The sequence below is a fragment of the Volucribacter psittacicida genome (genome assembly GCF_004339025.1).
GTDB classification, from domain to species: Bacteria; Pseudomonadota; Gammaproteobacteria; order Enterobacterales; family Pasteurellaceae; genus Volucribacter; species Volucribacter psittacicida.
In genome coordinates this window covers 403,700-461,370 of the sequence record NZ_SMFT01000001.1, presented here as the reverse complement: position 1 = coordinate 461,370, position 57,671 = coordinate 403,700, and the positions used below count along the sequence as shown (strand labels likewise).

56 protein-coding genes, 3 tRNA genes and 1 riboswitch (1 of these 60 cut by a window edge) are annotated in these 57,671 nt (G+C 37.6%); of the genes, 38 read left to right on the top strand and 21 right to left on the bottom strand.

Annotation, left to right across the window (positions count from 1 at the left end; translation table 11 throughout):
* Positions 1-102 precede the first annotated feature (102 nt).
* Positions 103-696 carry an FMN-dependent NADH-azoreductase gene (locus EV694_RS02115; protein ID WP_132688556.1) on the bottom strand — a complete coding sequence of 198 codons (594 nt, stop codon included), beginning with the start codon at positions 694-696 and terminating at the stop codon, positions 103-105.
* A gap of 220 nt (positions 697-916) precedes the next feature.
* On the opposite strand from EV694_RS02115, the gene sohB reads away from it, so the two are divergent.
* From sohB to truC, 3 genes are read left to right on the top strand one after another with little or no spacing between them, the layout of a single operon-like run.
* A complete protein-coding gene (gene sohB, locus EV694_RS02110) occupies positions 917-1,978 on the top strand; it encodes a protease SohB (protein ID WP_132688553.1) in 1,062 nt (353 codons plus the stop codon).
* 12 nt (positions 1,979-1,990) lie between these two features.
* Positions 1,991-2,302: a YqcC family protein gene (locus EV694_RS02105; RefSeq protein WP_132688550.1), complete on the top strand. Its 312-nt coding sequence runs from the start codon at positions 1,991-1,993 to the stop codon at positions 2,300-2,302.
* Positions 2,295-3,056 (top strand): tRNA pseudouridine(65) synthase TruC, encoded by a 762-nt coding sequence (gene truC, locus EV694_RS02100; protein ID WP_165865489.1) that lies wholly within the window; start codon positions 2,295-2,297, stop codon positions 3,054-3,056. The genes EV694_RS02105 and truC overlap by 8 nt, the downstream gene beginning before the upstream one ends.
* A gap of 84 nt (positions 3,057-3,140) precedes the next feature.
* Here truC and ppnN read toward each other — a convergent pair whose 3' ends face one another.
* The 4 genes from ppnN to EV694_RS02080 all read right to left on the bottom strand — a co-directional run bounded on the left by ppnN (position 3,141) and on the right by EV694_RS02080 (position 7,221).
* Complete coding sequence (gene ppnN, locus EV694_RS02095; RefSeq protein ID WP_132688547.1) at positions 3,141-4,499, bottom strand: nucleotide 5'-monophosphate nucleosidase PpnN; 1,359 nt, start codon at positions 4,497-4,499, stop codon at positions 3,141-3,143.
* Positions 4,500-4,521: 22 nt separating this feature from the next.
* Positions 4,522-5,367 (bottom strand): NADPH-dependent 7-cyano-7-deazaguanine reductase QueF, encoded by an 846-nt coding sequence (queF, locus tag EV694_RS02090; protein WP_132688544.1) that lies wholly within the window; start codon positions 5,365-5,367, stop codon positions 4,522-4,524.
* Between the two features lie 84 nt (positions 5,368-5,451).
* The gene (locus tag EV694_RS02085; protein WP_132688541.1) at positions 5,452-6,252 is read right to left on the bottom strand and encodes a Zn-ribbon-containing protein; all 801 of its coding nucleotides are present in this window, start codon (positions 6,250-6,252) and stop codon (positions 5,452-5,454) included.
* Positions 6,253-6,324: 72 nt separating this feature from the next.
* A complete protein-coding gene (locus EV694_RS02080) occupies positions 6,325-7,221 on the bottom strand; it encodes a fructosamine kinase family protein (protein WP_132688538.1) in 897 nt (298 codons plus the stop codon).
* A gap of 277 nt (positions 7,222-7,498) precedes the next feature.
* Between EV694_RS02080 and thrS the strand changes: the two genes are divergently transcribed.
* The 7 genes from thrS (at position 7,499) to cra (ending at position 16,908) form a co-directional block, all read left to right on the top strand.
* Positions 7,499-9,430 carry a threonine--tRNA ligase gene (gene thrS, locus EV694_RS02075; RefSeq protein WP_132688535.1) on the top strand — a complete coding sequence of 644 codons (1,932 nt, stop codon included), beginning with the start codon at positions 7,499-7,501 and terminating at the stop codon, positions 9,428-9,430.
* Positions 9,431-9,647: 217 nt separating this feature from the next.
* A complete protein-coding gene (locus EV694_RS02070) occupies positions 9,648-10,655 on the top strand; it encodes a Fe(3+) ABC transporter substrate-binding protein (protein ID WP_132688532.1) in 1,008 nt (335 codons plus the stop codon).
* A 90-nt stretch (positions 10,656-10,745) separates the two neighbouring features.
* Positions 10,746-12,425, top strand: coding sequence for an ABC transporter permease (locus EV694_RS02065; protein WP_132688529.1), 1,680 nt, complete (start codon positions 10,746-10,748; stop codon positions 12,423-12,425).
* Positions 12,426-12,427: 2 nt separating this feature from the next.
* Positions 12,428-13,477, top strand: coding sequence for an ABC transporter ATP-binding protein (locus EV694_RS02060; RefSeq protein ID WP_132688526.1), 1,050 nt, complete (start codon positions 12,428-12,430; stop codon positions 13,475-13,477).
* A 117-nt stretch (positions 13,478-13,594) separates the two neighbouring features.
* Positions 13,595-15,313, top strand: coding sequence for an acetolactate synthase 3 large subunit (locus EV694_RS02055; RefSeq protein WP_132688523.1), 1,719 nt, complete (start codon positions 13,595-13,597; stop codon positions 15,311-15,313).
* Entirely contained in the window at positions 15,313-15,804 is a 492-nt protein-coding gene (gene ilvN, locus EV694_RS02050) for an acetolactate synthase small subunit (RefSeq protein ID WP_132688519.1), read from the top strand. The genes EV694_RS02055 and ilvN overlap by 1 nt, the downstream gene beginning before the upstream one ends.
* Positions 15,805-15,909: 105 nt before the next feature.
* Complete coding sequence (gene cra / locus EV694_RS02045) at positions 15,910-16,908, top strand: catabolite repressor/activator (protein ID WP_132688516.1); 999 nt, start codon at positions 15,910-15,912, stop codon at positions 16,906-16,908.
* Between the two features lie 262 nt (positions 16,909-17,170).
* On the opposite strand, the gene dacB is transcribed toward cra, so the two are convergent.
* Positions 17,171-18,595 (bottom strand): serine-type D-Ala-D-Ala carboxypeptidase, encoded by a 1,425-nt coding sequence (gene dacB, locus EV694_RS02040; protein WP_132688513.1) that lies wholly within the window; start codon positions 18,593-18,595, stop codon positions 17,171-17,173.
* Between the two features lie 182 nt (positions 18,596-18,777).
* Between dacB and greA the strand changes: the two genes are divergently transcribed.
* Positions 18,778-19,254: a transcription elongation factor GreA gene (gene greA / locus EV694_RS02035; protein WP_132688510.1), complete on the top strand. Its 477-nt coding sequence runs from the start codon at positions 18,778-18,780 to the stop codon at positions 19,252-19,254.
* 40 nt (positions 19,255-19,294) lie between these two features.
* On the opposite strand, the gene yhbY is transcribed toward greA, so the two are convergent.
* The gene (gene yhbY / locus EV694_RS02030) at positions 19,295-19,591 is read right to left on the bottom strand and encodes a ribosome assembly RNA-binding protein YhbY (RefSeq protein ID WP_132688507.1); all 297 of its coding nucleotides are present in this window, start codon (positions 19,589-19,591) and stop codon (positions 19,295-19,297) included.
* 237 nt (positions 19,592-19,828) lie between these two features.
* Here yhbY and sspA point away from each other — a divergent pair, with 237 nt between their 5' ends.
* The 4 genes from sspA (at position 19,829) to EV694_RS02010 (ending at position 22,510) form a co-directional block, all read left to right on the top strand.
* Positions 19,829-20,467, top strand: a complete 639-nt coding sequence (gene sspA, locus EV694_RS02025) for a stringent starvation protein SspA (protein WP_132688504.1) — start codon at positions 19,829-19,831, stop codon at positions 20,465-20,467.
* Positions 20,467-20,934, top strand: a complete 468-nt coding sequence (locus tag EV694_RS02020) for a ClpXP protease specificity-enhancing factor (protein WP_132688501.1) — start codon at positions 20,467-20,469, stop codon at positions 20,932-20,934. Before sspA ends, EV694_RS02020 begins: the two co-directional genes overlap by 1 nt.
* A 103-nt stretch (positions 20,935-21,037) precedes the next feature.
* Positions 21,038-21,865 (top strand): 2,3,4,5-tetrahydropyridine-2,6-dicarboxylate N-succinyltransferase, encoded by an 828-nt coding sequence (gene dapD / locus EV694_RS02015; RefSeq protein WP_132688498.1) that lies wholly within the window; start codon positions 21,038-21,040, stop codon positions 21,863-21,865.
* Positions 21,866-21,964: 99 nt separating this feature from the next.
* Positions 21,965-22,510 (top strand): histone H1 family protein, encoded by a 546-nt coding sequence (locus EV694_RS02010; RefSeq protein WP_132688494.1) that lies wholly within the window; start codon positions 21,965-21,967, stop codon positions 22,508-22,510.
* A gap of 151 nt (positions 22,511-22,661) precedes the next feature.
* Here the strand turns inward: EV694_RS02010 and putP are convergent, their stop codons facing one another.
* The 7 genes from putP to EV694_RS01975 all read right to left on the bottom strand — a co-directional run bounded on the left by putP (position 22,662) and on the right by EV694_RS01975 (position 29,606).
* Positions 22,662-24,161 carry a sodium/proline symporter PutP gene (gene putP / locus EV694_RS02005; RefSeq protein WP_132688491.1) on the bottom strand — a complete coding sequence of 500 codons (1,500 nt, stop codon included), beginning with the start codon at positions 24,159-24,161 and terminating at the stop codon, positions 22,662-22,664.
* A gap of 16 nt (positions 24,162-24,177) precedes the next feature.
* The gene (gene putA, locus EV694_RS02000) at positions 24,178-27,636 is read right to left on the bottom strand and encodes a bifunctional proline dehydrogenase/L-glutamate gamma-semialdehyde dehydrogenase PutA (RefSeq protein WP_132688488.1); all 3,459 of its coding nucleotides are present in this window, start codon (positions 27,634-27,636) and stop codon (positions 24,178-24,180) included.
* A 365-nt stretch (positions 27,637-28,001) separates the two neighbouring features.
* Positions 28,002-28,075: transfer RNA gene (locus EV694_RS01995), tRNA-Cys, on the bottom strand.
* 24 nt (positions 28,076-28,099) lie between these two features.
* Positions 28,100-28,186 (bottom strand) — tRNA-Leu (locus EV694_RS01990).
* 2 nt (positions 28,187-28,188) lie between these two features.
* Positions 28,189-28,264, bottom strand: a tRNA-Gly gene (locus EV694_RS01985).
* 120 nt (positions 28,265-28,384) lie between these two features.
* On the bottom strand, positions 28,385-28,942 hold the full coding sequence (gene pgsA, locus EV694_RS01980) for a CDP-diacylglycerol--glycerol-3-phosphate 3-phosphatidyltransferase (protein ID WP_132688485.1): 558 nt from the start codon (positions 28,940-28,942) through the stop codon (positions 28,385-28,387).
* A gap of 52 nt (positions 28,943-28,994) precedes the next feature.
* Entirely contained in the window at positions 28,995-29,606 is a 612-nt protein-coding gene (locus EV694_RS01975; RefSeq protein ID WP_132688482.1) for a riboflavin synthase subunit alpha, read from the bottom strand.
* Positions 29,607-29,678: 72 nt separating this feature from the next.
* Between EV694_RS01975 and EV694_RS01970 the strand changes: the two genes are divergently transcribed.
* From EV694_RS01970 to EV694_RS01955, 4 genes are all read left to right on the top strand, one after another.
* Positions 29,679-31,073: an MATE family efflux transporter gene (locus tag EV694_RS01970; RefSeq protein ID WP_132688479.1), complete on the top strand. Its 1,395-nt coding sequence runs from the start codon at positions 29,679-29,681 to the stop codon at positions 31,071-31,073.
* An 8-nt stretch (positions 31,074-31,081) separates the two neighbouring features.
* A complete protein-coding gene (locus tag EV694_RS01965) occupies positions 31,082-31,561 on the top strand; it encodes a putative hemolysin (protein ID WP_132688476.1) in 480 nt (159 codons plus the stop codon).
* 276 nt (positions 31,562-31,837) lie between these two features.
* Entirely contained in the window at positions 31,838-33,526 is a 1,689-nt protein-coding gene (glnS, locus tag EV694_RS01960) for a glutamine--tRNA ligase (RefSeq protein WP_132688473.1), read from the top strand.
* Positions 33,527-33,629: 103 nt separating this feature from the next.
* Positions 33,630-34,079, top strand: a complete 450-nt coding sequence (locus EV694_RS01955; protein WP_132688470.1) for a YcgN family cysteine cluster protein — start codon at positions 33,630-33,632, stop codon at positions 34,077-34,079.
* 38 nt (positions 34,080-34,117) lie between these two features.
* Here the strand turns inward: EV694_RS01955 and EV694_RS01950 are convergent, their stop codons facing one another.
* On the bottom strand, positions 34,118-34,870 hold the full coding sequence (locus EV694_RS01950; RefSeq protein WP_132688467.1) for an SDR family oxidoreductase: 753 nt from the start codon (positions 34,868-34,870) through the stop codon (positions 34,118-34,120).
* A 338-nt stretch (positions 34,871-35,208) separates the two neighbouring features.
* Between EV694_RS01950 and infC the strand changes: the two genes are divergently transcribed.
* The 7 genes from infC to cysB all read left to right on the top strand — a co-directional run bounded on the left by infC (position 35,209) and on the right by cysB (position 40,112).
* The gene (gene infC, locus EV694_RS01945) at positions 35,209-35,772 is read left to right on the top strand and encodes a translation initiation factor IF-3 (RefSeq protein WP_481584870.1); all 564 of its coding nucleotides are present in this window, start codon (positions 35,209-35,211) and stop codon (positions 35,770-35,772) included.
* A gap of 105 nt (positions 35,773-35,877) precedes the next feature.
* Positions 35,878-36,075, top strand: coding sequence for a 50S ribosomal protein L35 (gene rpmI / locus EV694_RS01940; RefSeq protein WP_132688461.1), 198 nt, complete (start codon positions 35,878-35,880; stop codon positions 36,073-36,075).
* Between the two features lie 58 nt (positions 36,076-36,133).
* On the top strand, positions 36,134-36,487 hold the full coding sequence (rplT, locus tag EV694_RS01935; RefSeq protein ID WP_005546410.1) for a 50S ribosomal protein L20: 354 nt from the start codon (positions 36,134-36,136) through the stop codon (positions 36,485-36,487).
* Positions 36,488-36,610: 123 nt separating this feature from the next.
* On the top strand, positions 36,611-37,456 hold the full coding sequence (gene rnm, locus EV694_RS01930; protein ID WP_132688458.1) for an RNase RNM: 846 nt from the start codon (positions 36,611-36,613) through the stop codon (positions 37,454-37,456).
* A 57-nt stretch (positions 37,457-37,513) separates the two neighbouring features.
* Positions 37,514-38,137 carry an L-threonylcarbamoyladenylate synthase gene (locus EV694_RS01925; RefSeq protein WP_132688455.1) on the top strand — a complete coding sequence of 208 codons (624 nt, stop codon included), beginning with the start codon at positions 37,514-37,516 and terminating at the stop codon, positions 38,135-38,137.
* 45 nt (positions 38,138-38,182) lie between these two features.
* Complete coding sequence (rluB, locus tag EV694_RS01920) at positions 38,183-39,118, top strand: 23S rRNA pseudouridine(2605) synthase RluB (RefSeq protein ID WP_207859771.1); 936 nt, start codon at positions 38,183-38,185, stop codon at positions 39,116-39,118.
* A gap of 22 nt (positions 39,119-39,140) precedes the next feature.
* Positions 39,141-40,112, top strand: a complete 972-nt coding sequence (cysB, locus tag EV694_RS01915) for an HTH-type transcriptional regulator CysB (RefSeq protein WP_132688449.1) — start codon at positions 39,141-39,143, stop codon at positions 40,110-40,112.
* A gap of 67 nt (positions 40,113-40,179) precedes the next feature.
* On the opposite strand, the gene EV694_RS01910 is transcribed toward cysB, so the two are convergent.
* The gene (locus tag EV694_RS01910; protein ID WP_165865484.1) at positions 40,180-41,082 is read right to left on the bottom strand and encodes a helix-turn-helix domain-containing protein; all 903 of its coding nucleotides are present in this window, start codon (positions 41,080-41,082) and stop codon (positions 40,180-40,182) included.
* Between the two features lie 114 nt (positions 41,083-41,196).
* Here EV694_RS01910 and EV694_RS01905 point away from each other — a divergent pair, with 114 nt between their 5' ends.
* The 10 genes from EV694_RS01905 (at position 41,197) to phoR (ending at position 49,818) form a co-directional block, all read left to right on the top strand.
* Positions 41,197-42,558 (top strand): MFS transporter, encoded by a 1,362-nt coding sequence (locus EV694_RS01905; protein ID WP_207859770.1) that lies wholly within the window; start codon positions 41,197-41,199, stop codon positions 42,556-42,558.
* Entirely contained in the window at positions 42,521-42,778 is a 258-nt protein-coding gene (locus EV694_RS10930; RefSeq protein ID WP_207859769.1) for a hypothetical protein, read from the top strand. The genes EV694_RS01905 and EV694_RS10930 overlap by 38 nt, the downstream gene beginning before the upstream one ends.
* Before the next feature lie 14 nt (positions 42,779-42,792).
* Positions 42,793-43,668, top strand: coding sequence for an HlyD family secretion protein (locus EV694_RS01900; protein WP_132688443.1), 876 nt, complete (start codon positions 42,793-42,795; stop codon positions 43,666-43,668).
* Entirely contained in the window at positions 43,640-43,855 is a 216-nt protein-coding gene (locus EV694_RS01895) for an HlyD family secretion protein (RefSeq protein WP_132688440.1), read from the top strand. Before EV694_RS01900 ends, EV694_RS01895 begins: the two co-directional genes overlap by 29 nt.
* Before the next feature lie 304 nt (positions 43,856-44,159).
* Positions 44,160-45,224 (top strand): phosphate ABC transporter substrate-binding protein PstS, encoded by a 1,065-nt coding sequence (pstS, locus tag EV694_RS01890; RefSeq protein WP_132688437.1) that lies wholly within the window; start codon positions 44,160-44,162, stop codon positions 45,222-45,224.
* Positions 45,225-45,235: 11 nt separating this feature from the next.
* Complete coding sequence (gene pstC, locus EV694_RS01885) at positions 45,236-46,183, top strand: phosphate ABC transporter permease subunit PstC (RefSeq protein ID WP_165865483.1); 948 nt, start codon at positions 45,236-45,238, stop codon at positions 46,181-46,183.
* Positions 46,183-47,037: a phosphate ABC transporter permease PstA gene (pstA, locus tag EV694_RS01880; RefSeq protein ID WP_132688434.1), complete on the top strand. Its 855-nt coding sequence runs from the start codon at positions 46,183-46,185 to the stop codon at positions 47,035-47,037. Before pstC ends, pstA begins: the two co-directional genes overlap by 1 nt.
* A 12-nt stretch (positions 47,038-47,049) precedes the next feature.
* Positions 47,050-47,814: a phosphate ABC transporter ATP-binding protein PstB gene (gene pstB, locus EV694_RS01875; protein ID WP_132688431.1), complete on the top strand. Its 765-nt coding sequence runs from the start codon at positions 47,050-47,052 to the stop codon at positions 47,812-47,814.
* A 58-nt stretch (positions 47,815-47,872) separates the two neighbouring features.
* The gene (gene phoB, locus EV694_RS01870; protein ID WP_132688428.1) at positions 47,873-48,553 is read left to right on the top strand and encodes a phosphate regulon transcriptional regulator PhoB; all 681 of its coding nucleotides are present in this window, start codon (positions 47,873-47,875) and stop codon (positions 48,551-48,553) included.
* A 2-nt stretch (positions 48,554-48,555) separates the two neighbouring features.
* The gene (gene phoR / locus EV694_RS01865; RefSeq protein WP_132688425.1) at positions 48,556-49,818 is read left to right on the top strand and encodes a phosphate regulon sensor histidine kinase PhoR; all 1,263 of its coding nucleotides are present in this window, start codon (positions 48,556-48,558) and stop codon (positions 49,816-49,818) included.
* A 155-nt stretch (positions 49,819-49,973) separates the two neighbouring features.
* On the opposite strand, the gene EV694_RS01860 is transcribed toward phoR, so the two are convergent.
* Positions 49,974-51,284, bottom strand: coding sequence for an NCS2 family permease (locus EV694_RS01860; protein WP_132688422.1), 1,311 nt, complete (start codon positions 51,282-51,284; stop codon positions 49,974-49,976).
* A 165-nt stretch (positions 51,285-51,449) separates the two neighbouring features.
* A complete protein-coding gene (locus EV694_RS01855; RefSeq protein ID WP_132688419.1) occupies positions 51,450-52,415 on the bottom strand; it encodes an Asd/ArgC dimerization domain-containing protein in 966 nt (321 codons plus the stop codon).
* Between the two features lie 57 nt (positions 52,416-52,472).
* Between EV694_RS01855 and ybaK the strand changes: the two genes are divergently transcribed.
* Positions 52,473-52,955, top strand: a complete 483-nt coding sequence (gene ybaK, locus EV694_RS01850; protein WP_132688416.1) for a Cys-tRNA(Pro) deacylase — start codon at positions 52,473-52,475, stop codon at positions 52,953-52,955.
* A 48-nt stretch (positions 52,956-53,003) separates the two neighbouring features.
* Here the strand turns inward: ybaK and tyrA are convergent, their stop codons facing one another.
* The 3 genes from tyrA to EV694_RS01835 form a co-directional block, all read right to left on the bottom strand.
* The gene (tyrA, locus tag EV694_RS01845) at positions 53,004-54,122 is read right to left on the bottom strand and encodes a bifunctional chorismate mutase/prephenate dehydrogenase (protein WP_132688413.1); all 1,119 of its coding nucleotides are present in this window, start codon (positions 54,120-54,122) and stop codon (positions 53,004-53,006) included.
* Positions 54,123-54,125: 3 nt separating this feature from the next.
* A complete protein-coding gene (locus EV694_RS01840; protein WP_132688410.1) occupies positions 54,126-55,181 on the bottom strand; it encodes a 3-deoxy-7-phosphoheptulonate synthase in 1,056 nt (351 codons plus the stop codon).
* A 222-nt stretch (positions 55,182-55,403) separates the two neighbouring features.
* A complete protein-coding gene (locus EV694_RS01835) occupies positions 55,404-56,936 on the bottom strand; it encodes a Na+/H+ antiporter NhaC family protein (RefSeq protein ID WP_132688407.1) in 1,533 nt (510 codons plus the stop codon).
* Positions 56,937-57,019: 83 nt separating this feature from the next.
* A riboswitch (Lysine riboswitch) is annotated at positions 57,020-57,197 on the bottom strand.
* 224 nt (positions 57,198-57,421) lie between these two features.
* On the opposite strand from EV694_RS01835, the gene EV694_RS01830 reads away from it, so the two are divergent.
* Positions 57,422-57,671: the 5' portion of an H-NS family histone-like protein gene (locus tag EV694_RS01830; protein ID WP_132688404.1), read on the top strand. Its footprint extends 149 nt past the window's final position; 250 of the gene's 399 nt are visible here — the first part of the coding sequence; its start codon is at positions 57,422-57,424; its stop codon lies off the right edge, out of view.

The following is a 57,671-nucleotide window of genomic DNA, read 5'->3' as shown; positions in this document are numbered from 1 at the left end:
AGATTGCCTCGATAACATAAAAAATAATCTTGCACTATTAAACTAGTACAAGATTATTTTGTCAAGGCGTTTCGCTATGATAAAAGTAGGACTGTTTAGAAATTAAGCATTTTTGATAATTTCATCAATATGTTGTTTCGCTTGGCGTTGAGCTTGAGCAATCGCGTCCGCACCATAACCAATGCCTTGAGCATAAACAAATTGTACATCAGTAATACCAATAAAGCCTAAGAATGTTTTTATATAAGGGGTAACCAAATCCGTTGCTGTGCCTTGATGAATGCCGCCGAAAGCACATAATACAATGGCTTTTTTACCTTTCACTAATCCCTCAGCCCCATTTTCGCCATAACGGAAAGTGACACCTGCACGAGCGATAAAATCAAAATAAGTTTTGAGCTGAGTTGGAATATTAAAGTTATACATTGGGGCATTGATCACAAGGGTATCTACGCTATTTAATTCTTCAATCAGTTGATCGGATAATGCCACCAATTTTTGTTGATTTTCGTTCTCAGCTTGTCCCTTGCGTAATGCTTGAGCGGCATTGGCATCGTAGCTTGGTAGAGGGTACTGAGCTAAATCACGTTCAATAATATGCACCTCTTCAAGTTGGGCGGTAAGATAATCGGATAGTTGGTTGGTTTGTGATTGATCGCCTAAAATACTTGATTTTAATACTAATAGATTTTGCATAATAAATTCTTCTTTCTTCATTTTGTATGGAATGAACACGAATGGCGAATATTATAAGCAGAAATAATAGGATAAAAAGCCTGAATTTGGAAAAAGATTATTTACTCAGAGTGAATAATCTCAGGATTTCATCTTATGGATAAATAAGGTATATTATTGCCCTTAAATTTTAAAGTGAAACAACGATATTTAACCTAATAACGAGAAAAGGAGGATAACAATGTGGTCTGAATTAGCCTTAGGTTATGGCTTATTTATTTTGCAAATTTTAACAATTATTGTGGTTATTGGCGTCATCTTTGCCATCATTATTGGTTTAAAACAAAAAGGTAAACTCGCTCAAGGCGAACTTGAAGTTATTGATCTTGCTGAACAATATCAAAAAAATCAACAAAAATTAGCGGATTTTCAGTTAAGTGAACAAGCGGCTAAAGCAGCGGAAAAAGACAAGAAAAAAGCGGATAAACTCAAAGCAAAAGCGGAAAAAGAGCGGTTAAAAAATAGTGAAAAAAATAATGAGCAAAATAAACCGCACTTATATGTTTTGAGTTTTAAAGGCGATATCCAAGCCTCAGCCACAACGGCTTTACGAGAGGAAATTAATGCCATTATTGCGGTTGCCAAACCTGAGCAAGATGAAGTGTTATTACGTTTAGAAAGTCCGGGCGGCGTGGTGCATGGCTATGGTTTAGCAGCCTCACAATTAAATCGTTTAAAACAACATGGCATTAAATTAACCGTTGCGGTAGATAAAGTTGCGGCGAGTGGTGGTTATATGATGGCGTGCGTGGCAGATAAAATTGTCGCAGCCCCTTTTGCCATTATTGGCTCTATTGGCGTGGTGGCACAAGTGCCAAATATTCACCGCTTATTAAAGAAAAATGATATTGATGTGGAAGTGATGACCGCAGGCGAGTATAAACGAACGCTAACGGTATTGGGTGAAAATACTGAAAAAGGTAAACAAAAATTCCAACAAGAATTACAAGAAACCCACGATTTATTCAAACAATTTGTGGCACAACAACGCCGCCATTTAGCCATTGATCAAGTTGCCACTGGCGAACATTGGTTCGGACAACAAGCTATTGAATTGCAGTTAGTGGACGAAATTGCCACCAGTGATGATTTGATTTTAGCGGCAATAAAAGAAAAATCAGTGCTGGCAATCAGTTATAAAACAAAGAAATCTTTGTTACAAAAATTTGGTAAACAAGCGGAAGAAAGTGCGGATAATTTATTGACTAAATTATTAAATCGCCAAGGCAAAGATTTTTATTAAGGTAGTAAAGCAATGCAACAGGTTAAAGCCCATTTAGAGGAACTACAAGCGGTTTTACAACGTCATCAATTATGGCAAGCTGTCGCCCCAGAGGCGGCCGCTTTTGAAAGTCAACAACCTTTTGCTTTGGATACAATGACCGCTACAGAATGGCTACAATGGATTTTTATTCCACGTATGTGGGCATTGTTAGAAAGCAACGCCCCTTTACCAAATAAAATCGCCATTTCGCCTTATGTTGAAGAAGCATTAAAAGAGCATCAAGCCTTATCCGACTTATTAGCCCCTTTGCTCGCCTTGGAGCAATTATTAAATGATGATTGATAATATTTCCCCAGATCTAATCTCTTTATCCTCAAGTGCGGTGGATTTAGAGATTATTTTTCAAGATGATTATATGGTTGCGGTAAATAAACCTGCTGGTATGTTGGTACATCGCAGTTGGCTAGACTCACAAGAAACCCGTTTTGTTATGCAAACTTTGCGTGATCAAATTGGTCAATATGTTTATCCTATTCATCGCCTTGATCGCCCAACGTCTGGCGTGTTGTTATTTGCTCTGACCCCTGACATTGCTCAACAGCTTTGCCAACAATTTGAACAAAAACAGGTGCAAAAAAGTTATTTAGCAATAGTAAGAGGCTATTTGCAAGGGCAAGATCGTATTGATTACCCCCTTAAAGTTAAGTTAGACAAAATCGCGGATAAATTTACCGATAAAGAAAAATTACCCCAGTCGGCAATTACCGATTACATTGGTTTAAAAACCGTAGAAATGCCTTATCCTTTAGGGCGTTATCAAACTTGCCGTTATTCTTTAGTGCGATTATTGCCACAAACAGGGCGAAAACATCAGTTACGCCGTCACATGAAACATATTTTTCACCCAATTTTAGGGGATACACAATACGGTGATTTACATCAAAATCGCTTATTCCAACAAAAAACAGGCAGCCACCGATTAATGCTACACGCAGAAAGCCTAGAAATTACCCACCCAATCACTCAGCAGAAATTACGTTTAACGGCAGAACTTGATGCACAATGGGAACAAGTGTTTAGGTGTTTGGGGTTTTGAGGAACAGAAAACGGGATAATTAAGAATATGCAAAATTAAGATAGTTTTCTGTTCATTGAGTTTTAAGTGTGGTGTGTTTTGGGATTATTTTACCACCTGATAACAAGGCTCATAATCTTCGCCGCCAGGTAATTTCATTCGATGTTGTACGACAAAATCTTGTAAGACTTGATCGACTTTTTCCATTAGGCGTTTGTCGCCATGCAGTTTAAATGGGCCGTATTGTTCAATTTGGTCAATGCTGTCTGGTTTGATATTGCCTGCTACAATGCCTGAAAAGACGCGGCGTAAATTGGCGATTAGGCTCATTGTGGATTGTTCAAGATGTAAATCTAAATTCTCCATATTTTGATGGGTAGGAATAAAAGGTTGTTGAAATTCCTCTGGAATTTTTAGTGACCAATTAAAGCCGTAAGAATCGTTATTGGCTTGTCGTTGTTGCTTGATAATTTGCATGGATTGACGCATTTTTTGGGCAACGGTTTCAGGATCATCAATAATGATTTCATAAAGTTGCTGTACTTCTTCGCCAAAAATTTCTGCCACAAAACGATCAATGGTGGCGAAATATTGCTGGCTTTCTTTTGGGCCTGTGAGAATTAATGGTAAGTGAAGATCTTTGTTAGCAGGGTTAAGTTTTATGCCCAAGATATATAAGAATTCTTCAAACGTGCCAGGACCGCCAGGGAAAATGATAATACCATGCCCCATACGCACAAAGGCTTCTAAGCGTTTTTCAATATCAGGCATAATAATTAATTCGGTAACAATAGGGTTAGGTGGCTCAGAAGCTATAATAGAAGGCTCTGTAATACCAATAAAACGGTTGTTTTTGTAACGCTGGTTGGCGTGTCCAATCGCCGCCCCTTTCATTGGTGCTTCCATAACACCAGGACCACAACCCGTAACAATGTTTAATTCTCGCAAACCTAATTCTAATCCTACAGCTCGGCAATATTGGTATTCAATTTGGTTAATGGAATGTCCGCCCCAACAAACGATCAAATTTGGTGCTTCGCCTACAATTAAGGCTTTGGCATTGCGTAAAATAGCAAAAACTTGGTTAGTAATATATTTGCTATCTTGTTGATTATTGGGATTTAGGCGTTGATTAAGGACGTTAACGAATAAAATATCACGTAATACGGCGAATAAGTGATATTGGATATTGCGGATCATTTGATTATCCACAAAGGCATCAGCTGGGGGATTGTGTAATTCAAGGCTGACACCACGTTCACGAGCAATAAGGTGAATATCAAAATCAGGGTATTTTCCTAATAGCTCTCGGCTATCATCAGTCACAGCGCCCGAATTGAGTACCGCCAAAGAACAGTTGCGGTAGAGGGTATATAAATCAGATTTGGCTTTGGCAAGCAGTTCTACTTCTAAATGAGAAAGTTGATCCATACTGCCTTTGGGATTAACGTAATGAATAGACATAATACTCCTTTCGTTTGCTTAATTATTGACGAGCGAGTCTTAAGTTTAGCGGAATTTCCTCAAAATTTGAACGGAAGGGGTTAATATCTAAGCCCCCACGCCGAGTATAGCGGGCATAAACACTGAGCTTTTCTGGGCGAGCAAAGTGCATAATATCGTGAAAAATGCGTTCTACGCATTGTTCGTGAAATTCGTTATGCTGGCGGAATGAGATAATATAACGCAATAAGGGTTCTGCTTGAATTTTGTTACCAATATAATGAATTTGTAGCGATCCCCAATCGGGTTGTTGGGTAATTAGGCAATTTGATTTGAGTAAATGGCTGACGAGGTATTCTTCCACTTTTTGCCCTTTGATTGTGCAATCTTGTAAGTAATTGGCATTGAATTGGTAATTTTCAATATGAATATCTTGCTCATCAATACAGGTGCCTTGTAGTTGATGAATGGTTTGCCCTGTAAAATCATTGAGTTTGTGCAACCTTACTTTTACCTCGCCTTTGGCACAATGTGCTAAGTCTTGTGCGATAGTCTTTTCTAGGGTTTGCATACTGTCAAATTTATGCTGATTAAGGCTATTGAGATAGAGCTTAAAACTTTTGGATTCAATCAAATTTTGTGAGCGAAAATCAAGTTGAATATCGCCAATCGCCACTTGTGGCAATCCTTGTTGATTAAGCCAAGAGATTTCAAAAGCTGTCCAGAGATCAGCGCCAAATTGAAAGGGAAGTCGATTTTCTATACCTAGAGCGTGGCGATTTAAATGGCGTGGTACCGCTTGTAATAATTGCGGATCATAATGATGTTCATATTGGGTATGGGCTTGTCCGAGTTTGAGTTGATCTAATGAATGATGTTGATAGGTCATAAATATCGTCGTTTCCCTTTAAAATAATACTGTGTTGGCACGCCTTGCCTTACTCGTTGTACACTTTGGCGTGCCGTTGTTGTCTTATTCTAAATTGAAATGACTATAATTCCAAGATAAGTTAGAAATCAGGCGACAAGTGTCGCATTTAAAATAAAACTCTTCAAATAATGGGCTTTCTAACCGCCAAGATTGTTGGCATTTAGGACAACAACGCTGTTGTTCGCTAGCGAGATCCTGTCCGCCTACCCGATAGAGATAATAATAAGTGGGAATATGAGTAAGTTGTTCAATTTGTTGAGCGAGGGCATAGCCATGTTTTGCCAGTGGACTATCAAGCTGGCAAAGTTGCTCGAGGGCTTGTGCTTCTAGTACCGCTCCATTCATTTGTAATTGATCACAGGCTTGCCAATTTTCTTGCCATTTGATTATATCCATACTCAAGTGCGGTTGATTTTTGAATTGTTTATAAAGCGGAATGGGCAAAAAATTGTCGCCACTGTGCAAAGGCGAGCAAGTGTGTAAATAAGTGGTGTAGAGCATTTGCCACGAGGGTGTTGCGTGAAAACAGCTTTGATCCGCATTGAGATCATCAGCCACAATTTGTAGGCTGTCAAGTTGCAATCCCTTTTGTTCTGCTTGAGCAAGGGCTTGATTAACTAACTGATTATTGTTTTCAGTGAGCAAGCTACTTTGTTCAGGGCAAATTACCCGTAATCCTATGCCTAATTGGTTTTCTTGCTCTGCATAAAATAAGGGAATTTCTCGCCCAATAATTTGCCCATTATAACGCCATTGTTCAATTACTTGATTGACGGCGTAATGTTGCGGCGAAGACAGAGGCGCTTTGCCTTGATAGGCAAAAAATACATCAGTTACATACATTTATTTTCCTTATTTTAAGGTGGAACAATTATCGTTGGCAGATTAATAGATTTAATCAGGTTAGTAAACTGCTTAGCGAAATAAATCAATAATTTGTTGGGCTTGTTCAAGGTATTCCTTTTGTTGATGTTGGATAAGGTGCAATAAATAATATAATTGATAAATGGGCTTACGTTGCAAATAGCCACTATCAAGGGGATAGCTCTGTTGATAGCCTTGATAAAATGCGTGAGGAAAGCCTTGCAACTCGGTTAAGGCTAAATCACATTCCCTGTCGCCCCAATAACAAGCGGGAGAATAGCAAAGGATAGTTTGTTTTTGCTCAGCAATGTTTACTTGAGAAAGGACAAAACAATTTTGTTGCCACAATGCCCCTTGTAATAAGGCGGGAGCAGGATTGTGTTTAGCTAATTGATGGGCGATGGCTTGGGTAATTTTATCAATATCGCCAAAATAAATACCTTGTTCTTGGCATAATTGTAATTGCCAGCCAATGCGTTGTTCACTAAAAAAGGTTGCCCAGTTACTTTTCCATTCATTAGGTTGATAAACCTTACCAAACCAAGTATCAAAATCTAAGCCATATTGTTGCTGTGGCTGCCATTGATGCAATTTCGCCAGTTGCTGTCCAAAATGCTTAAGGCTTTCATCGGATAATTGATGGGGCTTAAGTGGTGCAAAAGGACAAAAGGCTTCTAATAAAATAAAACTTTGTTGTTCTGCACAACCTATCCCATAAACACGAGGAACACAAAGGCTTTGGGTTTTAGTCAGTAAAGCAAATTGATCCGCTTCGGCACGAAATTTGGAACGATAATGACGTGGGGCAGATTTGACTAACACAGGCTGCATACCGTCATCAATTAGCCAGCTTTGCTGATAAGGTGTATTGTGGATTGGTTGTTTATGTTTGATCACATAATAAGCACCAAATTGTTCTGCCAGCATTTGTGAAATGGTTTTCCACATAAATAACCCCCTGATTTTATTTTTACCAGATTGCTTTGATAATAAAAAGAAATGGCAAAATATACTGTGATAAAGGTCAAAGTTTTAAGAATTAGCTTGCAATAACGCTCATAAACTTTTGTCCGCTCGTCCCTTTTACAGCCAATAATGAAATATGCTACAATTTCGCACCGCACTTTATTTACCTTTGTGTAATAAAGTGCGGTCATTTTTTATAAAATTTTTTATTGCACACAAGTTGCCTTGCGTATGGGCGACCACTGTATAAGGATAAATTATGCCAATTATTACTTTACCTGACGGTTCTCAACGTCAGTTTGCACAACCAGTTTCTGTTTTAGATGTCGCACAAGATATAGGTGCGGGATTGGCGAAAGCCACCATCGCAGGACGAGTTAATGGCGTACGCAAAGATGCGTGCGATCTTATTAGCGAAGATAGCCAATTAGAAATTATTACCGCAAAAGATGAAGATGGCTTAGAAATTATTCGCCATTCTTGCGCTCATTTACTTGGACACGCCATAAAACAACTTTTTCCTGATGTAAAAATGGCGATCGGACCGACCATTGAAAACGGGTTTTATTATGATGTGGATCTTGATCGTTCATTAACCCAAGAAGATATTGAAAAATTAGAAAAAAGAATGCTTGAGTTAGCCAAAACTAATTATGACGTGGTCAAACAAGTGGTTAGTTGGCAACAAGCAAGAGATACCTTTGCACAACGCGGCGAACCCTACAAAATTGCCATTCTAGACGAAAATATTGAAAAAACAGCGACCCCTGCGTTGTATCATCATCAAGAATATATTGATATGTGTCGTGGGCCTCATGTGCCGAATATGCGTTTTTGTCATCATTTTAAATTAATGAAAGTGGCTGGGGCATATTGGCGTGGCGACAGCAAAAACAAAATGCTACAACGAATTTATGGAACCGCTTGGGCAGATAAAAAGCAATTAGCGGCTTATTTACAACGCTTAGAAGAAGCGGCAAAACGTGATCACCGTAAAATTGGTAAAGCCTTAGATTTATATCATATGCAAGAAGAAGCACCAGGTATGGTGTTTTGGCATAATGACGGTTGGACAATTTTCCGTGAATTAGAAACCTTTGTACGGACTAAATTAAAACAATATGATTACCAAGAAGTAAAAGGTCCATTTATGATGGATCGAGTCTTGTGGGAGCGTACAGGGCATTGGCAAAATTATGGCGATTTAATGTTTACCACCCAATCGGAAAATCGTGAGTATGCCATTAAACCTATGAACTGCCCGGGGCACGTTCAAATTTTTAACCAAGGCTTAAAATCCTATCGTGATTTACCTTTGCGTATGGCGGAATTTGGTTCTTGTCATCGTAATGAGCCATCAGGTTCATTACATGGCTTAATGCGTGTACGTGGCTTTACGCAAGATGATGCACATATTTTCTGTACCGAAGAGCAGGTAGAAAGCGAAGTGACCAGTTGTATCAAAATGGTTTACGACATTTATAGCACCTTTGGTTTTACCGATATTCAAGTCAAACTTTCCACACGTCCAGAAAGTCGCATTGGTTCTGATGAAATCTGGGATCTTGCGGAACAAGGATTAGCGAATGCGTTAAAACATAACGGTTTAGACTATGAAATCCAAGAGGGCGAAGGCGCATTCTATGGACCAAAAATTGAGTTTGCTCTGCGTGATTGCCTAGATCGTGAATGGCAATGTGGTACGATTCAGCTTGATTTTGCCCTGCCGGGACGTTTGAACGCCTCTTATGTGGCAGAAGACAATGAACGCAAAACCCCAGTAATGATCCACCGAGCCATTTTAGGTTCCATTGAACGCTTTATTGGTATTATCACCGAAGAATACGCAGGCTTTTTCCCAGCTTGGTTAGCCCCTGTACAAGCGGTAGTAATGAACATTACCGATAGTCAATCGGATTATGTGCTTGATGTGGTTAAAAAATTGTCTGACGCAGGATTACGAGTAAAATCCGATTTACGCAACGAAAAAATCGGCTTCAAAATCCGAGAACATACCTTACGCCGTGTGCCTTATATGCTGGTTTGTGGCGACAAAGAAATTGAAGCAGGCAAAATCGCTGTCCGCACCCGTAAAGGACAAGATCTTGGCTCTATTGATGTTGATGAATTTGTGCAAATGCTAAAACAACAAGTACGCCAACGAGAGCTTAAGTTGTTGGGGGAGGAGTAAAAGGCTCTACTATAATAATAAAGTGCGGTAAAAATTACCGCACTTTAACTCACATAGCTATTCTTTTCTCCATAAAACCCATTATTGTTTAATTAAATATAATAAATAATAATTATTATCATTGACAATCTTATTTTTGTTGGTAAAGTAATGGCTGTTTTTGTCAATTTCTTACTTAATGTAGATAGCATCTAAACTAACTTAAAGAGGATTACCTATGAAAAAAACGCTTGCAGGTCTTGCTGTTGCCGCTGTACTGAGTACAAATGCTTTTGCTGCGAATGAGGTGAATGTATATTCTTATCGTCAACCTTATTTGATTGAACCAATGTTAAAAGATTTTGAAAAAGAAACAGGTGTTAAGGTCAATGTGATCTTTGCAGATAAAGGGTTGGTTGAGCGTGTTAAAAGTGAAGGGGAGTTAAGCCCTGCTGATGTATTATTAACCGTTGATATTAGCCGCGTGATGGAAATTGTTAACGCTGGTTTAGCCCAACCTATTCATTCTGAGGTGTTAGAAAAGAATATTCCTGCCCAATATCGTGATTCAGCGGATCAATGGTTTGGCTTAACTACTCGAGCTCGTGTTATTTATACTTCTAAAGATCGTGTTGGTAAATTACCTGCGGATTTTGATTATTTAGATTTAGCGAAACCTGAATATAAAGGCAAAGTTTGCGTGCGTTCTGGGAAAAATGCTTATAATGTTTCTTTATTTGCTGCGATGATTGAACATTATGGCGAAGAAAAAACTAAGGAATTTTTACAAGGCTTAAAAGCGAATTTAGCCCAAAAACCACAAGGTGGCGATCGTGTTCAAGTGAAAGCTATTAAAGAAGGCATTTGTGATTATGCCTTAGGTAATAGCTATTATTATGGCAAAATGCTTGAAGATGAAAACCAAAAAGAATGGGCGGAAGCAAGCATTATTAATTTCCCAGCAGGTAAATTTAATACCCATGTGAATATTAGTGGGGTTGCGGTAGCAAAATATGCACCAAACAAAGAAAATGCGGTGAAATTAGTGGAGTATTTAAGTGGTGATCAAGCACAAAAATTGTATGCGGAATTAAACCATGAATATCCAGTAAAACCAGGTGTTCAATTATCAAAATTGGTAGAAAGTTGGGGAACATTCCAAGCGGATTCTTTACCATTAGAAAAAATTGCTGAAAATTATGGTAAAGCACTCAAATTAGTTGATGAAGTAAAATTTGATCAATAATCCATAAATTTATATCCCCTTTATTTACTATAGTCGTTTCAATTTAAAGTAGGACGATATAATAAAGGGGATATTTTTTCCTGTGATATTATGCAAAAAAAATTTTCACGTCCTTATTCCTCTAAATTTCTTGGTTGGCAATTATCTGCTCTGTTATCCACAGGTTTTATTTTATTACCTTTATTGGCAATCGCCTATCACGCCTTAGGGGGGCAATGGCAAAATCTGCAACATTTTTGGCAAACGATGTTGGGGCATTATGTGACAAATTCTGTCATTTTAGTGTGTTTAACGGTATTACTTGCCTTATTATTTGCTTTACCTAGCGCTTGGTTGGTAACCCATTATCGTTTTTGGGGGCATAAGATATTGCAATGGCTGTTATGTTTGCCTTTAGCAATGCCAGCCTATTTAATTGCTTATTTATATACGGATTTATTGGATTATTCGGGACCATTACAAATTTTTTTACGCCAGTTATTTGGGTGGTCAAGCCCACAGGATTATTGGTTTCCACAAATTCGTAGCTTATATGGTGCCAGTTTTGTGTTAGCTTTGGTGCTTTATCCTTATATTTTTTTGTTAGCCAGAGTTGCATTATTGGAGCAATCTGAGAATTTAGTACAGAGTGCGAAAACCTTAGGGGCTTCTCCTTTCACGATTTTTCGTAAAATTACCTTTCCACTTATTCGTCCTTCTGTGGCAGTGGGAATGACTTTAGTTGCAATGGAAACCCTCGGCGATTTTGGCACAGTGGCTTATTTTGCCGTTCCTACTTTGACGACCGCTATTTATGATGCTTGGTTAGGTTTTCACGATATTGGGACAGCAAGTCAAATTTCTTTATTTATGCTTCTCATGATTTTTGTTTTAGTTGTGTTGGAGTCCTATAGCAGACGTAAACAAAAAACCTATCAACGTGGCTACGAGAAAAAGCAAGCATTAAAATCTCTAACAGGCTATCGTGCTTTATTGGCTCAATTATGGTGTTGGGGATTATTGAGTTGTGCATTTTTCTTGCCACTTGGGCAGTTATTGTATTGGGCTTATGAATACTTTGAACAATCTTGGAATGCAAATTTTGTTCAATATGCCAAAAATAGTTTACTGGTATCTTGTCTTGCTTCCTTTGTAACTTTGTTTTTTGCCTTATTATTGCATTTTACTCATCGATTAAGTTTACAAGGGGGATTATTAACCCCTAAAAATACCCGTACATTATTGCAAGTCTCTTCATTAGGCTATGCCATTCCCGGTACAGTATTAGCCATTGGTTTATTATCGCCATTAACCTTTGCCGATCATCAGTTACATCATTGGCTGAAAAGCCTAGATTTATCGCCAGTGGGCTTGGTGTTTTCGGGATCAATTTTTGCTTTAGTGATGGCTTATTGTATCCGTTTTTCCGCAATGGCAATCGGGAGTTTAGAAGCCTCTTTTGGCAAAATTTCTCCGTCATTAGATATGGCAAGCCAAACCTTAGGAAAAAATGGCTTTATGATGCTATGGCGAGTGCATTTTCCTTTATTATCAAAGGGAATGTTAACGGCATTGTTAATGGTTTTTATTGAAAGTATGAAAGAGCTCAATGCCTCATTGTTATTACGTCCTTTTAATTTTGATACATTAGCAACCCATGTGTTTATTTTTACATCTGATGAACAGTTAGAACGTGCGTCTTTACCTGCGATTGCGTTAGTGCTAACGGGATTAATTCCAGTGATTTTATTGACCCGTTCTCTTATTATGAGCAGTAATAAAGAGAGATAATTATGTCCGTATTAAAAATAAATCAATTAACTTGTCAATATGGTAATCACACCATTTTGTCAGATTTAAATTTAACCTTAGAAAATAATGATATTCTTTGTTTATTAGGGGCAAGTGGTTGTGGTAAAACCACATTACTCAAAGCCATTGCGGGGCTGTTACCTGTTCAGCAAGGTTCCCTTTATTTGGACGGCGAAGCGTTAACGCATATTCCCGTAGAACATCGTCATATTGGTTTAATTTTTCAAGATTATGCTTTATTTCCTCATTTAACTGTCCAAGAGAATATTGCTTTTGGCTTAACAACGTTGTCTTCCCTTGAAAAACAAAAAATTGTGGAAAAAATGACCGCGCTTGTCCGTTTAGAGGGATTGCTACAACGCTATCCTCATCAGCTTTCTGGTGGGCAACAACAACGGGTTGCGATTGCTCGTGCTTTAGCTTGTCAGCCAAGATTATTATTATTAGATGAACCCTTTTCTAATATTGATAGCCAAGTACGTCAAGAGATGATCACTGAAATTCGAGCGATATTAAAACAACAAAATATCCCCGCTATTTTTGTGACCCACAGCAAAGAAGAGGCGTTCGCTTTTGCCGATAAAATTGCCATTATGCAACAGGGCAAAATTTTGCAGATGGGCGTTGCACAGGATCTTTATGAAAAACCCATTAATCAATTTGTTGCAGATTTTCTAGGCTATTGTAACTATCTTGTGGCACATTATCGTTCAAATAATGAAATTGAAACTTTACTAGGCGTTCATCATAATCCTAACGGATTTTATTATACTGAAGGTACGCCAATTCAGCCTCATAAACCCTTATTGTGTTTATTACGTCCTCAACATATTCAAATTACCTTTGATCCTCAAGGCGAGGCGGTTATTATTGATAAGTGTTTTGTAGGGTATTTTTATCAATATAAAATACAGATCAAACAAACGATTATACAGGTTCAGCATTATCAATCCTTTCAAATTGGTGACAATGTCACATTATCTTGCTTACAGCCATCACTTTGTTTATTAGAAGGGCATCACAGAGATTGAGCTTATATGGATATTTGCGTAAAAGCCATTAATATTTGCTAGACAAAACTTCTAACTTTCGGTAAAACTGTTAGCCTGTAATAAATAATCAGGGAATAGCCGTTATAGGAGAAAAGTATGAAGAAATTATCTGGGGCAGAGATGATTGTGCAATCTTTGCGAGATCAAGGCGTAAAATTTTTATTTGGTTATCCGGGCGGTTCTGTACTGGATATTTATGATGCAATTCATACTTTAGGGGGCATAGAGCATATTTTAGTTCGCCATGAACAAGGGGCTGTGCATATGGCGGACGGTTACGCACGTTCTACAGGGGAAGTGGGCTGTGTATTAGTCACGTCAGGACCTGGTGCAACAAATGCGATTACAGGTATTGCAACGGCTTATATGGATTCTGTCCCTTTAGTCATTTTTTCTGGACAGGTAATGAGCAATTTGATTGGGAGTGATGCTTTCCAAGAATGTGATATGGTGGGCATTTCTCGTCCTGTGGTAAAACACAGTTTTTTAGTGAAGCGAGTAGAGGATATTCCTACGGTAGTTAAGAAAGCCTTTTATATTGCATCAAGTGGGCGACCGGGACCCGTTGTTATCGATTTACCGAAAGATATTATGAATCCTGCGATTAAAGTGCCTTATCATTATCCTGAACAAGTCAATTTACGTTCTTATAATCCCACCTTACAAGGGCATAAAGGACAAATTAAAAAAGCCTTTAAGGCGATTTTGGAAGCGAAAAAACCCGTATTATTTGTGGGCGGTGGTGCAATAACGGCAGATTGTAGTGATAAATTGATTCAATTTGCCAAAACTTTAAATTTACCAGTGACTTCCTCTTTAATGGGATTAGGTGCATACCCAAGTACCGATCCGCAATGTTTAGGTATGCTTGGTATGCATGGTACTTATGAAGCCAACAATACAATGCACCATAGTGATTTAATTATTGGGGTTGGGGTTCGTTTTGATGATCGTACGACCAATAATTTAGCCAAGTATTGCCCGAATGCTAAAGTGATTCATATTGATATTGATCCTACCTCAATTTCTAAAAATGTGGTTGCACATATTCCCATTGTAGGCAGTGCGGAAAATATCTTAGAGGCTTTTTTAACCCTACTGGCGGAACAAAAAACGGCAATAACCAGCAATAGACTGGAAAAATGGTGGCAACAAATCGCACAATGGCGTGAGAAAAAATGCTTGAATTATGTTCCTGATCAGCGAGTGATTAAACCGCAACAGGTCATTGAAACGGTTTATAAACTGACACAAGGACAGGCTTATGTCGCTTCTGATGTAGGGCAACATCAAATGTTTACTGCCTTATATTATCCGTTTGATAAACCTCGCCATTGGATTAACTCGGGTGGTTTAGGCACTATGGGCTTTGGTTTGCCTGCTGCTTTAGGGGTAAAATTAGCCCATCCAGAAGCCACAGTAATTTGTGTTACAGGTGATGGTAGTATCCAAATGAATATTCAGGAGTTATCTACCGCACAACAATACCATATTCCAATTGTTATTATTAGCTTGAATAATCGTTTTTTAGGTATGGTAAAACAATGGCAGGATATGATTTATTCTGGTCGTCATTCTCAATCTTATATGGATTCATTACCTGATTTCGTAAAACTTGCCGAGGCTTACGGACATATAGGCATTGCCATTGATCATATTGATGAATTAGAGGAAAAATTAAAACAAGCATTCAGCATTAAAAATAAACTGGTGTTTGTTGATATTAAAGTGGACGAAACGGAACATGTTTATCCTATGTTAGTAAGAGGTGGGGCAATGAATGAAATGATTTTAAGCAAAACGGAGACAGCATAATGCGTAGAATTTTATCAGTATTATTAGAAAATGAATCTGGTGCGTTATCACGTGTGGTTGGTTTATTCTCGCAACGTGCTTTTAATATAGAGAGCTTAACGGTCGCACCTACCGATGATCCCACCTTATCACGAATGACCATTGAGGCTTATGGCGATGAACAGGTATTAGAGCAAATTGAAAAACAATTACATAAATTAGTTGATGTTTTTAAAGTGATGAATTTAAGTGATTGTGAACATATTGAGCGTGAAGTGATGTTATTAAAGATCCGAGCGCAAGGTGCAACACGAGATGAAATCAAACGCCTAGCGGATATTTTTCGTGGACAAATTGTGGACGTTACCACAAAATCTTATACCATTCAGTTAAGTGGAACCAAAGATAAACTTGATGCCTTTATTGCCGCAGTGAAACAAGAAACAAGCGTGATTGAAGTGGTGCGATCGGGCTTGATTAGTTTATCTCGTGGCGAAAAAAATTGCCTTTAATCAAAAAAAGAATAAATACTAGGGAGTGCGTTAAATTCGCACTTCTTTTCTTTTTACACGAAAAGTATAATCAATTTCCCAATAGGGCATTTTAAGGAGTGAAATGTGAAATTAGATGAACTCGCGAAAATAGCGGGCGTATCAAGAACCACCGTAAGTTATGTGGTAAATGGTAAAGCAAAGGAATACCGTGTCAGTGATAAAACGATTCAAAAAGTGACCGCACTTATTGAGCAGTATCAATATAAACCTAATGCCATAGCGGCAGGATTAAGGGCGGGCAAGACACATACCATAGGGCTTATTATTCCTGATTTTGAAAATAGTAGTTATGCTAGAATAGCCAATGCGTTAGAAAACCGTTGTAGAGAACATGGTTATCAGTTAATTATTACTTGTTCTAACGATAACCCTGCTAACGAAAAAGATTGTGCTAAAAATCTTTTTTTACGGAAAGTTGATGCTTTAATCGTTTCTACCTGTTTAGCTAATCCACAGGATTTTTATCCGCAAACAGTTAATAAAACCCCTATTGTTTATCTTGATCGTCCTAGTCAGGATACAGCAAGTTTAATGGTACTGTCTGATGATGAACAAGATGCTTATCATCTTGCACAACGTTTATTACAGTCCCATAAAAAAATGAATAATCTTTTATTTCTTGGCGCATTATCTGAATTACCAGTAAGTCAACAACGCCAAGCGGGTTTCGCTCGTTTAACGCAAGAATATGGCATTAATGCCAATCTTGTCTATGCGGAGCAATTTAGTAAAGAAGCAGCCAGCCAAGCATTTCAAACTTGGATCGATCAACATGGTATGCCTGATAGTATTTTTGTCACATCATTAACCTTGTTACGTGGTATTTTTCTCGTTTTATTAAATCACTATCAAAGCATTCCTAAATCCATTAACATTGCGACTTTTGGTAATCACGAAATGCTCGATCTGATTCCTAATTTAGTGATTTGTGCGGAGCAAAACCATAGCAAAATCGTTGATACCTTATGGCAATTAATTGACAAGAAATTAAATAAGAAAAAAGCATTACAAGTGGACAATATTACGGTTATTCCTCGTCATTTATTGGTAAGAAATATATAGCCAACTAAAATAGCACGCCTTGCACGAGTCAAGAAGTAGGTCACCCCCATTATAAAAGGGGGTGAAACCCTTTAGTCACCACAAAGCAAATAAAAGTGAAAAAATAATCTTAAAACGCACCGCACTTTAACAATAATTGAAACAACGATATAGTCGTTTCCAATTTAAAATGAGATAAGGCGGTAAGCCGAAGACAGTGCAAGTAGTACGGCGAGGCGTACTAACGCTGTATCATTTTTAAAGTGGGACGACTATATTTGATTTATTGCTGATAAAGATCGTTATAAAGTTGATTTTCAAAACGATTAAGGGGAGAACGTTTGGTTTTACTGTCTAATTCTCCTGTGGAATAGCCATTAATAAATTGTACAAAAGCCACCGTTTCACCACGTGCATTCGTCATAAACCCCGCAAGATTATAAACGCCTTTTAATGCTCCGGTTTTTGCTTTAATATTTTTGACTAAAGGGGGATTAAGCATTGAACCTCGTCCACTTAATGTGCCGTCCACGCCTGCGGTAGGAAAACTCTCCAGTAATTGTAATTGGTCTTCGTGAGTAATGATATAGTCTAATACCTTTAACATATCTTGCACTGAAATCAAATTATGGCGAGATAAGCCCGAGCCATCAGCAATAATGGCGTTACCCAGAGAAATATTTGCTTTGCTTTGCAAAATTTGCTTCATTGCTAAGCTACCTAATTGGAATGTTGCAGGGCGTTTATAATATTGATAAGCAATGGCACGAAACAGGGCATCAGCAATTTGATTATCCGATTTTTTCATCATTTTTTTTATTAACTCAGCTAATGAAGCGGATTGATGTTCTGCTAATAATTGTCCTTGTTGTGGCGTAATGGCTTGTTTAACTTGACCAGTAAAAGTAATACCTAATTGATTTAATTGACGTTGTACCACAGCTATACCATAACTATCAGGATCTTGTACGGCAAAACTTAATCCAAAGGGTTTATTTTGTCGTCTAATACAACCTTTAATTTGATAGCGATTGTTATCATGTACTACAGCATCAAGCTGACAATAATTGGCTTCTTTATTATCAACGATACGCACTTGCCCAAAAACTTGAACAGGGAAATTGGCAGGCACGTGAAATTTAGCCAATTCACCAACAGGATAATTGGCATCTAAATTGACATAAAAACAATTATTATCAAGATTAATTGCGGCAGGTGGGGCATTAAAGCACATGGTTAAATCATTCCAAATCCAGCCGGGAGCACGATCATGGCTGGCAAAAATGGCACTATCAAGAATTAAATCCCCATCAATTTTCTCAATACCTTGCTGTTTCAATTTCGCCAGTAATTGGTACAGCTGTCCGCTGGTTAAATCGGGATCGCCATGAAATTGGATAACCAAATTTCCTCGTAATACCCCATTTTTAATTTCACCTTGCCTTAAGAGGTTCGTATTAAAACGAAAGTTATCGGGCAAAAACAGTTTTGCTGTCAGTGCGGTTAATACTTTTTGGGTACTGGCAGGTAACATAAATAAATCGGCATGATACTGATCGATAATTTTATTTTGTGGAATATTTTTAGCAATAAAAGCCAGATTCGTCCCCGCAGGAAGTTGTGAAGTAAGAGATTGTGCATCAGCAAGGGCAAAATGAGAGGGTAATAAGGTTGCTAGCAAGAAAGAGAATTTTAACAGCTTGTTCATTATGGTGGATACATCTAAAAAATCACGAAAAATTATTATAGCATTGTTGATAAAAAAATGTGTTACAATAATCGCCATATTAATGTGGTTAAGGATAAAAAATCCATTAATCCGATAAAAACACTAAGCCTAGCTTGTTATAAAGCTAAGCTATTTTTTTATTCAATTTTTAAGGAGTAATAATGAATCAAATTCCTATGACCGTACGTGGTGCTGAGCAATTAAGAGAAGAACTTGATTTTTTAAAAACAGTAAGACGCCCTGAAATTATTAAAGCGATTGCTGAAGCGAGAGAACATGGTGATTTAAAAGAAAATGCGGAATATCATGCGGCTCGTGAACAACAAGGCTTTTGTGAGGGGCGTATTCAAGAAATTGAAGGCAAATTAGCAAATTGCCAAATTATTGATATTACAAAAATGACCAATAATGGTAAGGTTATTTTCGGTGCAACAGTCATATTATTAAATACCGCCACAGAGGAAGAAGTGACTTACCGTATTGTGGGTGATGATGAAGCAAATATTAAAGACGGATTAATTTCAGTAAATTCACCTATCGCCCGTGGTCTTATTGGCAAGGAAGTTGATGACACCGTCAACATCGCCACCCCAGGCGGTAATGTTGAGTTTGAGATTATTGAAGTGAATTATATTTAAGACATAAAATAACCTGCTAGAGCGCAGGTTATTTATTATGCTATTTACGCGGTAAACTAATTTTCTTTTCCTCTGAAGGGCGATAAAGCACTAAAATATGCCCAATGGTTTGTACCGCACAAGCCTGAGTTTCTCTTACAATAGCTTCAATGATTAACTGTTTAGTTTCACGATCCGCCCCTGCAATTTTGACTTTAATTAATTCGTGGTGGGAGAGGGCATTATCAATTTCAGCCAAAACACCCTCGGTTAAACCATGCCCGCCAAGCATCACTACGGGGTTTAAATGATGTGCTAGCCCTTTTAAATATTGTTTTTGTTTTGTGGATAATTGCATAAATCTGTTGTCCTTATTAATTAAATGTCGTTATTTTAAAGCAATATCCATATCTTGCAATGGCTAGATAAAGAAAATGAACGAGAGATAAGCTGTCCCTATGGGGTATGATTTACAGTGGGACGACTATATTGTTCAATATTAACAAATTCCTTTCTAACTTTTGGCAATATAACAAGATTTTATGTTACAATGCGGAAAATTATTTTTATTTATATTTTGGTGTCGGAGGAAGAAATGACAACCGCAGCGAATAAACGCTCAGTAATGACCCTTTTTACAGATAATGCAGATATTTATTGCCATCAGGTAAAAATTGTTTTAGCTGAGAAAGGCGTTACCTATGAGGCGGAGGTTGTAGATCCGCAAGCATTATCAGAAGATTTAATGGAATTAAATCCTTATGGAACATTACCTACTTTAGTAGATAGAGATTTAGTTTTATTTAACTCTCGTATTATTATGGAATATCTTGATGAGCGTTTTCCTCATCCGCCATTAATGCCGGTTTACCCTGTCGCAAGGGGAAAATGCCGTTTATTGATGTTGCGTATTGAGCAAGATTGGTATCCTACCTTGTTTCTTGCTGAACGTGGCACAGATGAAGAACGGGTAAAAGCCTTAAAACAGTTAAAAGAGGAAATTCTTTCTGTCGCCCCTATTTTTAGTCAAACCCCTTATTTTATGAGTGAAGAGTTTGGCTTGGTGGATTGTTATGTGGCGCCTTTATTATGGCGTATGCAGTTACTGGGCGTGGAGTTTACGGGGGCAGGCAGTAAAGCCATTAAATCTTATATGGCAAGAGTCTTTGCTCGAGATTCTTTTGAACAGTCTTTAGGCAATGCCGTTCCTAAAAATTTAATGGACGAAAAATAATGACGCAATCTGGATTATTACCTAAACGCCCTTATTTACTCAAGGCCTATTATGACTGGCTAGTAGATAATGATTTAACCCCTTATTTGGTGGTGGATGCCACCTATCCTAATGTGAAAGTACCGAGTGAGTATGTTAAAGATGGGCAAATTGTGCTAAATTTATCCGTCAACGCCACTGGAAATTTGCAGATAAGTCAGGAGCTTATTCAATTTAATGCACGTTTTCGGGGTATCCCACAGGAGATTTATATTCCCATGGGGGCGGCATTGGCGATTTATGCGCGGGAAAATGGTGATGGTGTGATGTTTGAATATGAACCCGCTTATGCCATTGATGAGCCTACGCAAGAACAACCTACGGATTTTATGAATATTGTTGAAAGCCAATCTCAGCAAAATAAAGCCCGTAAAGAGGGGAGTCAGACAACGAAAAAATCTGCTTCACATTTACGCATTGTAAAATAATTGGAAAACTCACCGCACTTTATGTGTTTATTAATAACTCAAAGTGCGGTGTTTTTTGTAAAAATTTTTTAACTTTTTTATTGATAAAATATAGGAACATACTATGTCAAATTTACAACAAATCATTGAAAGCGCATTTGAAAAACGTGCAGAAATTACCCCAAAAACCGTTGATGCTGAGCTAAAATCGGCAATTAATGAGGTTATTGCTGGTTTAGATTCTGGGAAATATCGTGTTGCTGAAAAGATTGATGGTCAATGGGTTGTTCATCAATGGTTAAAGAAAGCCGTACTATTATCATTCCGTATCAATGATAATCAATTAGTGGCAGGTGCTGAAACCAATTATTATGATAAAGTCCCAATGAAATTTGCTGATTATGATGAAGCGCGTTTTCAACAAGAGGGTTTTCGTGTTGTACCACCAGCAGCCGTACGTCAAGGCGCATTTATTGCTAAAAATACCGTACTTATGCCATCTTATGTAAATATCGGTGCTTATGTTGATGAAGGAACAATGGTTGATACTTGGGCAACCGTAGGTTCTTGTGCTCAAATTGGTAAAAATGTTCATTTATCTGGTGGTGTTGGTATTGGTGGTGTCTTAGAACCTTTACAAGCTAATCCGACCATTATTGAAGATAATTGTTTTATTGGTGCCCGTTCTGAAATTGTAGAAGGTGTGATTGTTGAGGAAGGCTCTGTTATTTCTATGGGCGTATTTATTGGACAATCCACTAAAATTTACGATCGTGAAACAGGTGAAATCCATTATGGTCGTGTTCCTGCTGGTTCTGTGGTGGTATCAGGTAGTTTGCCATCTAAATGCGGTAAATATAGCTTATATGCCGCTGTCATTGTTAAAAAAGTTGATGAAAAAACCCGCGGTAAAGTAGGTATTAATGAATTATTGCGTTCAATTGACGAATAATAGGCATATCATCATTTATATTTTATGTTACAATCCGTTAGCTTAGATTTTCTAAGCTAACTATATAAAATCTCTATATCACTATATTTAGGAGTAATTATGAAAAAGTCAGTATTGGCGACTCTCGTGTTAAGCGCAACTGTTGCGTTAGCGGCTTGTAAAGATGAAAAAGTAAATCAAGCTGCGGATAAAGTAAAAGAAGCTGCTGTTGAAGTGAAAGATGTTACTGTAGAAAAAGCGACTGAAGCGAAAGATGCAGTAGTAGAAAAAGCAACAGAAGCCAAAGATGCGGTTGTTAATAAATATAATGAAGTAAAAGATTCAGTTTCTGATAAAACTGATGATGCGAAAAAAGAAGCAGAAGTAAAATCTGAAGCAGTTAAAGCGGAAGTTAGCGAAAAAGCCGATGCGGTAGAAGATAAAGCGGAAGCATTAAAACAAGATGCGGAAACCAAAGCTGAGGAAATCAAAGACGCTGCTGCAGATAAAGCTGAAGATGTTAAAGCGGATGCAAAAGAAACTTTTGAGAAAGCAGAAGATAAAGCTGTTGAGTTAAAAGAAGCGGCAGCTGAGAAACTTGATGCGGCTGCGGATGCTGTTTCAGAAAAAGCGGATGAATTAAAAGAAGCGGCTGAGTCTAAATAATAAAATTGATTTTTTAATTTTGAAAACCACCGATTTTTTGGTGGTTTTTTTATGGTGAGAGGGTAGTGATAAAAATTTTTAAAATTTGACCGCACTTTGTATAGTCGTTTCACTATATGCCCCTCTTAATAAGGGGAACTCATTAGAGTTGTTAGCATTTACGATTAAATTCATTCAATGCTTGATCAAATTTTTCTGACACATCAGGATTAACTGGTGACAATGCCGAGGAAGTTAATGTAATAAATGAGCAAACTAAGAAACCTGGAATGATTTCATAAAGTTTAGCTAAATCTGCCCAACCTAGATATTTCATCAATGGTGACCAAGCTACCACAGTAATGGCACCTGATAACATTCCCCATAATGCGGCTTTAGAACTAATGTTACGATTAAATAATGATAGGATAACGACTGGTCCAAAAGCTGCACCAAAGCCTGCCCAAGCATAGGAAACGAGCCCCATAACTTTTGATTCGGGATCTTGGGCAATAACGATGGCGATAATGGCGATAACTAAAACCATAATACGTCCAACCCAAACAAGTTCTAAACTTGAAGCGGTTTTACGTAAAAATCCTTTGTAAAAATCTTCGGTAATGGCGGCGGAGCACATTAATAATTGTGCGGAGAGGGTACTCATAATCGCGGCTAAAATGGCGGATAACACGATACCCACAATCCAAGGATTAAATAATCGTTTAGATAACTCAATAAAAATAGATTCTGCGTTATCCAATGGAATTTGGTTTACCGTAAAATAAGCTAAGCCAAAATAGCCAACGGCAACTGCACCGCCTAAACATAGGAACATCCAAGTAATACCAATACGACGTGCTTGATTTAAGGCTTGTACGGAGTCCGCAGCCATAAAGCGGGCTAAAATATGGGGTTGCCCAAAGTAACCTAATCCCCAAGCTAATGCGGAGATGACACCAATACCAGATACATTATGTAGCCAATTAGAATAAGGGATTTGGGTAATGACTGATTTTGCTTCTAAAGCAAGGGTGATTTCATCCCAACTTAAATGTAGTAATACCATAACAGGAGCAAGTAATAATGCAAAAATCATGAGTGTCGCTTGAATGGTATCGCTCCAAGAAACGGCTAAATAACCGCCGATAAAGGTATAAGCGATGGTAGCAAATGCCCCTAGCCAGAGGGCAGTGGTATATTCTAACCCTAGTAAACCTTGGAATAATTTTGCACCTGCAACCACGCCCGAGGCACAATAAATGGTAAAGAAAAACAAGATAATGGCCGATGAAATAATTTTTAGGGCTTTTTTCTGATAAGGAAAACGTTGAGCAAAAAATTCTGGCAAAGTAAGGGCATTGTTATAGGTTTCCGTAAAGATCCGTAATCGTCCTGCCACAATACGATAATTGAAATAAGCTCCAATGGTTAAGCCAATGGCGATCCAAGCCTCCGATAAGCCCGATAAGAAAATTGCACCGGGTAAGCCCATTAATAGCCAACCTGACATATCCGATGCGCCAGCGGACATGGCGGTAACGAAACTTCCCATTTTTCGTCCACCCAAAATATAATCATCAAAATTTTGCGTAGATCGATAAGCATAAATACCAATGGCTAAAATAACAATGAGATATAAGCCAAAGGTAATATAGATTTGATAGTTTTGCATAAACTTCCCCTTATTTTTATTGCTCTTGTGATGCCATTAATGACGCATTTCCGCCCGCAGCAGTTGTATTTTCACTGCGAGAGAATTCATCATATAAGGCGATAAGATCTTGGCTTTGTTGCCAAGGATAATATTTAAAAATGGCTTTACTTTGTTCAGCTAATTGGCTTTTTATGGCTTTATCCAGTTGATTAAAATAAATGCCTTTTTGGCAATAGCCAAAATCATCAACAACCTGGACTTTGATCTCCCGTTGTTGAGCCAGTGGGTGATCAGGTTTGACTAATACATTAAACCCAAATTGATTTAATTTATTTGCAGCTTGTTGAGATTCTGCGATATTACCGTTTAAGATGGCAACATCTGAAGGACGATAGGATAAACTATTTTGTTCGCCAGTGATACTTTCTAATACAGGTTGTGCATTTAATAATGTAGTTTCATCGCCAAATTCGCTGTAATATTGAGATGTTTGGGTTAAACGTTGTAAATAGAATTCGCCGCCCGCTTTAGGCCCTGTTCCCGATAAGCTATGACCGCCAAAAGGTTGCACGCCCACGACAGCCCCCACAATATTACGATTTATATAGAAATTGCCACAATGTAAATGTTGTTCCACAAATTGAATTTGCTTGCGAATACGGCTATGACAGCCCCCTGTTAGTGAATAACCCTTACGATTAATTTCTGTCAAAATAGCCGGTAACTGTTCCTTTGGATAACTGATGATATGTAGAATTGGGCCGAAAACTTCTTGGTTTAACTGACTAAGATCATTAAGCTGATAAATAGCAGGAGCGACATAATAACCTTGCTCAGGGGTTTCTAGCTCCATATAGCGTTTGGCGATTTTTCGCATAGTGGCTTTATGTTGCTCTAATCGCTGTTTTGCCTCTAAATCAATGACAGGACCAATATCAGTAGCGAGTAAACTCGGATCGCCTAATTTCAATTCTTGCATAGCTTGGCTTAACATCTGATAAATTTTATCGGCAATATCTTCTTGCAATAATAAGATGCGTAACGCCGAACAACGTTGACCAGCGGAATCAAAAGCAGAATTGAGTATGTCCGCAATGACTTGTTCAGGTAGGGCAGAAGAGTCCACGACCAGTGCATTTTGTCCCCCTGTTTCTGCGATAAGTACAGGATCATTGTCGGCTTGAGCAAGTTGTTTATTAATAAGCCTCGCTACTTCAGTTGAACCAGTAAACACAACGGCCTCAAAAGGGTATTGAATTAATTTTTCACCAAGCTGACCATCGCCTAACAACAGCTGTAAAGCCGAGAGGGGAAGTCCTGCTTGATAAAAGAATTGGGTGGCAGCGACAGCGATTAAACTCGTTTGCTCTGCTGGTTTGGCAATAATATTATTCCCCGCAGCTAAGCTGGCTGCAATTTGCCCCGTAAAGATGGCTAATGGAAAATTCCAAGGGGATATGCAAAGCACAGTTCCTCTTGGAGCGGCTAATTGCTGTTTTTGAGCTAAGGTTTCTAATTGCAACGCATAATAGCGTAAGAAATCTACCGCTTCTCGTAATTCAGCAATGGCATTAGGTAAGGTTTTCCCTGCCTCCAAAATGGCTAACTTCATTAATAAACCATGGTTTTGCTCAAATAAATCCGCAGTTTTACGCAAAATATTGGCTTTTTCCACCGCACTTTTTTGTTGCCAATCCTGATTATGTTGAGCCTGATCAACCACCTCAGCCACATAATCAGGATTAAAAAATCTTATTTCTCCAATCACTTCAAGGGTTGCTGGGTTATTGACGCTTTGTGTAGCAAGATGATAATTTTCTTTTGTATTTATTGCCACGAGAGATTGCCCTTGCGGAATTTGCGCTTGGTTAAGTGCGGTAGATAATTGCAATAAACTTTGCTCATTGCTTAGATCAAATCCCAAAGAATTTTGTCGATCTTTAAATAAATTTCGTGGTAAACGCACTGCTTTATTGGGATGTCCCTCTGAATTGGCATATTGTTGCCAAGGGGGTGTCATCAGTTGTTGGGCGGAGATATGTTGATCCGCTAATTGATGTACAAAGGAAGAATTTGCCCCATTTTCTAATAAACGACGTACTAAATAGGCAAGCAAGGTTTCGTGTGTTCCTACGGGGGCATAAATTCGCACTAAACGGTCAAAGTTTTGTTTGCCTACAATATTATTATACAGCGTTTCCCCCATACCCTGTAAGCATTGAAATTCATAATGTTTATCTTGTCCAAGCTCATAAATGGTACAAAGGGTTTGTACATTGTGCGTAGCAAATTGGGGGTAAATAACATCTTGTGCTGCCAATAACTTTTTAGCACAAGCAAGATAGGCGATATCTGTATGGTTTTTTCTTGTATAAAGTGGAAAATCAGCTAATCCCTCTGTTTGAGCCCATTTGATTTCACTATCCCAATAAGCCCCTTTGACTAAACGAATCATCAAATAAGCCTGTTTTTGGCGAGTAAGCTCAATGAGATAATCAATAACTTTACCAGCTCGCTTAGAATAGGCTTGTACCACAAAACCTATTCCTTTATAGCCTTGTAATTCTGGCTCATCAAATAATTTCTCAATTAAATCTAATGATAATTCAAGGCGATTTGCTTCTTCCGCATCAATGTTAATACTAATATTAAATTGTTTCGCCAGTAAGAAAAGCTGTTTTATTCTTGGATAAAGCTCATTAATCACACGTTCATATTGAGCTCGACTATAACGAGGATGAATGGCAGATAATTTGACAGAAATGCTATTTGATTGGTAAATATCTCGTTGTGCGGACTCCTGACCCACCGCCTTAATAGCCAAAATATAATCTTGAAAATAGCGATCTGCATCTTGTTGGGTCATCGCCGCTTCGCCTAACATATCAAAAGAAAACACATAACCGCGAGATAAACGTGATTGAATACGTGTTAAGGCATTATCAATGGTTGTGCCAGTCACAAATTGTTCGCCTAAAATTTTCATGGCTTTCATCATAGCAAAACGCATAACAGGGGCAGATAAACGAGCAAAACTTCGAGTCAATGCATTGGAGAGGGTAGTTTCGTCAACACTTTCACTTAATTTTTTACCTAGTAATAAGCCATAACTCGCTGCATTAATAAATAAAGAAGAAGATTTATCAATATGGGTTTTCCAATCGCCTTCTTTTAACTTGTCTTGAATTAACTCATCACGAGTTTTATCATCAGGGATACGTAATAATGCTTCTGCAAGGCACATTAAGGCTATTCCCTCATCATCTCCTAAGGAATATTCTTGCATTAAGGCATCAACACTATAATGATTTCTTTTCGCCTGACGAATTTTATTAATCAGTTCAATCCCCCTTTGTTCAATGCGTTTTTCTTGTTCAATACTAAAGTCAAGGGTTTGATATAATTCATCAACAACCGTTTTTTCCGCAATGCGATAATAGTCAGTAATAGATTGACGAGATGTACCATATTGACGTGCTAACTCAAAACTCATAGAAACCTCCAAGAAAAGAAGATGGAATAGGGGATGGACTACCTTAACTAGGTAAAAAATATGTTTATTTTTTTAACATATTGTGAAGAACAAATTAAAGTAAAAAAGAGAAAAAAACAATGCTTAATTAAAGAAAAAAGGTTATTTAACGAGAATAAAATTCATTTTTAACAAAAAATCTCTTAAATAAGTGAATAATGTTTAATTTATAGTGACATTGTCACTTATTATCTTTCTCATTTTATCTGGGGCTAATTGTTTTAATTGAGCAATTTTAAGGGCGGCATTTGAAAAATGCTAAGATTTCTTAGCCATTTTTTATATTAGAGTTGAGCAATATTCGGTATAAGTAGTGTTATTAACCATGGAGGCGTGTCCCGGAGTCGAACCGAGCTACATGGATTTGCAATCCAGTGCATAACCGCTTTGCTAACACGCCTGATTAAAAAGGAGGTATTTTGAATGGTGCCCGAGGGCGGACTTGAACCGCCACAGCTCGAAAGCCGAGGGATTTTAAATCCCTTGTGTCTACCGATTTCACCACTCGGGCAATGGAGCGGGAAACGAGGCTCGAACTCGCGACCCCGACCTTGGCAAGGTCGTGCTCTACCAACTGAGCTATTCCCGCTAAATTTGTTTAACCTGTTGTGCTAAACAACGAGGTGCATTTTACTGATTTATTTGTGTCAGTCAAATGAATTTTTTGAAATTTTTGCTGAACGCTTAAAAAAAATTCAATCTGCCAAATTTAAGGTTCAATTTCATCTAATAAACTGCCTTTTGCCGCTTTTAAATATTGAAGCATTGACCAAACAGTCAGTATAGCCGCGATATATAAAAAGATTACACCACTAATTTCCATGAGAGGGCTTTGTCGCCATAGTAGTGCAATTAAAGAGAACATTTGGGCTGTGGTTTTTACTTTACCTAACCAAGATACGGCAACTTTGCTACGACTTCCTATTTCTGCCATCCATTCTCTTAAAGCGGAAATAATAATTTCACGTGCAATCATAATAATCGCTGGAATGGTGATCCAAAAAGAATGATGATATTCCACCACAAGCACTAATGCCGCCGCGACCATAACTTTATCCGCCACTGGATCGAGAAAAGCCCCAAAACGTGTGGTTTGTTTCCATTTACGAGCTAAATAGCCGTCTAACCAATCTGTCACGGAGGCGATTGCAAAAATCAATGCTGTCGCAAAAGGCGCCCAAGTAAAGGGGAGATAAAAGACGAGAATAAAAATGGGGATAAGCACCACACGAAATAGGGTTAAAAAAGTAGGAATATTTAATTTCATACCATACCTAATATTCATTTTATTAAAAATATTTAAAAACAGACCGCACTTCTTAATTTTTTTGTTGTAAATAACGTTCTACCGTATCCACAACTGCTTGGGTTTGTGTGTCAATTTCAATATTGACTTTATCCCCTATTTCTCTTGTTCCAATTAAGGTGCGATTTAATGTTTCAGGGATCAAATTCACACAAAATGCTTGTTGTTTTACTTCGCCAATCGTAAGGCTAATGCCATCAACCGCAATAAAACCTTTAGTGAGAATATATTTCATCATTTCTTGTTCAGGCAAAGTTAGCCAAAGTTGATAATTATTTTCACTGCTAATAATTTGGCTGACTTCTGCGGTACAAAATACATGCCCCGATAAGAGATGTCCGCCAATTTCATCGCCAATTTTCATTGCTCGTTCAATATTTACAAAGTCACCAACCTTTAACGCTCCCAAATTGGTGATTCTCAATGTTTCTTGCATTAAATCAAAGCTGACTTCATCGCCATCAATGTCCGTTACAGTTAAACAAACGCCATTATGAGCCACAGAAGCCCCTGTTATTAAATTTTCACACATTTCTATTGGCATTTTTATACGGTGTGTTTTAAAATTCGGCTTTTCGGTAATCGCCACAACTTTGGCGATTCCTTGAACAATTCCTGTAAACATATTGTTCTCTCTACTTTAACGAAAAATGTACTTAATTATAGACTGATTTAATAAAATGTTTAATGTTATTTTATGAAAAAAAATCCTTCTTTTTCCCCTTATCAACAAGTAAAACAATTAATTAATATCGCCTTCCCTATTTTATTAGCCCAAATTGCCCAAAACTCAATGGGATTAGTGGATACCATTATGGCAGGGCGTGTCAGTGCGGCAGATATGGCAGCCATTTCAGTGGGGGCATCAATTTGGCTTCCTCTAGTTTTATTTGGACATGGATTGTTACTTGCATTACCCCCCACAATTTCTTATCTCAACGGTTCAGGGCAAAGACAACGCATTGCTCGTCAAATTAAACAAGGGATTTGGATAGTGTTATTTAGTAGTCTTCCCTTAGGCTTTATTATCTACCATAGTGAAATACTGATTCACTTTATGCAAATGGAAAGCCATTTAGCAGAAATTACGATTGGCTACTTGCACGCAATGTTATGGGGTTTACCTGCTTATTTATTATTAATTAATTTTCGCGGTTTAAATGATGGCTTAGCCAAAACCAAGCCCGCTATGGTTATTACATTATTAGGTTTACTCATTAATATTCCCCTTAATTATATTTTTATTTATGGCAAATTAGGCTTGCCTGCCTTTGGTGCAGTAGGTTGTGGCATCGCAACTGCCATCATAAATTGGTTAATGTGCATTATGATGATTCTTTATTGTAAATATGCTAGCCACCAACGAGATCTACAATTATTTATAAACATCATTGAAAAGCCACATTTGCCTACCATAAAAAAACTACTGAATTTAGGCTTTCCTATTGCTTTAGCCTTATGTGGTGAAGTGGCATTATTTGCTCTCGCTTCCCTATTTTTATCGCCATTAGGGGCAACCACTGTCGCTGCACATCAAGTCGCATTAAATACCAGTTCCTTTATTTTTATGCTACCTATGTCCTTAGGTATGGCAACCACCATTCTCGTAGGACAACGCCTTGGCGAAGGCTCAACAACTCGAGCCAAACAAATTACCTATACTGCCATCGGTGTGGGATTATTTATAGCCATCATTACAGCGAGTTGTACCGTACTCTTTCGTTATCAAATTGCCGCCATTTTTATCAAAGAATTGGATGTTATTGCAATTTCTGCTTATTTATTGTTATTGGCGGCGTTATATCAATTTTCAGATACCATTCAAGTGGTCGTAAGTGGGGCATTAAGAGGCTATAAAGATACCAAAGCCATTCTCTACATTACGTTATTTTGTTATTGGATTATAGGTATGCCATTAGGCTATTTACTAGCGATGACAGATGTCTTTGTTCCCCATTTAGGTGCCGCAGGATTTTGGTTCGGTTTTATTGTCAGTTTAACCCTAGCTGCAATTTTATTGTTTTATCGTATGCGAAAATTGCAAAGTATGCCAGATCAAGTGTTACTTGCGAAGTTAGAGAAAATAAAATAAGGAAAATGATGATTAAAAGAAATTTTATTATTAGTTTGTCTTTAATACTGTTTGCTTGTGGTAATATTAATCAGTCTGAAACTGTGCCGACAATGGTAGGAATAGCAAATCCTGCTTCAGTTTATTGTGAACAACAAGGTGGAAAATCGACAATAAGCGTAAATGAAGAAGGGAGTGAATATGGTTTATGTATTTTACCAAATGGTAAGCAAGTTGATGAATGGGATTTTTATCGTCAACAACAGTCTATAAAATCTTTTGATAATAAATTTGATGTGTTGATTATTTATTATGATTTAGCTAAACGTGAGCAGGTATTAATTGCTATTGTTCAACAGCAAGCAGAGATTGTTTATGATTATAAAAATTTTTCTGCTTTTGCAATAAAAACAGCTCAACCAGTGAAAACGAAAAAAAATTTGCAACGAGTAGAAGGCATTTTACAAGTACAATTTGATGGGAAACAACAATTACATAGGAATATGTAATAGTAAAGAGTGGTATTATTATTTTCTTTCCATCTTTATTATTTGAATTATTATATCAAGATTGGATAATCTTTATCCATTTTTTAACAATTATTTTGTCGGTTGCCCTGAATTAGTTTGGTGTGAATATTATAGTTGTCCCATTTTAAAATAAAATGAATGTGCCAAAGCAGTATTATTTTAAAGAGGAACGGCGATAGCCCCTTTGTCATTTGGCTTGAAACCCTGTACAATAATCCAATTTTCTAGCATAAAAGAGCAATAATTGAGGTCATAATGAGTAACCTTGTTGATAACGAAAAGAATTTGACAGAAAAAAACGCAGAAAGTCATAAACCTAGTAATTTTATTCGTCAAATTATTGATGAAGATTTAGCCAGTGGTAAACATACAAAAATACATACCCGTTTTCCGCCAGAACCTAATGGTTATTTGCATATTGGACACGCCAAATCCATTTGTTTAAATTTTGGTATTGCGGAAGATTATCAGGGCTTATGTAATTTGCGTTTTGATGATACCAATCCTGTGAAAGAAGATGTGGAATATGTAGAGTCCATTAAACAGGATGTAGAATGGTTAGGATTTCATTGGGCAGGCGAGCCTCGTTATGCGTCCGATTATTTTGATCAGCTTTATGACTATGCCATTGAATTAATTGAAAAAGGCTTGGCTTATGTGGACGAATTAACGCCAGAGCAAATGCGTGAATATCGTGGTACGCTGACTGAAGCTGGCAAAAATAGCCCTTATCGTGATCGTTCTGTGGCAGAAAATCTCGCCTTATTTGAGAAAATGAAAAATGGCGAATTTGCGGAAGGCACTGCTTGTTTGCGTGCTAAAATTGATATGGCATCGCCATTTATGGTAATGCGTGATCCTGTGTTATATCGGATTAAATTTGCGCATCATCATCAAACGGGAGATAAATGGTGCATTTATCCAATGTATGATTTTACTCATTGTATTTCCGATGCCATTGAGCGTATTACCCATTCATTATGTACATTAGAATTTCAAGATAATCGCCGTTTGTATGATTGGGTATTGGAGCATATTTCCATTGAACGCCCGTTACCTCATCAATATGAATTTTCTCGTTTAAACTTAGAAGCCACCTTAACCTCTAAGCGTAAGTTATTGCAATTAGTCAATGAGCAAATTGTTGATGGTTGGAATGATCCAAGAATGCCGACCATTTCGGGCTTACGCCGTCGTGGTTATACCCCTGCGGCTTTGCGTGAGTTTTGTCGTCGTATTGGGGTAACCAAGCAAGATAATGTGGTGGAATATAGTGCATTAGAGGCTTGTATTCGTGAAGATTTAAATGTGAATGCCCCTCGAGCGATGGCGGTGGTTGATCCGTTAAAAATTGTGATTGAGAATTTTACGGGCAAGGAAATCTTGACTGCTCCTAATCACCCAAATCGCCCAGAATTAGGCGAGCGTCAGTTGCCATTTACTCAAGAAATTTATATTGATAAAGCCGATTTTCGTGAGGAAGCGAATAAACATTATAAACGCTTGGTGTTGGGCAAAGAGGTGCGTTTGCGTAATGCTTATGTGATTAAAGCGGAGCGTGTTGAGAAAGATCAAAATGGCGAAATTACCACAGTATATTGCAGTTATGATCCTGAAACTTTAGGTAAAAATCCTGCGGACGGGCGTAAAGTAAAAGGGGTGATTCATTGGGTATCCGCCCAAGATTGTTACCCAGCGGAGTTTCGTTTGTATGATCGCTTATTTAGCGTGTCAAATCCGTCCGCTGAGGAAGATTTATATCAAGCACTTAATCCAACCTCTTTGGTGGTTAAGCACGGTGTGGTAGAGCAGAGTTTATTAAATGCACAGGCGGAACAAGCCTATCAATTTGAGCGTGAGGGCTATTTCTGTGCGGACAGCAAAGATTCACACCCAGAACATTTGGTATTTAACTTAACGGTCAGTTTAAAAGAAAGTTTTTAACTGAATAAACTCAAGGCATAGCGAGATCCCGATCTCGCTATTTTTGTTTAATATTTATAAAGTGCGGTCAGTTTTTCAAAAATTTTTATCAGCAGAGTAGCCTATGACAGCAAATCATCTTAGCCCACAATTTTGGCAGCATAAATCCTTAATGGAAATGAATGAACAGGAATGGGAAGCCTTATGTGATGGTTGCGGTAAATGCTGTTATCGTAAATTTATTGAGGGACGAGGCAAACGACAACGACTTTATTTTACCCGTATTGCTTGTAATTTACTGGATCTGAAAACAGGAAAGTGCGGTCATTATTCTCAACGTTTTCGCCTTGAACCCGATTGCACCAAACTCACCAAAGCCAATTTGCCCGATTTTACCTGGTTACCGAGCACCTGTGCTTACCGATTATTATACGAGGGAAAACCCCTTTACCCTTGGCACCCTTTGCTAACAGGCGATCCTAATAGCACAAAAAATGCCAATATTCCTATCGCCAACGGCATTCACGAAAAAGATGTGATTGATTGGTTTGAGTTTGTGATTGAAGAGGATTGAGGGGGTATCCGCTCCAACGCATCGGTTGGAGCCTGATGTTATTCTCCTTTTTTCTTTACCACTAATCCTGCTGGGGCTTGAGCTACTGGCATGATTTCAATGCGATTAATATTCATATGTGGTGGGCATTGAGCAATCCAAGCAACGGTATTGGCAATGTCTTCTGGGGTAATATAATCCACATTGGCATAAAGTGCTGAAGCCTTGCTATCATCGCCATAAAAACGCACATTAGAAAACTCTGTACCGCCACATAATCCAGGTTCAATATTGGAAACACGCACGCCCGTCCCAACTAAATCGGCGCGCAAATTTAAGCTAAATTGTTTAACAAAGGCTTTAGTACCGCCGTAAACATTACCACCGGGGTAAGCATAAGAACCTGCGATTGAGCCGAGATTGACAATTAACCCTTGCTTACGTTTAACCATGGTTGGCAAAATAGCGTGGGTAATGGTAACTAACCCTGTTATATTAGTGGCAATCATCTGTTTCCAATCCTCAAGGGAAGCATTTTGTGCCGCTTCAATCCCTAAGGCTAACCCAGCATTATTTACCAATATATCAATCTCCTGCCATTCTGGCGGTAGGCTAGCAATGGCATTCAATGTTGCTTGTTCATCACTAATATCAAAAGCCAGAGGTAAACAATTTTCCCCTAACTCTTGTTGTAAGGCTAATAAACGATCTTGACGGCGAGCGGTAACAATCACTTTATAACCTATTCCCGCTAATTTACGGGCAATCGCCGCACCAAAGCCTGCACTTGCTCCTGTGATTAATGCAATCATGGTTTTTCTCCTTTTCATTCATTTTTATGGAAGTTTCTTGTATCGTTGTCCTATATTAAAATAATATGTTGTTGGTACGCCTTGTCGTACTCTTTATGCTGTCTTTGGCGTATCGCCTTATCTTATTTTGAATTGGGACGATTTATAGTATAAATAAAATAAATTTTAATAAGAATAAGTCTTAGATAAATATTTGTGAATACTAAAATCTACTTGCCAACCTGAGAATTTTTATTTAAAATTTGCCCGTTTTTTGTCATAAAAATGGCAAATCTTCTTGCTTTTGGTCTAACAAGGATTGCCTATGGGCTAGCAAGCAAGGCTAACCGTTATTATTAATTGACTTAGAGGAACATATTATTAAAACTGCAAAACGCGCTCCAGCGAATAATCGCCCTAACCGTATCAATGAAGAAATTAGGGTGAAAGAAGTCCGCTTGATTGATCAACATGGTGAACAAGCAGGTATTGTATCTATTCAACAAGCATTAGAGCAAGCTGAACAAGCTGAATTGGATTTAGTGGAAATCAGTCCGAATGCAGAACCGCCCGTTTGTCGTATTATGAATTATGGCAAATACCTCTATGAAAAAGATAAAGCGGCAAAAGAGCAGAAGAAAAAGCAGAAAGTTGTACAAGTGAAGGAAATTAAATTCCGTCCGGGTACAGACGAAGGCGATTATCAGGTAAAACTACGCAGCCTGATTCGCTTTTTAGAAGATGGGGATAAAGCTAAAATCACTGTTCGTTTCCGCGGACGTGAGATGGCTCACCAAGAAATTGGCTTAGACGTCCTTGAGCGAGTGAAAAATGATCTTGCAGAGATTTCTGTGGTGGAATCTGCACCAGGGAAATTAGAAGGTCGTCAAGCGGTTATGGTATTAGCCCCGAAAAAGAAATAATTAGTGCTAGCACAAGTAATAATAAATTGATTAAATCTCGGTTTAATCAATTTTTATTCGCCTAATTATGGTGTATTAACTTAAACAATGCGGAGTTTCTAAACAATGCCTAAAATTAAAACAGTACGTGGTGCTGCTAAACGTTTCAAAAAAACAGCGTCTGGTGGCTTTAAACGTAAACAATCTCACTTACGTCATATTTTGACTAAAAAATCAACTAAGCGTAAACGTCATTTACGTCATAAAACTATGGTAGCGAAAGCAGACCAAGTTTTAGTAGTTGCGTGCTTGCCTTATGCATAAGCACTTGTCGTACGATTAGTTAATTTTAGTTTAAAATAGAGAAATAGGAGATTAAATAATGGCTCGTGTAAAACGCGGTGTTATTGCAAGAGCACGTCATAAGAAAATTCTTAAGGCTGCTAAAGGTTATTATGGTGCACGTTCACGTGTTTATCGTGTTGCATTCCAAGCGGTAATTAAAGCTGGTCAATATGCATATCGTGACCGTCGTCAACGTAAACGCCAATTCCGTCAATTATGGATTGCTCGTATTAACGCAGCAGCCCGTCAAAACGGTTTATCATACAGCAAATTCATCAATGGCTTGAAAAAAGCCTCTGTTGAAATCGATCGTAAGATCCTTGCTGACATTGCAGTATTTGACAAAGTGGCTTTTGCTGCTTTAGTTGAAAAAGCAAAATCAGCACTTTAATTTACTAAAGTGTTATTGATTATGATAAGGGGAACATAAGGTTCCCTTTTTTCGTATATAAACATATCCATTAACTTTATTGAGTGATTTTTTTGAAGTGGAATAACGATATTTGAGCATAATATGATTTATGATTTACATAGCCATAGCACCTTTTCAGATGGCATATTGACTCCAACGGAATTGGTTATTCGTGCGAAACAGAAAGGTGTGGAGATTTTGGCATTAACGGATCATGACACTGTGGCAGGATTGGCTGAGGCACATCGTGCGGCACAAGATTATGGCATTCGGTTAATTAATGGTGTGGAAATTTCTACCCTTTGGCAAAATAAAGAAATTCATATTGTGGGTCTTGGCTTTGATGTACAACATAGCGCTATACAACATTTATTAGCCACTCAAGCACAATTACGTCAACAACGGGCATTAATGATTGCGGATAAATTAGCTTTATTAGGTATTGAACAAGCCTTTGTCGGTGCCAGTGCCTTGGCAAATGGAGAAGTAACTCGTGCTCATTATGCCCGTTATTTAGTCAATCAAAGCAAAGCGAAAGATATTGCCCAAGCCTTTAAACGTTATCTTGCTCAAGGCAAGCCTGCTTATGTGAAACCCCAATGGTGTGAGATCGAAAGTGCGATTCAGGCGATTCATCAAGCGGGCGGTTTGGCGGTGCTTGCTCATCCTTTACGTTATAATATGACCAATCGCTGGATTAAAGGTTTAATTGCTGACTTTTGCCAATGGCAAGGCGATGGTTTAGAGGTAGCGGGGTGTGGACAAAATGTGCAGCAACGTGAGTTATTATTAAGATGGGCGAAAGAATTTGATTTATGGTGTTCCGTAGGATCAGATTTTCATTTTCCTTGTGCGTGGATTGAGTTAGGTAAATCGTTGGCGTTGCCAGCTGATTGCAAATTCATATTACAACATCAAATTTTTCAGGAAAAAGATAAAAAAGTATAGTCTTTGAGCTAATCGGTATATAATGATAACCTTTCGTTATAACGGATAGAAGATATTATGAGCCAGTTTTTTTATATACATACAGAAAATCCGCAAGTGAGATTAATTCATCAAGCGGTGGAGATTTTAAAAAATGGTGGGGTAATTGTTTATCCTACCGACTCAGGCTATGCTTTAGGTTGTATGATTGGCGATAAGCACGCTATGGAGAGAATTGTGCGTATTCGTCAATTACCCGAGGGGCATAATTTTACGTTAGTTTGCAGCGATTTATCTGAGTTATCCACCTATTCTGTGGTAAATAATACCGCTTACCGTTTAATTAAAAATAATACGCCGGGGCGTTATACCTTTATTCTTACCGCCACAAAAGAATTGCCACGCCGTTTAATGACATCAAAGCGTAAGACCATCGGGATTCGTGTGCCAGATAATCAAATCGCTTTAGATTTATTGCGAGCTTTAGGTGAGCCAATTTTATCTTGTTCGTTAATGTTACCCAATGATGAATATTTCACTTATTCTGATCCAGAAGAAATACGTGAACGTTTAGAACACCAAGTGGATTTAATTATTCATGGTGGCTATTTAGGACAGCAACCTACCACTGTGGTGGATTTGACAACAGATAGCCCAACGATTTTGAGAGAAGGTAGCGGATCTACCGAGCCTTTTATTTAGATATTTTTGCATACAATGACGCTTGAGAAAGCGACAAGAGGTTATATGAAACAAAATAAACATTCAGCAACAAAACATAATTCGTCCCTCACTGTGGAAAAGAAAAAATTGACAACATCAACGATCAAAGGCGAAAAATTACAAAAAATATTAGCACGAGCTGGTCAAGGTTCTCGCCGTGAACTTGAAGCAATGATTAGCGAAAATCGTGTGAGTGTTGACGGCAAGATTGCCCAGTTAGGCGATAGAATTGAAGTTAAAGAAAATACCAAAATACGGATAGATGGGTATTTGGTTAATTTAAAAACCGCCCAAAAAGAAGTTTGTCGCGTGTTAATGTATTATAAACCCGAGGGTGAACTTTGTACTCGCCATGATCCAGAGGGACGAGCCACCGTCTTTGATCGTTTACCCCGTTTAACAGGAGCAAGATGGATTGCCGTAGGGCGTTTAGATATTAATACATCGGGTTTATTATTGTTTACGACCGATGGCGAATTAGCTAATCGTTTAATGCACCCAAGCCGCGAAATTGAACGGGAATATTCAGTAAGGGTATTTGGCGAGGTCAATGAAGCTATGCTACAACGTTTGCGTAAAGGCGTACAATTAGAAGATGGCCCTGCGAAATTTAACCGTATTACCGCTAGTGGTGGGGTAGGCATGAACCAATGGTTTGATGTTACCTTAATGGAAGGACGTAATCGAGAAGTAAGACGATTATGGGAATCGCAAGGGGTTCAAGTGAGCCGTTTGATCCGAATTCGTTATGGTAATATTAAATTAATTAAAAGTTTACCTCGGGGAGGTTGGCAAGAAGTGGATCTCGCCACCGTAAATTACTTACGCCAGTTAGTGGATTTACCACCAGAAACGGAAACAAAGTTAGATTTAACCAAAACAAAACGTCGTCCGAAAACCGCCAAAATCCGCAAAGCGGTAAAACGTTATTCGGAAATGAGCAAGCGTTATAAAAAATAAATCATTAAATGGGTAAAGTGCTATGAAAATCCAACAACTTCGCTATATTGTTGAAATTGTTAACCAAAACTTAAACGTGACTGAGGCAGCAAATGCGCTTTATACCTCGCAACCGGGGATCAGTAAACAAGTACGTTTATTAGAAGATGAACTGGGTTTAGAAATTTTTGAACGCAATGGCAAACATATCAAAAGTGTCACTCCCGCAGGTGAGAAAATCATTGCTATTGCAAGGGAAATTCTCGTAAAAACGCAAGCAATAAAATCCATTGCCAACGAATATACACGCCCTAACCACGGCGTATTACGTATCGCCACGACCAATACCCAAGCACGCTATATGCTGCCAAGCATTATTCAGCGTTTTTGTAAGCAATATCCAGAAGTGAGTTTACATGTTCATCAAGGATCGCCAACACAAATTTATGACGCTTTATTATCGGGCGAAGTGGATCTCGCCATTACCACCGAAGCACAATATTTATTTGATGATGTGGTGTTATTGCCTTGTTATATGTGGAATCGCTCTGTGATTGTGAAGTCCGATCACCCATTAGCACAATGTAAAAACCTTACCATTGAAGAATTAGGTAAATACCCTCTAGTCACTTACACCTTTGGTTTTACAGGGGTATCCGATTTAGATTATGCCTTTAATCAAGCAGGCATTTTACCGAATATCGTGTTTACAGCAACGGATGCTGATGTCATTAAAACCTATGTACGGTTAGGTTTAGGCGTAGGCATTATGGCATCGATGGCACATACACAAGCGGATTCAGATTTACTCGCTTTAGATGCAAGTCATTTATTTAAAGCCAGCACCACCCAAATCGCTTTTAAACATAGCACCTTTTTACGCAATTATATGTATGATTTTATTCAATATTTCTCCCCACATCTTACCCGCACCCAAGTGGAAAAAGCCGAGAGATTGCGTGATAATACCGCTATTCAGAAATTGTTTGATGGGATTACTTTGGAGGTTAAGTAATAGCGCCGTTTTTCATTAATTGTTAGACAAAGTGCGGTCAAAAATACAAAATTTTTGACCGTTTTTATTAATTATTTGATTTATATTGTAATACTGATTTTTGCTTAGAAGGTTGAATACCAAACATACGATGATATTCTCGGCTAAATTGGGTTACACTTTCATAACCAATATGATAACAAGTGGCAGTAACGGAGGTGTTTTCTGCTAATAGTGCTTTAGCTTTTTGTAAACGCAAGGTTTTTTGATATTGCAACGGACTAAAACCTGTTAATGTTTTAAACCCTTTATAAAGGCTAGCTTCACTCATACTAATTTGTTTTGCTAATAAAGGAATACTTAGTGGCTCAGTATAATGTTGATTTATCCAGTTTACCGCTTGTAATAGAGCGGTTTGTTTTTCTTGTCCAAATAAAAAATCCACAATATTTCCACCAATTTGGCTAGTCATTAAATAATAATGTAATTCTTTATGGATTAATGGTTGGATAATTTCAATATCTTTTGGGCAATTATAGAGATCCAATAATCTTGCTAAACAACCTAATAATTTATCGTGTTTGATTAGGGTAAGTTCAGGACTATTGATATTGTCATTGTCTTTTTTAGGAGCAAGATGTTGAAATTTTGCAAATTCGTTTAAGTCAAGGAAGTAGTAAAGAGCCTGAAAGTTCTGTTTTTTATCGCCTTTTACTGTGACATAAGTAGGTTGTTGCAATAAATTAATATGAAATTGTTGAGCAATATATGTATGGCAGGTACTTTCTTTTTGGCTAATCATTTCCCCTCGGTTTATCCAGATAAGTGCAGGGATGGCGTGGCGAAAGAAATGTTGTTGGTGAAGTTTTGCAGAACGTGCGATTAATCTCGGAATAGATGAATTAGGCTCACTTTCTGTCGCTGGAATGTTATGTATTCCATATTGATCGAACCAGTGATGAATCATTTGTTTATATAATAAGTCAAACATCATTTAATAGAAACAGGCAAATATTATAGAGAATTAGGCAAGTATTATATTTGACACTTTTCTATAATGCCAAGATTTTCTATTTGTTAATGCTATGTTATTTAAGAGGCGAAGATGCAGGACTTTCAAGATCAAGGTTATGTTTTTAAACCTCACGAACACCCTGTTATGCCCGGTTCTCCCGCAACGCCAGATCATAGCCCTAGACGCCGTTTATTTTATTCTTTTATTGCCATTCTATTGGCAATCACCTCGGGGCTACAAAATGGTTTATTATTGGTTTCATTGCCCTTGTTACGTGGAGAATTAGGCTTAGATTTATTGCAAGGCGGTTGGATTACGGTTGCTTATTATATTACTTATGCCTGTATTGGTATGTTATTTTTTAAAATGCGTCAACAAATTGGCGTTTCGCATTTTATTAAATTAACATTGACTTTATTACTCATCAGTAATGGTTTGCAATTATTTTTTAATAGTTATTATACCGAGTTAATAGCAAGAGGGTTAAGCGGATTATCTGCTAATGGGGTAATGGTTTTATCCATGTATTATTTTATGCAAAGTTTGACGGGCGAAAAACGTTTAGTCGGTGCGCTTTTAGGCTTAGGCATAATGCAATTAGGTACTCCATTAGGACAAGTATTATTGCCTTTCTTAGTGCAAGATGGTGAAATGCATAATGTTTATAGCTTTCAATTTGCATTGACCCTGATGGTAGTGAGTTTGCTGACGTTATTTCCTTTACCTCCAAGCATAAGAGTTAAGGTTTTTGAACCCTTAGATGTATTCGTTTTCCTCTTATTTGCTACGGCAATAGGTTGTCTTTGTACTTTTTTAGTACAAGGAAGAATTGTTTGGTGGTCAACAGAATGGTTAGCATATTTTTTATTAATCGCAGTGCTCTTACTAGCAATTTGTTTTTGGTTGGAAACCCATCGAGCAAAACCTATGCTAGATTGGCATTGGATTGCTAATCCTCAAATAATTTCTTTTGCTCTTGCAGCAGCATTACCTCGTATATTTTTATCTGAACAAAGTGTAGGCGCAGCGGGGTTAATGAATGCCTTGGGGATGACTTATACTGAAATGCAAATTTTTTATTCGATGGTTTTATTTGCTTCAGCATTAGGTTTAGTTGCGAGTTTATTATTATTGAATATTCAAGATATTCGGCGAACATTGCCTATTGCTTTGCTCTGTATTGCTATAGGTGCTTGGCTTGATATGGGAGCGAATGTCAATACACGCCCTTACCAATTCTATCTCAGCCAATTTTTTATTGGATTTGCCAGTTTACTTTTTATCGGATCATTTTTATTGGAAGGAATGGTTAGAGCTTTAGCCGTTAGCCAAAATCATATGATAAGTTTTGTGGCGGTTTTTAGTTTTTCACAAACGGTAGGCGGATTATCTGCTGCCGCAGGTTTTAGTGCCTTTGTTACAATACGTACAATATTATTCATCGATTATTAAAGATCCTCAAATAAATTCAGCCCAATCAGTCAGTTTATTGATCTCAGAGGCAACTCAACAAGCCACAGTATTGGCTTATAATGATTTATTTTCCTTAATTTTTTATACGGCAAGTATCGCATTTTTAATCAGCTTATTCTTACGTTTTTATAGACGCTATAAAGGTATTACCTTATTAGGTAACGAGTTATCAACACTAGCTAAAATGATGAAACAATAATGAGAGAGTGAAATATGACACAAACGACAGAAAAAAAATGGCAACCAAAGCAACGTTCTCTTAAAGTGACGTTATGGTTAATGATTGTATTTTTTACGGCAATCCTATTGATTTTATATATTTGGCGATTACCGCCTTTTTCTCTGACTTCTGTGCAAACGAATAATGCTTATATTCGGGGGAATACCACCTTTCTTAGTCCCAAGGTAACAGGTTATGTAGAACAAGTTTTAGTAGAGGATTTTGATAAGGTTGAACAGGGACAAGTTTTAGTCAAAATAGAACAACAAACTTATCAAGCGAAGCAACAACAAGCAGAAGCAAACTTAATGACCCAACAAGCTAGCTTGCAAAATATCAGTCAACAAAGGGAAATAGCAAAAGCAACTATTGAATTACGTAAAGCTGGGATCATGAGTGCCGAAGTATCATTCAATAATGCTCAAATTGAAATGGGACGAGCAGAAAAATTATTAAAAACTAATGCAATTTCCAAAAGAGAATACGATAATATTGCGGCAAGTTTAAAACAAGCTAAAGCGAGTTTATTGCAAGCTCAGGCACAGCTTACTATTGCTGAACAAGATTTAGCAAGTATTGCCAGTAAAGAGAAAAGTGCTGAGGCAATGGTAATTAATGCACAAGCGGCTTTAGCGTTAGCACAGCAAGATTTATATAACACCTTGATTAAAGCGCCTGTGAATGGAAAGTTAAGTCAAATTAGTGTGAAACAAGGACAGTTTGTAAATGCTGGAACACAATTATTTTATCTCGTTCCGTCTCAATATTGGGTGATTGCGAACTTTAAAGAGGCTGATACAGAACATATCAAAGTAGGACAGACCGCTAAAATCAAGGTTGATGCTAGGAGGACGAGCATTTACAGGTAAAGTCGTTGAAATTTCACCTACTACAGGTGCTGAGTTTAGTGTACTAAAAGCAGATAATAGCACAGGAAATTTTGTCAAAATTGCCCAGCGAATAGCAGTTAAAATTGAATTTGATCAAAATCAAGCAGATTTACAACATCTTGCTCCAGGAATGTCGGTAGAAACGCGAGTATATTTTGATTATTAATTTAATTATTGCAAGCAAGATCAAGTGGTAAGGACAAAATGAGATTTTGTCCTATATAATCGTTGTATTTTGAAATAATGTTATAAAACCCACAAGTAAATTTTGTGAAATTAATGTGGTTTTAACCCAATAAAATTATCTTGATGAAACAGGATTATAGCCCTTCCACTTTAAAATAATACAGTATTGATACACTTTACCTTAATTCTAAATTGAAACTGTTGTCATAAAACTGTCATATTTCTTCGTTAAACTTATTTTTGCCAATGCTTATTGGCGATGATTCTTGTTTAATGAAAGGAATATGATTATGTTGAAAACAGCTTTTAGGCAGACATTATCTGCGATTAGTTTCTTAATCCTTGTGCCCTTTACTACGTTGCAAGCGGCGGATATTACGGGGGCGGGAGCCTCTTTTCCTTATCCTATCTATGCCAAATGGACGGCATTATATCAACAACAAACGGGTAATAAAGTAAATTACCAATCCATTGGTTCTGGCGGTGGGCAACAACAAATTATTGCAAAAACCATTGATTTTGCGGGATCTGATGATCCTATGAGTGGGGAAGCGTTGGAACAACATCAATTATTACAATTTCCTGCCATTATTGGTGGGATTGTGCCAGTGGTCAATTTACCCGAGTTGTCAACAGGAGTGTTGAAGTTGTCTGGCGAGGCGTTAGCCCAAATTTATTTAGGTCATATTACCCATTGGAATGATCCTGCGATTCAGCAATTAAATCCCGAATTATCTTTGCCGAATAAACGTATTTTAGTGGTACATCGTTCTGACGGTTCAGGCACTACCTTTGGTTGGACTAATTATTTGTCTAAAGTGTCGCCACAGTGGCAAGCTCAAGTTGGTGAGGGCAAGGCGGTAAAATGGCCAACAGGACAAGGTGCAAAGGGGAATGAAGGCGTATCCGCTTATGTGAAACAGCTTAAATATTCTATTGGTTATGTGGAATATGCTTATGCGAAACAAAATCAGTTAGCTTGGGTCAGTTTACAAAATAAGTCAGGGAATTTTGTGCAGCCTAATCAAGCCAGTTTTAGTGAAGCCAGTGCTAATGCGGATTGGCAAAGTGCGGTTGGAATGGGCGTGATTTTAACGGATCAACAAGGCGATAATGCTTGGCCTATTACGGCGGCAAGTTTTATTTTATTGCCGAAAACGCCTGAGGATTATCAGCAAAATCAACAGGTATTACAGTTTTTTGATTGGGCATTTCATCAAGGGCAACAATCAGCTTTAGCTTTGGATTATGTGCCTTTGCCGGCTAAGGTGGTTGAGCAAGTTCAGTGGCAATGGCAACAACAGCTCAAAGATCACAATAATCAAGCCATTTGGCAAATGAAAAAATAGGAAATGGCACAATGATGGGATCAACACAAGGTTATTTAACCGATAAAAGGCGAGAAAACCTTTTTCGTCGCCTGACTAAAGGCAGTGCTATTTTGGTATTTATCCTCTTTATGGCGATTATTTTGTCATTATTTATGCAAAGTTGGCAAAGTATTAGCCAGTTTAGTTGGGGATTTTTATGGCAGGGCGAATGGGATCCTGTTGCAAATCAATATGGGGCATTAGTGCCTATTGTTGGGACGGTAATTACGTCTAGCATTGCCTTGATGATAGCGGTGCCGATTTCCTTTGGGATTGCCATTTTCTTAAGCGAAATCGCCCCAGATTGGTTGAGCAAACCTATTGCCGTAGCGATTGAAATGTTGGCGGCGATTCCCTCCATTATTTATGGTATGTGGGGCTTATTTGTGTTTGTGCCATTATTTCAACAATATGTACAACCTTATTTTATTGATTATTTGTCATTAATTCCTTTGCTCGGTACTTTATTTGATGATGCTCCTTTTGGTGTGGGATTGTTTTCGGCGGGCTTGGTCCTTGCCATTATGATCATTCCTTTTATCGCCTCTGTTATGCGGGATATTTTTAACTCAGTACCTGCGATTTTAAAAGAGTCCGCTTATGGTTTAGGGGCGACCAAATGGGAAGTTGCCCGTTCGGTGATTTTACCCTATAGCCGAACAGGTATTGTGGGGGCAATGATGTTAGGGCTAGGGCGAGCGTTAGGCGAAACCATGGCGGTTACCTTTGTGATTGGTAACACCTTTCGCTTACCTGAATCCATTTTCTCGCCATCTACCTCTATTGCCTCGGCGATTGCGAATGAATTTAATGAAGCGAGTGGATTACAAAAATCCGCTTTAATTGAAGCAGGCTTGCTTTTATTCCTAATTACCACCTTTGTATTAGTGTTATCACGTTTATTTATCGCTCGTATGCAGAAAAAGGAGGGACGATAATGTTTCAGGTTCATCATCGCCTATTTTATTGCCGAAAAATAAAAAATATCTTGATGTACGCTTTATGTTATGGCTCAGTCATCTTTGGTTTATTTTGGTTATGTTGGATTATTGCCACTTTATTGTTCAAAGGGTTACCGAGTTTTTCGCTACAAACCTTTATGCTTGCGACACCAAGCCCTGGGGAACAGGGGGGATTACTTAATGCCATTGTAGGCTCGGGATTATTATTGTTATTTGCATTATGTCTCAGTGTGCCTATTGGTGTTTTAGCAGGAACTTACTTAGCCGAATATGGTCGTTACAGTAAATTAGCTTCTATTATTCGTTTCTTTAATGATATTTTGTTATCTGCACCGTCTATTGTGATTGGGTTATTTATCTATGCCTTATATGTGAGTCAAGTGAAACATTATTCAGGTTGGGCAGGATCATTGGCTTTAGCGGTTATTGCCATACCTATTATTATTCGCACCACTGACAATATGTTGAGTATTGTGCCTGATCCCTTAAGAGAGTCAGCAATGGCGTTAGGTTGTGGGCGTTGGCGAATGATTTTAACTATCTGTTACCGTTCTGCACAAAAAGGCATATTAACAGGCATCTTACTTGCGGTGGCACGTTTGTCAGGAGAAACTGCCCCCTTATTATTTACCGCCTTATCTAACCAATTTATGTCTTTTAATATGAATGCCCCTATCGCCAATTTACCTGTGGTGATTTATCAGTATGCCGCAAGCCCTTTTGATGATTGGAATAAACTCGCTTGGGCTGGAGCAACCTGCATTACCCTATTTGTATTAAGTATTACCCTTGCAACCCGTTTGCTCTTTAAACAAAACACAATGAAATAAGGACGATCTTTAATGAAACCAGAACAAATTAAAATAGAAATTAACAACCTTAATTTTTATTATCATCAATATCAGGCATTAAAAAATATCAATTTAGCCATTGCTAAAAATAAAGTGACGGCTTTTATTGGGCCATCAGGTTGTGGTAAATCCACTTTATTACGCACGCTAAACCGAATGTTTGAGCTTTATCCTCAGCAAAAAGCCACTGGTGAGATCAATTTAGAGGGCGTAAACCTATTAACGACAGATATTGATATTGCGATTATTCGTGCTAAAGTGGGCATGGTTTTCCAAAAACCAACGCCTTTTCCTATGTCAATTTATGACAACATTGCTTTTGGCATTAAGCTATTTGAACAATTAAGCAAAGCAGAATTAAATGACCGAATAGAATGGGCATTGACGAAAGCTGCATTATGGCACGAAGTCAAAGATAAGTTACAGCAAAATGGGAATAGTTTATCAGGGGGACAACAACAGCGTTTATGTATTGCACGAGCGATTGCGGTTAAGCCAGAAGTGTTATTACTTGATGAACCTTGTTCAGCCTTAGATCCCATTTCAACCTTAAAAATTGAAGAGCTCATTAGCGAATTAAAACAGGATTATACCCTTGCAATGGTCACCCACAATATGCAACAAGCGAGCCGTTGTTCGGATTATACCGCTTATATGTACCTCGGCGAATTAATTGAGTTTGGCGAAACCTCGCAGATTTTTAATCAACCTAAAGATCAACGCACACAAGATTATATTAGCGGAAGAATGGGGTAGGGGAGAGTAATCATAAAAGTGCGGTCTATTTTCAGGATTTTTTATAGGAGTAACAAAAATGGCGACCATTTTACTGGTAGAAGATGAACCCGCAATCAGAGAAATGATCAGTTTATTTTTACAACAAAAAGATTATCAAGTGATCAGTGCTTGTGATTACCAAACCGCTTTAAATAAATTAACAACCTCGCTCGATCTTATTTTAGTGGATTGGTTATTGCCCGGACGATCTGGCATTCAATTGATCCGCTACCTCAAAAAACAACCTGATTACCAACATATTCCGATTATTATGTTGACTGCACGCTCAAGCGAGGAGGATTGTATTCAAGGCTTAAATGCTGGAGCAGATGATTACATTAGCAAACCCTTTTCTTGGCAAATTTTGCAGGCAAGAATTGATGCTGTGTTACGTCGTCACAAACACAATCACGATATCATTAAAATTGATGATTTATGGCTAGACCCACAAGCACAACGTGTAAGTTATCAACAAAAAACCATTAGCCTAAGCGGCACAGAATTTAAACTATTACATTATTTTATGCAAAACCCTGATAAAGTTTATCCAAGAGAATTACTCTTAGATCGTATTTGGGGAAATGATATTTATATTGAAGATCGCACCGTTGATGTTTATATTCGACGTTTGCGTAAAAGCCTTGCCCCCTATGGTTTTGATGGTTATATTCAAACGGTAAGGGGAGTAGGCTATCGTTTTTCTAATAAAGCGGATTAACAATGAAATACCAATTTTCCATAAAACATATTATTGTAGAATTATTTTTTGCATTTCTCTTGGCAGAAGTCTTTAGCTTATTTGCCAAAGATTTTCTTTTTTGGCTAACGGTTTTTGTGATCATTTTATTAATTTGGCATCATTATATTGAACAAAAATTATTAACAACCTTAAATAATTTTGACAAAATTGATAGCCAAACAAATTCATTAAGTAACCTTTCACAAAGCCTCAGTTATTACCGTAATAAAAGTGAAAAAGATAAATTAAAAACCTTAAAATTATTAGAAAAATTAAGCCAACAAATTCAATATTATGCCGATGGTATTATTATTTGTGATAAAAAAGGAAACATTCATTGGTGTAATAATACAGCACAAGCACTTTTCTCCTTTTATTGGAATCAAAATGTGGATAAAAATATTAATAATGTCATATTTTATCCTGAATTTCATTCTTATTTTCAATGTTCATCACAGGCTAAACGCCCATTGATCTTATTAATTGGTGAACAAAATTACATTGAAATTAGCATTTATCAATATAATCAATATCAATTATTAATTAGCCGTAATATTAGCCAAATTGTACATTTATTAAATTCTCGTCAAAATTTTATTGCCAATATGAATCACGAATTGCGTACACCATTGACCGTATTACAAGGTTATTTAGAATTGCTCAATGAAGAAAAACATTCTTCGTCATTACAGCATAAAGCCCTAGACGTGATGCAACAACAATGCGAACGTATGACAAGATTATTACAACAACTCGATATATTGGCAAAAGTAGAAGCCTCAACCACCGCAACCCACCAACGGGTTAATCTTTCAGAATTAGCCTATTCCATACAACAAAGTATGCAAATGATTAATGATCATCAACATCAACTTTATTTTCATATTAGCCCACATCTTTATAGTGAAGTGAATAAAGATCAAATTTATAGTGCAATGACAAATTTAATTAATAATGCCATAAAACACGCCGGTAGACCTTGTGAAATTAATGTGGTTTTAACCCAACAAGATCAGCAAATTATATTTAGCGTTACAGACACAGGACAAGGAATAAAAGCGGAACATATTCCCCATTTAACTGAGCGTTTTTACCGCGGCGATAGCTCACGAGAAAAAACCAAAGGCAGCGGTTTAGGGTTAGCCATTGTGAAACATATTTTAGAGCAACATCAGAGTAAATTGATAATTGATAGTGAAGAAAATAAGGGATCGAGATTTTCTTTTTCGTTGTGGTGTGATTAATAAAAAAATTAACTTATTTTATAAAGTGCGGTTTGTTTTGAGGTTATTTTTACAGTTATCTGTAAGGCTATTATTTTAAAGTGTTGTATCTATGAAAAACAAGTGATATAAGCTCTAGACTTATACCACTTTCTATTTTGTAATAATGGCTTAAATTACCCCACCCAAATAAATTTCACTAAAAATAGCAATGCCACGATAGCCACAGGTAAATTAATTTCTTTTATTCGTCCAGTGCAGGTTTTCATTACACAATAAGCGATAAAACCAAAAGCGATTCCCTCAGTAATGGAATAAGTAAATGGCATCATTGCGGCAGTGATAAATGCGGGGGTTGCCTCTGTGAGATCGTCCCATTGCACCTTAATTAAACTTGATGCCATCAAGATCCCTACAAAAACTAATGCTCCTGCGGTGGCATAAGCTGGTACAACGGCGGCTAAAGGGGAAAAGAAGATGGTTAATAAAAAGAGTAAGCCTACGACAACAGCGGTTAAACCTGTTCTTCCGCCGACCGAAACGCCTGAACCACTTTCAATATAGGTACTGATAGCGGAAGTCCCCATATAAGATCCTAATACCGCACTACTACTATCGACCAATAAGGCTTGTTTCATTTTTGGGAAGCGTCCTCGGTTGTCAGCAATGCCTGCTTTATCGGTTACCGCAATGAGGGTTCCTGAAGAATCAAATAAATTGACCAACATAAAGGAAAAAATAATGCCAATTAATGCGGTATCTAATGCCCCCGCAATATCTACTTGCCCCACAACAGGGGTTAAACTTGGTGGCATAGACATAACGCCATTAAATTGTACATTATCATCAAATAATAAGGCTAATGCCGTAACGACAATGATAGACACTAAGACACCAGAATGACGCCCTTTTGCTGCCATTGCTACAATGATAAAGAAACCTAACACTCCTAATAATAATTGTGGCGAATGGAGATCGCCAACAGTAACCAAGGTGGCTGGATTTGCTACCACTAAACCCATATTTTTAAAGCCAATTAATGCGATAAATAGCCCGATACCTGCACCAATACCCACACGAAGCCCCAGCGGAATGGAGGACATTAGCCAATAACGGACTTGCAATAATGTTAATAAAAATAAACCGATAGAGCCCCAAAAAATTGTGCCCATTGCCACTTGCCAGCTATAACCGAGCTTTAAGACGACAACATAAGCAAAAAAGGCATTCAAGCCCATTGCTGGTGCCAAAGCAATGGGTAAGTTACTGAAAAGTCCCATTGCGATAGTGCCGATAGCCGCAATTAAACAGGTGGTAACAAAAACAACCTGAGTGTCCATACCTGTTACCCCTAAAATAGAAGGGTTGACAAAAACAATATAGACCATTGTGAAGAAGGTGGTAATGCCTGCGATAATTTCGGTTTTTACGCTACTCTTATGTTGTTTGATTTTAAAAAATCGTTGTAGAAAAGATTGATTTTCCATGATGAGATATTTCCAATTAGGTTATTCAAAGGTAAATTGAAAAACAATCGGTGGTTTTTCTGCGAAATTCTAGCAAATTTGAGGATAGGTGGCGATATTTTTATTACTTTTTGGGCGATAGAACTTTATTGTGAAGAAGTCTGTCGCCCTTAATATTAAGAAATCCTAATGTTCCTCACGATTTAGGCTTATCAACAATTCTACTGCCATTTGAGCTTGTGAAAATCCTTGTTCATCGCTTACCGTCCATAGGGTTAATTGTTCATCTGTTTGTTCTAGTTGGCTAATATGCAAATAACAATATGCTTGATCATTTTCCATTTCACCATTGGTAACAGGCGTAATTAAAGGCTGATCATAATATTTCACTAAAGGATGTTGTTGCCATTCTGTGATGATCTGTGTTGGATCAACCATATAATCAAGCTGTAGGGTTAAGGTTTGTGCCATACCATAAAAGACAGGGGTTTGTACTTGATGAAAAATCGCTTGTCCTAATTGAGGAAAAATTTTGCTTAATTGTAAAGGTAAATTTGCTTTAAGTTGAGGTAAAACATTAAAGGCAAAACGGGTTTGTTGTTCGTCAAGGGGTATGCCATTAAGTAGCTGGGCGGTTTGTCCGACTAACTGTTCCACTTGCTCTTGGCTTGAATAAGAGGCAGGTAATAAGCTGGTAATAAAAACCTGATTAAGATTTTGTTTAAAAGGGTTTAAGGCTAAAGCGGCTTGAGTTACCTGTGGATCAGGTAAACTGACAATATTATGTGTGCGTAATTGGCTTAATTGTTGTTCATTTACGCTTGGCACAACAACAGGAATATCCGTTAAATTTGCACAAATGCCTTTAATATCAATCACAATACAGCCTGCTTGAGCCACTTGAGGTAATAAATTGACTTTTTCAATATCTCCTGCAAACAAAAGATAATGAATATTATGCCAATCTATATCTGCAAAATCTTGATGAGCAATGTTTTTATGATGAAAACGTATGCCTTGTTCTTCATTAAAGGGATAAATATCCGCAATGCTAAGTTGATCAATGGCTAAGTCCGTTTGTTCTAAATAAGTAACAATTTTACTGGTTAAGCTAAATTCCGCTGCAATGGCAATATTTAAACTTGTATTCATTTTTTTCTCCACGCTAAAATATCCCTACTATTTTATGCAAGAATCAGGGAATATGCTATGACACCAGCAGTAGATTTTTTAAAAAAAGCCAAAATTGCTTTCCAATTACACAGTTATCAACATGATCCGAATAATACTCACTTTGGCGAAGAAGCCGTAGAAAAATTGGGATTATCCCCTTTGCAAACCTTTAAAACCCTACTTATTGCTCAAAATAATGATCAAAAGAAATTAGCGGTTATGGTCATTCCTGTGGCTTATCAATTAAATTTAAAAAAGGTCGCACGAGCTTTAGGCTGTAAAAAAGCTGAAATGGCGGATAAACAGGTGGCACAAAAAACCACAGGCTATTTAATTGGTGGCATTAGTCCCTTAGGGCAAAAGAAAAAATTGATAACCTTCATTGATCAAAGTGCGGTCAGTTTTTCAACAATTTTTATTTCTGGCGGAAAACGTGGGCTAGATATAGAAATCGATCCACAATGTTTAGCGAAAGCATTAAATGCACAATTTGCTGATCTGTTAGAAGTAGAGGAATAAGACTTAATAAAAATATAGCCGTTCCCATAGGAACGGCAAAACTTGTTCTTACCTAAAATCATTAGCTTGTTTGAGTAAATGCCGACTTTCTTTCATAAAAAGCTCAGAATATTCACCAAACCATTGATGAACTTTTTCAAAGGTGGCAATAAAGCCTTGTTTATCGCCTTGCTCAAAGAATTTTAGACTTTCATCATAGCTATCTCGTAATGATTTTATTACCTCTAAATTTTCTGGTTTGTCCATAATAATATCCGCATATAAGCTGGCATCTTGGGCAAATAAACGTCCAATCATCGCTAATTCTAAGCGGTAAATCGGGGAGGAGAGTGCTAATAATTGAGCAAGCTCAACGGGTTGTTGGGAAAGATGTAAGCCATTGGCAAAGGTGGCAAAATGGCGTAGTGCCTGAATATAAGTCATACTATGATCATGCTCTTTGGCATCAACAGGATAAATAATTGCCCCCCACATTGCCATTTGTTCGAGTAACCATTGATAACGCTCCGCAAAGCGGCCATCACAGCGTGCAACCACTTGTTTTGCCATACTCGGAATATCAGGGCCAAACATAGGATGTAAACCAACGACAGCCCCTTTATGTACACTCAACATTTTCGCTAGAGGTGCAGATTTGACGGAGGTTAAATCCGTCAATAACATATTTTCGGTTAAATAAGGCTGCAAGCGTTCTATGGTTTCTAAGGTGTTTGCAATCGGCACAGAGACCATCACCACATCCGCTTGGGCTAAAATATCTTCCGCCTTATGCCAATCATCACGCCCTAATAATGCCACTTGATAACCAGATAATTGGAAATAATGAGCAAATAATCCGCCAAGTTTACCTTTTCCGCCCACAATCACAATTTTTTGAATGGCAGGATTGAGTTTTTTAAAGCCAAAATGATTTTCATTGGTATAAGATTCTCGCATTATTCGGCGTAAAATATCTTCAATCAGATCGGGCGGAACACCTAGTTTTTCAGCCTCTTGTCGTCTTGCCTGTAACATATCCGCTTCACGCTCAGGTACATAAATCGGTAAGCCATATTGATGTTTGACCTCGCCGACTTTGCTTACTAAAGCTAAACGTTTGGCAAGTAATTGTAATAAAGCGCGATCCGTTTCATCAATTTCATCGCGTAATGCGTTGAGTGCATTCATAATTTATCCTTTATGTGCTAATTTGTTTGCAATATTGCGTAATAGGGTTTCGGTAGTTTGCCAATCAATACAGGCATCGGTAATAGAAACACCATATTTCATTTGGCTAACAGGTTGATCCGCACTTTGATTTCCTGCATAAAGATTGCTTTCTAACATTAATCCAATAATTGAGCGATTACCTGCTAAAATTTGTTGAACCGCATCTTCTGCAACCAAAGGCTGACGGCGATAATCTTTATTGGAATTACCATGACTACAATCAATCATAATCGCCTGTTCTAATCCAGCGTTAGCTAATTCAATTTCACATTGTGCCACAAATTCCGCTTGATAATTAGGCATTTTTCCACCGCGTAAAATAACATGTCCATCGGGATTACCTTCCGTATGAAGCAAGTTCACTTGTCCTTGTTGATTAATACCGATAAAACTATGCCCCATTGATGCCGCTTTCATCGCATTAATCGCTGTTGCTAAACTGCCATCTGTCCCATTTTTAAAGCCAACAGCCATTGATAGCCCTGAGGCTAACTCTCGATGGGTTTGGGATTCTGTGGTACGCGCACCTATTGCTGACCAGCTAAATAAATCTGCCATATACTGTGGTGTAATAGGATCGAGGGCTTCTGTGGCTAATGGCAAGCCTAATTCGGCTAATTCTATTAATAAAGCTCGTGCGATATGTAACCCATGTTCAACATCAAAAGAGCCATCAATTTTAGGATCATTAATCAAACCTTTCCAACCGACCGTTGTGCGTGGTTTCTCAAAATAGACTCGCATAACAATGTAAAGATTATCTGACAGCTCAGAGGCAAGCTGTGCCAATTTTTTGCCATACTCAATAGCTGCCTGAGGATCATGAATAGAACAAGGTCCAATAACTACCAATAATTTATCTTGTTTCTTATGAATAATATTGGCAATCTCTTGACGAGATTGTTCAATTTGATGGCGTAATTGCGAGGAAAGGGGTAATTTTTGTTTTAATTCATAGGGGGTTACTAAAACTTTTTCATCAACAATATGTACATTGTGTAAGCTATCTTTATTCATATTTCACTCCTTATAATATTTTAAATAATAAATGTAAAATAATCATTACATCAAATGTAATAAATATAATACATAATAATTTAAAAAAGACAATGGGCAAAATTCACCATTTTGCCTAGGGGGCAATTAAAGTAAGATGTGGGATATAAAGTGGTACAAATATTATTTTAAAACTGACCGCACTTTAAGAAAAAACCTGCCTTTTGGCAGGTTTTATAAGAACTAAACTGATTTTTTTCTACACAGCAAAATAAGCAGTGCAAAAATAATTGCTGTAGCAATAAAGGCGTACAACATTGAAGAGGTAAATCCAATCACAAGATAACCTACTACAGTGGATAATGCTACTAACATGGCATAAGGTAATTGGGTTGTGACGTGATCCATTAAACCACATTTTGCTCCCGTAGAAGAAAGAATAGTGGTATCTGAAATTGGCGAACAATGATCGCCACAAACAGCCCCTGCCATTACAGCAGATAAACAAGGAAGCAATAATTCTGGTGCTGCATTGGCTGCGATCGCTGCTGCAATCGGTAACATAATTCCAAAGGTTCCCCAGCTTGTTCCTGTGGCAAATGCCATGGCTGTTGCTAATATAAATAGCAATGCAGGTAATAATTCAATGGCAAAATTGCCAGATACGAGCGTAGATAAATATTCCCCCGTTTTCATATCGCCAACAACATTATTAATTGTCCAAGCAAAAAGCAAAATTAAAATAGCTCCTGACATGGATTTCATACCTAATATCCAAGCACGAAAATAAGTGGACATATCAATATGACGGCCAGCAATAATACAAAGGGTTAACACCACTAAAGCACTTACGCCACCGAAAACAAGAGAAATCCCCACCGTTGTATTTTCAAATGCCCCTAAAACACTAAAAGGTTTGTTTTCTAAACTTAATGCTTGATGGCCTGTGTACATCATCATAAACACAGTAGCAACAATTAAAGCCACAATAGGGAATACCAAATTACGCATTCTTCCTGTCACAACAATCTCTTCATTTTCATCATGCTCTTTGGCTAAAGCAGCTTGTTCATGTCTCGCCATTGAACCTATATCAATAGAAAAATAAGCCACAAGGAAAACCATAATAATGGAAAAAATCGCATAATAATTCATAGCACTCATTGCCATAAATGCCCCGATTGGCGAATAATCAGTGATAGAATAAGTGGCTAATAATCCTGCGATTAAGGTAATAATATAAGCTCCCCAGCTAGAAACAGGCATTAATACACACATAGGTGCGGCAGTTGAATCCAAAATATAAGCCAGTTTAGCACGAGAAACCTTAAATTTATCGGTAACGGGACGTGCAATAGCGCCAACGGCTAAGCTATGGAAATAATCATCAATAAAGGTCACAAAGACTAATGATGCCGCCATTAATTTTGCACCACGTCGCCCTTTTATGCGTTTTTTTGCCCAATTTGCAAAGGCTTGATTACTGCCTGATAAAGTAAAAAGTGCGGTTAATATTCCCAATAATAATAAAAAAATTAAAATATTAATATTATCCGCATTTAATCCCTGTGCTTCCACATCATAGACTAAGGATAAAATATTGTCTTTAAGATAAATTAACGAAGTAAGTAAATTACCACCGCCAAGCATTAATGCCCCAACCAAAATACCAACGCTGAGTGAAAAAATCACTTTACGTGTGGTAATGGCTAAACTCAATGCCAATAACGGCGGAATAATTGACCAAATGGACGTAGAATAATTAATGAGTTGCATGACCTCTACCTAACAATAAAATAAGGGAGATCTACTGAAAGAAATAACCAAATTGATTATAACAGGTTAGTGAATTAAACCATCTAAACAGTAGCGCTCCATAGTGAACATAAACATACTATGGCAGTGACGTACCTTTCAATAACGCCCCCAACCAATCAAAATGACTTTTGATTGATTTCGGCAAATATTCCTTTCCTTTTCCTTCATCGCTATCCGCTCAGAAAAAATACTTATAACATTTGCGCCTCTACATATGCGGAAGTGCTAAGATTACGATAATATGCCTGAAATGACAATAGAATTTGCTTATTAATATGATATATTTTCTCTTAACCAGTCCAATTAAGATTAACCGATGCTACCATTAATCTAAAAATAAAATAAATAAAAAATTAAAGTGAATATTATAATTTTTTATTGCTATTATTCTTATAATTATTATAATTGCCCAAACATCATTAAATGAATTAAGGAGGAATTTTATGTCTGACCTAGTAAAAACATTGAATAATATCCGTAGCCTACGCGCTTTAGCTCGTGAACTTTCTTTAGAAGAGTTAAAATCTATTTTAGAAAAATTAACTTTAGTAGTAAAAGAAAAACATCAAGAAGCTGCTGAGTTACAAGCAAAAGAACAACAACGCTTAGAAAAATTAGAAAAATATAAAGAATTATTACAACAAGATGGTATCAATGCCGAAGATCTCATTGAATTATTAGGTGGCGAAGCCC

What these genes read in the sequence shown, in the direction of transcription:
- EV694_RS01910 (WP_165865484.1), bottom strand. Translation starts at nt 41,082, where the DNA reads ATGTTTGACTTATTATATAAACAAATGATTCATCACTGGTTCGATCAA.
- sohB (WP_132688553.1), top strand. Translation starts at nt 917, where the DNA reads ATGTGGTCTGAATTAGCCTTAGGTTATGGCTTATTTATTTTGCAAATT.
- rplT (WP_005546410.1), top strand. Translation starts at nt 36,134, where the DNA reads ATGGCTCGTGTAAAACGCGGTGTTATTGCAAGAGCACGTCATAAGAAA.
- EV694_RS01955 (WP_132688470.1), top strand. Translation starts at nt 33,630, where the DNA reads ATGACAGCAAATCATCTTAGCCCACAATTTTGGCAGCATAAATCCTTA.
- EV694_RS01835 (WP_132688407.1), bottom strand. Translation starts at nt 56,936, where the DNA reads ATGCAACTCATTAATTATTCTACGTCCATTTGGTCAATTATTCCGCCG.
- EV694_RS02070 (WP_132688532.1), top strand. Translation starts at nt 9,648, where the DNA reads ATGAAAAAAACGCTTGCAGGTCTTGCTGTTGCCGCTGTACTGAGTACA.
- EV694_RS01855 (WP_132688419.1), bottom strand. Translation starts at nt 52,415, where the DNA reads ATGAATACAAGTTTAAATATTGCCATTGCAGCGGAATTTAGCTTAACC.
- EV694_RS02105 (WP_132688550.1), top strand. Translation starts at nt 1,991, where the DNA reads ATGCAACAGGTTAAAGCCCATTTAGAGGAACTACAAGCGGTTTTACAA.
- EV694_RS02080 (WP_132688538.1), bottom strand. Translation starts at nt 7,221, where the DNA reads ATGTGGAAAACCATTTCACAAATGCTGGCAGAACAATTTGGTGCTTAT.
- putA (WP_132688488.1), bottom strand. Translation starts at nt 27,636, where the DNA reads ATGAGTTTTGAGTTAGCACGTCAATATGGTACATCTCGTCAATCTATT.
- EV694_RS01900 (WP_132688443.1), top strand. Translation starts at nt 42,793, where the DNA reads ATGACACAAACGACAGAAAAAAAATGGCAACCAAAGCAACGTTCTCTT.
- EV694_RS01965 (WP_132688476.1), top strand. Translation starts at nt 31,082, where the DNA reads ATGATTAAAAGAAATTTTATTATTAGTTTGTCTTTAATACTGTTTGCT.
- EV694_RS01905 (WP_207859770.1), top strand. Translation starts at nt 41,197, where the DNA reads ATGCAGGACTTTCAAGATCAAGGTTATGTTTTTAAACCTCACGAACAC.
- EV694_RS02115 (WP_132688556.1), bottom strand. Translation starts at nt 696, where the DNA reads ATGCAAAATCTATTAGTATTAAAATCAAGTATTTTAGGCGATCAATCA.
- pstC (WP_165865483.1), top strand. Translation starts at nt 45,236, where the DNA reads ATGATGGGATCAACACAAGGTTATTTAACCGATAAAAGGCGAGAAAAC.
- EV694_RS02055 (WP_132688523.1), top strand. Translation starts at nt 13,595, where the DNA reads ATGAAGAAATTATCTGGGGCAGAGATGATTGTGCAATCTTTGCGAGAT.
- dapD (WP_132688498.1), top strand. Translation starts at nt 21,038, where the DNA reads ATGTCAAATTTACAACAAATCATTGAAAGCGCATTTGAAAAACGTGCA.
- pstA (WP_132688434.1), top strand. Translation starts at nt 46,183, where the DNA reads ATGTTTCAGGTTCATCATCGCCTATTTTATTGCCGAAAAATAAAAAAT.
- EV694_RS02060 (WP_132688526.1), top strand. Translation starts at nt 12,428, where the DNA reads ATGTCCGTATTAAAAATAAATCAATTAACTTGTCAATATGGTAATCAC.
- tyrA (WP_132688413.1), bottom strand. Translation starts at nt 54,122, where the DNA reads ATGAATGCACTCAACGCATTACGCGATGAAATTGATGAAACGGATCGC.
- cysB (WP_132688449.1), top strand. Translation starts at nt 39,141, where the DNA reads ATGAAAATCCAACAACTTCGCTATATTGTTGAAATTGTTAACCAAAAC.
- dacB (WP_132688513.1), bottom strand. Translation starts at nt 18,595, where the DNA reads ATGAACAAGCTGTTAAAATTCTCTTTCTTGCTAGCAACCTTATTACCC.
- ybaK (WP_132688416.1), top strand. Translation starts at nt 52,473, where the DNA reads ATGACACCAGCAGTAGATTTTTTAAAAAAAGCCAAAATTGCTTTCCAA.
- EV694_RS02085 (WP_132688541.1), bottom strand. Translation starts at nt 6,252, where the DNA reads ATGTATGTAACTGATGTATTTTTTGCCTATCAAGGCAAAGCGCCTCTG.
- EV694_RS01860 (WP_132688422.1), bottom strand. Translation starts at nt 51,284, where the DNA reads ATGGAAAATCAATCTTTTCTACAACGATTTTTTAAAATCAAACAACAT.
- truC (WP_165865489.1), top strand. Translation starts at nt 2,295, where the DNA reads ATGATTGATAATATTTCCCCAGATCTAATCTCTTTATCCTCAAGTGCG.
- putP (WP_132688491.1), bottom strand. Translation starts at nt 24,161, where the DNA reads ATGCAAAACTATCAAATCTATATTACCTTTGGCTTATATCTCATTGTT.
- EV694_RS01950 (WP_132688467.1), bottom strand. Translation starts at nt 34,870, where the DNA reads ATGATTGCATTAATCACAGGAGCAAGTGCAGGCTTTGGTGCGGCGATT.
- greA (WP_132688510.1), top strand. Translation starts at nt 18,778, where the DNA reads ATGAATCAAATTCCTATGACCGTACGTGGTGCTGAGCAATTAAGAGAA.
- glnS (WP_132688473.1), top strand. Translation starts at nt 31,838, where the DNA reads ATGAGTAACCTTGTTGATAACGAAAAGAATTTGACAGAAAAAAACGCA.
- queF (WP_132688544.1), bottom strand. Translation starts at nt 5,367, where the DNA reads ATGACCTATCAACATCATTCATTAGATCAACTCAAACTCGGACAAGCC.
- EV694_RS02065 (WP_132688529.1), top strand. Translation starts at nt 10,746, where the DNA reads ATGCAAAAAAAATTTTCACGTCCTTATTCCTCTAAATTTCTTGGTTGG.
- EV694_RS01925 (WP_132688455.1), top strand. Translation starts at nt 37,514, where the DNA reads ATGAGCCAGTTTTTTTATATACATACAGAAAATCCGCAAGTGAGATTA.
- rnm (WP_132688458.1), top strand. Translation starts at nt 36,611, where the DNA reads ATGATTTATGATTTACATAGCCATAGCACCTTTTCAGATGGCATATTG.
- phoB (WP_132688428.1), top strand. Translation starts at nt 47,873, where the DNA reads ATGGCGACCATTTTACTGGTAGAAGATGAACCCGCAATCAGAGAAATG.
- EV694_RS01975 (WP_132688482.1), bottom strand. Translation starts at nt 29,606, where the DNA reads ATGTTTACAGGAATTGTTCAAGGAATCGCCAAAGTTGTGGCGATTACC.
- rpmI (WP_132688461.1), top strand. Translation starts at nt 35,878, where the DNA reads ATGCCTAAAATTAAAACAGTACGTGGTGCTGCTAAACGTTTCAAAAAA.
- yhbY (WP_132688507.1), bottom strand. Translation starts at nt 19,591, where the DNA reads ATGCAATTATCCACAAAACAAAAACAATATTTAAAAGGGCTAGCACAT.
- EV694_RS02020 (WP_132688501.1), top strand. Translation starts at nt 20,467, where the DNA reads ATGACGCAATCTGGATTATTACCTAAACGCCCTTATTTACTCAAGGCC.
- EV694_RS02010 (WP_132688494.1), top strand. Translation starts at nt 21,965, where the DNA reads ATGAAAAAGTCAGTATTGGCGACTCTCGTGTTAAGCGCAACTGTTGCG.
- rluB (WP_207859771.1), top strand. Translation starts at nt 38,183, where the DNA reads ATGAAACAAAATAAACATTCAGCAACAAAACATAATTCGTCCCTCACT.
- ilvN (WP_132688519.1), top strand. Translation starts at nt 15,313, where the DNA reads ATGCGTAGAATTTTATCAGTATTATTAGAAAATGAATCTGGTGCGTTA.
- EV694_RS01970 (WP_132688479.1), top strand. Translation starts at nt 29,679, where the DNA reads ATGAAAAAAAATCCTTCTTTTTCCCCTTATCAACAAGTAAAACAATTA.
- EV694_RS01895 (WP_132688440.1), top strand. Translation starts at nt 43,640, where the DNA reads ATGCTAGGAGGACGAGCATTTACAGGTAAAGTCGTTGAAATTTCACCT.
- sspA (WP_132688504.1), top strand. Translation starts at nt 19,829, where the DNA reads ATGACAACCGCAGCGAATAAACGCTCAGTAATGACCCTTTTTACAGAT.
- ppnN (WP_132688547.1), bottom strand. Translation starts at nt 4,499, where the DNA reads ATGTCTATTCATTACGTTAATCCCAAAGGCAGTATGGATCAACTTTCT.
- pstS (WP_132688437.1), top strand. Translation starts at nt 44,160, where the DNA reads ATGATTATGTTGAAAACAGCTTTTAGGCAGACATTATCTGCGATTAGT.
- thrS (WP_132688535.1), top strand. Translation starts at nt 7,499, where the DNA reads ATGCCAATTATTACTTTACCTGACGGTTCTCAACGTCAGTTTGCACAA.
- pstB (WP_132688431.1), top strand. Translation starts at nt 47,050, where the DNA reads ATGAAACCAGAACAAATTAAAATAGAAATTAACAACCTTAATTTTTAT.
- EV694_RS01840 (WP_132688410.1), bottom strand. Translation starts at nt 55,181, where the DNA reads ATGAATAAAGATAGCTTACACAATGTACATATTGTTGATGAAAAAGTT.
- phoR (WP_132688425.1), top strand. Translation starts at nt 48,556, where the DNA reads ATGAAATACCAATTTTCCATAAAACATATTATTGTAGAATTATTTTTT.
- pgsA (WP_132688485.1), bottom strand. Translation starts at nt 28,942, where the DNA reads ATGAAATTAAATATTCCTACTTTTTTAACCCTATTTCGTGTGGTGCTT.